The organism is Bradyrhizobium frederickii (assembly GCF_004570865.1).
GTDB lineage: Bacteria > Pseudomonadota > Alphaproteobacteria > Rhizobiales > Xanthobacteraceae > Bradyrhizobium > Bradyrhizobium frederickii.
Genome location: NZ_SPQS01000014.1, coordinates 1 through 54388, shown reverse-complemented (window position 1 = coordinate 54388; position 54388 = coordinate 1). Strand labels below are relative to the sequence as shown.

At 65.3% G+C, this 54388-nt stretch carries 57 protein-coding genes and 2 tRNA genes; 24 read left to right on the top strand and 35 right to left on the bottom strand.

Going from position 1 to position 54388, the window contains the following annotated elements:
* Positions 1-84: 84 nt before the first annotated feature.
* The 6 genes from E4K64_RS23775 to E4K64_RS23750 form a co-directional block, all read right to left on the bottom strand.
* On the bottom strand, positions 85-1623 hold the full coding sequence (locus tag E4K64_RS23775) for a YifB family Mg chelatase-like AAA ATPase (protein ID WP_135165679.1): 1539 nt from the start codon (positions 1621-1623) through the stop codon (positions 85-87).
* 78 nt (positions 1624-1701) lie between these two features.
* Complete coding sequence (locus E4K64_RS23770; RefSeq protein ID WP_135165678.1) at positions 1702-2022, bottom strand: hypothetical protein; 321 nt, start codon at positions 2020-2022, stop codon at positions 1702-1704.
* 487 nt (positions 2023-2509) lie between these two features.
* A complete protein-coding gene (locus tag E4K64_RS23765; RefSeq protein WP_135165677.1) occupies positions 2510-3409 on the bottom strand; it encodes a DDE-type integrase/transposase/recombinase in 900 nt (299 codons plus the stop codon).
* A 144-nt stretch (positions 3410-3553) separates the two neighbouring features.
* A tRNA-Ser gene (locus E4K64_RS23760) sits at positions 3554-3627 on the bottom strand.
* Positions 3628-3721: 94 nt separating this feature from the next.
* Entirely contained in the window at positions 3722-4402 is a 681-nt protein-coding gene (locus E4K64_RS23755; protein WP_135165676.1) for a hypothetical protein, read from the bottom strand.
* A 69-nt stretch (positions 4403-4471) separates the two neighbouring features.
* A complete protein-coding gene (locus tag E4K64_RS23750; RefSeq protein WP_135165675.1) occupies positions 4472-4693 on the bottom strand; it encodes an RNA-binding protein in 222 nt (73 codons plus the stop codon).
* A gap of 274 nt (positions 4694-4967) precedes the next feature.
* On the opposite strand from E4K64_RS23750, the gene E4K64_RS23745 reads away from it, so the two are divergent.
* Positions 4968-5213 (top strand): PilZ domain-containing protein, encoded by a 246-nt coding sequence (locus E4K64_RS23745; protein WP_018644993.1) that lies wholly within the window; start codon positions 4968-4970, stop codon positions 5211-5213.
* 79 nt (positions 5214-5292) lie between these two features.
* On the top strand, positions 5293-6069 hold the full coding sequence (locus E4K64_RS23740) for a tetratricopeptide repeat protein (RefSeq protein ID WP_135165674.1): 777 nt from the start codon (positions 5293-5295) through the stop codon (positions 6067-6069).
* 58 nt (positions 6070-6127) lie between these two features.
* Here E4K64_RS23740 and E4K64_RS23735 read toward each other — a convergent pair whose 3' ends face one another.
* The 7 genes from E4K64_RS23735 to rsmI form a co-directional block, all read right to left on the bottom strand.
* On the bottom strand, positions 6128-7417 hold the full coding sequence (locus E4K64_RS23735; RefSeq protein WP_135165673.1) for a CpaE/TadZ family protein: 1290 nt from the start codon (positions 7415-7417) through the stop codon (positions 6128-6130).
* Entirely contained in the window at positions 7414-8148 is a 735-nt protein-coding gene (locus E4K64_RS23730) for a CpaD family pilus assembly protein (protein ID WP_135165672.1), read from the bottom strand. Before E4K64_RS23730 ends, E4K64_RS23735 begins: the two co-directional genes overlap by 4 nt.
* A 51-nt stretch (positions 8149-8199) precedes the next feature.
* Complete coding sequence (locus E4K64_RS23725) at positions 8200-9723, bottom strand: type II and III secretion system protein family protein (protein WP_135165790.1); 1524 nt, start codon at positions 9721-9723, stop codon at positions 8200-8202.
* Positions 9724-9733: 10 nt separating this feature from the next.
* The gene (gene cpaB, locus E4K64_RS23720; RefSeq protein ID WP_135165671.1) at positions 9734-10546 is read right to left on the bottom strand and encodes a Flp pilus assembly protein CpaB; all 813 of its coding nucleotides are present in this window, start codon (positions 10544-10546) and stop codon (positions 9734-9736) included.
* Positions 10547-10998: 452 nt separating this feature from the next.
* Positions 10999-11943 carry a glutathione synthase gene (gshB, locus tag E4K64_RS23715; RefSeq protein ID WP_135165670.1) on the bottom strand — a complete coding sequence of 315 codons (945 nt, stop codon included), beginning with the start codon at positions 11941-11943 and terminating at the stop codon, positions 10999-11001.
* 10 nt (positions 11944-11953) lie between these two features.
* Positions 11954-12355: a YraN family protein gene (locus E4K64_RS23710; protein WP_135165669.1), complete on the bottom strand. Its 402-nt coding sequence runs from the start codon at positions 12353-12355 to the stop codon at positions 11954-11956.
* Positions 12342-13292 (bottom strand): 16S rRNA (cytidine(1402)-2'-O)-methyltransferase, encoded by a 951-nt coding sequence (rsmI, locus tag E4K64_RS23705; RefSeq protein WP_135165668.1) that lies wholly within the window; start codon positions 13290-13292, stop codon positions 12342-12344. The genes E4K64_RS23710 and rsmI overlap by 14 nt, the downstream gene beginning before the upstream one ends.
* Before the next feature lie 335 nt (positions 13293-13627).
* Between rsmI and E4K64_RS23700 the strand changes: the two genes are divergently transcribed.
* Entirely contained in the window at positions 13628-14860 is a 1233-nt protein-coding gene (locus tag E4K64_RS23700; protein WP_209311985.1) for a penicillin-binding protein activator, read from the top strand.
* 125 nt (positions 14861-14985) lie between these two features.
* Here the strand turns inward: E4K64_RS23700 and hemW are convergent, their stop codons facing one another.
* Genes hemW through rph form a run of 3 tightly spaced genes read right to left on the bottom strand, consistent with a single transcriptional unit; the run spans position 14986 to position 17547 of the window.
* A complete protein-coding gene (hemW, locus tag E4K64_RS23695; protein ID WP_135165789.1) occupies positions 14986-16170 on the bottom strand; it encodes a radical SAM family heme chaperone HemW in 1185 nt (394 codons plus the stop codon).
* A 16-nt stretch (positions 16171-16186) separates the two neighbouring features.
* A complete protein-coding gene (gene rdgB, locus E4K64_RS23690; RefSeq protein WP_135165666.1) occupies positions 16187-16822 on the bottom strand; it encodes an RdgB/HAM1 family non-canonical purine NTP pyrophosphatase in 636 nt (211 codons plus the stop codon).
* Positions 16823-16833: 11 nt separating this feature from the next.
* Complete coding sequence (gene rph, locus E4K64_RS23685; RefSeq protein WP_126256905.1) at positions 16834-17547, bottom strand: ribonuclease PH; 714 nt, start codon at positions 17545-17547, stop codon at positions 16834-16836.
* A 168-nt stretch (positions 17548-17715) separates the two neighbouring features.
* Between rph and hrcA the strand changes: the two genes are divergently transcribed.
* Both hrcA and grpE read left to right on the top strand, forming a co-directional pair.
* Positions 17716-18804: a heat-inducible transcriptional repressor HrcA gene (hrcA, locus tag E4K64_RS23680; protein WP_135165665.1), complete on the top strand. Its 1089-nt coding sequence runs from the start codon at positions 17716-17718 to the stop codon at positions 18802-18804.
* 96 nt (positions 18805-18900) lie between these two features.
* On the top strand, positions 18901-19518 hold the full coding sequence (gene grpE, locus E4K64_RS23675) for a nucleotide exchange factor GrpE (protein WP_135165664.1): 618 nt from the start codon (positions 18901-18903) through the stop codon (positions 19516-19518).
* A 148-nt stretch (positions 19519-19666) separates the two neighbouring features.
* Here the strand turns inward: grpE and pncA are convergent, their stop codons facing one another.
* Together pncA and E4K64_RS23665 are read right to left on the bottom strand one after the other, a co-directional pair.
* Positions 19667-20389, bottom strand: coding sequence for a bifunctional nicotinamidase/pyrazinamidase (pncA, locus tag E4K64_RS23670; RefSeq protein ID WP_135165663.1), 723 nt, complete (start codon positions 20387-20389; stop codon positions 19667-19669).
* A 287-nt stretch (positions 20390-20676) separates the two neighbouring features.
* On the bottom strand, positions 20677-21618 hold the full coding sequence (locus E4K64_RS23665; protein WP_167772217.1) for a hypothetical protein: 942 nt from the start codon (positions 21616-21618) through the stop codon (positions 20677-20679).
* Between the two features lie 394 nt (positions 21619-22012).
* Between E4K64_RS23665 and dnaK the strand changes: the two genes are divergently transcribed.
* The 8 genes from dnaK (at position 22013) to E4K64_RS23620 (ending at position 29392) form a co-directional block, all read left to right on the top strand.
* The gene (gene dnaK / locus E4K64_RS23660; RefSeq protein ID WP_028133546.1) at positions 22013-23914 is read left to right on the top strand and encodes a molecular chaperone DnaK; all 1902 of its coding nucleotides are present in this window, start codon (positions 22013-22015) and stop codon (positions 23912-23914) included.
* 247 nt (positions 23915-24161) lie between these two features.
* A complete protein-coding gene (gene dnaJ, locus E4K64_RS23650) occupies positions 24162-25289 on the top strand; it encodes a molecular chaperone DnaJ (protein WP_135165661.1) in 1128 nt (375 codons plus the stop codon).
* Between the two features lie 88 nt (positions 25290-25377).
* On the top strand, positions 25378-25977 hold the full coding sequence (locus tag E4K64_RS23645) for a class I SAM-dependent methyltransferase (protein ID WP_061023588.1): 600 nt from the start codon (positions 25378-25380) through the stop codon (positions 25975-25977).
* A gap of 57 nt (positions 25978-26034) precedes the next feature.
* On the top strand, positions 26035-26613 hold the full coding sequence (locus E4K64_RS23640) for an NADPH-dependent FMN reductase (protein WP_135165660.1): 579 nt from the start codon (positions 26035-26037) through the stop codon (positions 26611-26613).
* Positions 26614-26619: 6 nt separating this feature from the next.
* Positions 26620-27333: an orotidine-5'-phosphate decarboxylase gene (gene pyrF / locus E4K64_RS23635; RefSeq protein ID WP_135165659.1), complete on the top strand. Its 714-nt coding sequence runs from the start codon at positions 26620-26622 to the stop codon at positions 27331-27333.
* Between the two features lie 79 nt (positions 27334-27412).
* Positions 27413-27724, top strand: coding sequence for a DUF1330 domain-containing protein (locus E4K64_RS23630; protein WP_028133551.1), 312 nt, complete (start codon positions 27413-27415; stop codon positions 27722-27724).
* Between the two features lie 209 nt (positions 27725-27933).
* Positions 27934-28749, top strand: coding sequence for a 4-hydroxy-tetrahydrodipicolinate reductase (gene dapB, locus E4K64_RS23625; protein WP_167772216.1), 816 nt, complete (start codon positions 27934-27936; stop codon positions 28747-28749).
* Between the two features lie 19 nt (positions 28750-28768).
* Complete coding sequence (locus tag E4K64_RS23620; protein ID WP_135165657.1) at positions 28769-29392, top strand: 2,3-bisphosphoglycerate-dependent phosphoglycerate mutase; 624 nt, start codon at positions 28769-28771, stop codon at positions 29390-29392.
* A gap of 110 nt (positions 29393-29502) precedes the next feature.
* Here E4K64_RS23620 and E4K64_RS23615 read toward each other — a convergent pair whose 3' ends face one another.
* Positions 29503-30399, bottom strand: a complete 897-nt coding sequence (locus tag E4K64_RS23615) for a methylated-DNA--[protein]-cysteine S-methyltransferase (protein ID WP_135165656.1) — start codon at positions 30397-30399, stop codon at positions 29503-29505.
* Positions 30400-30454: 55 nt separating this feature from the next.
* On the bottom strand, positions 30455-30985 hold the full coding sequence (locus tag E4K64_RS23610) for a DUF2244 domain-containing protein (RefSeq protein WP_135165655.1): 531 nt from the start codon (positions 30983-30985) through the stop codon (positions 30455-30457).
* Positions 30986-31007: 22 nt separating this feature from the next.
* On the opposite strand from E4K64_RS23610, the gene nth reads away from it, so the two are divergent.
* Positions 31008-31790 (top strand): endonuclease III, encoded by a 783-nt coding sequence (nth, locus tag E4K64_RS23605; RefSeq protein WP_135165654.1) that lies wholly within the window; start codon positions 31008-31010, stop codon positions 31788-31790.
* A gap of 12 nt (positions 31791-31802) precedes the next feature.
* Here the strand turns inward: nth and E4K64_RS23600 are convergent, their stop codons facing one another.
* The 3 genes from E4K64_RS23600 to E4K64_RS23590 all read right to left on the bottom strand — a co-directional run bounded on the left by E4K64_RS23600 (position 31803) and on the right by E4K64_RS23590 (position 35843).
* Entirely contained in the window at positions 31803-32543 is a 741-nt protein-coding gene (locus E4K64_RS23600; RefSeq protein WP_135165653.1) for a sulfate transporter family protein, read from the bottom strand.
* Positions 32544-32864: 321 nt separating this feature from the next.
* Positions 32865-33311: a nickel-responsive transcriptional regulator NikR gene (nikR, locus tag E4K64_RS23595; protein ID WP_135165652.1), complete on the bottom strand. Its 447-nt coding sequence runs from the start codon at positions 33309-33311 to the stop codon at positions 32865-32867.
* A 78-nt stretch (positions 33312-33389) separates the two neighbouring features.
* Positions 33390-35843: a heavy metal translocating P-type ATPase gene (locus E4K64_RS23590; RefSeq protein WP_135165651.1), complete on the bottom strand. Its 2454-nt coding sequence runs from the start codon at positions 35841-35843 to the stop codon at positions 33390-33392.
* Positions 35844-35907: 64 nt separating this feature from the next.
* On the opposite strand from E4K64_RS23590, the gene E4K64_RS23585 reads away from it, so the two are divergent.
* Positions 35908-36183 carry a metal-sensitive transcriptional regulator gene (locus E4K64_RS23585; RefSeq protein WP_135165650.1) on the top strand — a complete coding sequence of 92 codons (276 nt, stop codon included), beginning with the start codon at positions 35908-35910 and terminating at the stop codon, positions 36181-36183.
* Positions 36184-36288: 105 nt separating this feature from the next.
* On the opposite strand, the gene E4K64_RS23580 is transcribed toward E4K64_RS23585, so the two are convergent.
* Positions 36289-37263, bottom strand: coding sequence for a YiiX/YebB-like N1pC/P60 family cysteine hydrolase (locus E4K64_RS23580; RefSeq protein ID WP_135165649.1), 975 nt, complete (start codon positions 37261-37263; stop codon positions 36289-36291).
* A gap of 192 nt (positions 37264-37455) precedes the next feature.
* Between E4K64_RS23580 and E4K64_RS23575 the strand changes: the two genes are divergently transcribed.
* Entirely contained in the window at positions 37456-38844 is a 1389-nt protein-coding gene (locus tag E4K64_RS23575; RefSeq protein WP_135165648.1) for a flavin monoamine oxidase family protein, read from the top strand.
* Between the two features lie 170 nt (positions 38845-39014).
* Here E4K64_RS23575 and E4K64_RS23570 read toward each other — a convergent pair whose 3' ends face one another.
* The 4 genes from E4K64_RS23570 to pheS form a co-directional block, all read right to left on the bottom strand.
* Positions 39015-39785 (bottom strand): sulfite exporter TauE/SafE family protein, encoded by a 771-nt coding sequence (locus tag E4K64_RS23570; RefSeq protein WP_135165647.1) that lies wholly within the window; start codon positions 39783-39785, stop codon positions 39015-39017.
* Between the two features lie 55 nt (positions 39786-39840).
* Positions 39841-42249, bottom strand: a complete 2409-nt coding sequence (gene pheT, locus E4K64_RS23565) for a phenylalanine--tRNA ligase subunit beta (RefSeq protein ID WP_135165646.1) — start codon at positions 42247-42249, stop codon at positions 39841-39843.
* Complete coding sequence (locus E4K64_RS23560; RefSeq protein WP_135165645.1) at positions 42246-42710, bottom strand: endonuclease domain-containing protein; 465 nt, start codon at positions 42708-42710, stop codon at positions 42246-42248. The genes pheT and E4K64_RS23560 overlap by 4 nt, the downstream gene beginning before the upstream one ends.
* An 86-nt stretch (positions 42711-42796) precedes the next feature.
* Positions 42797-43879, bottom strand: coding sequence for a phenylalanine--tRNA ligase subunit alpha (gene pheS / locus E4K64_RS23555; RefSeq protein WP_135165644.1), 1083 nt, complete (start codon positions 43877-43879; stop codon positions 42797-42799).
* Positions 43880-44121: 242 nt separating this feature from the next.
* Here pheS and E4K64_RS23550 point away from each other — a divergent pair, with 242 nt between their 5' ends.
* On the top strand, positions 44122-44445 hold the full coding sequence (locus tag E4K64_RS23550) for a hypothetical protein (RefSeq protein ID WP_235884760.1): 324 nt from the start codon (positions 44122-44124) through the stop codon (positions 44443-44445).
* An 8-nt stretch (positions 44446-44453) separates the two neighbouring features.
* Here the strand turns inward: E4K64_RS23550 and rplT are convergent, their stop codons facing one another.
* Both rplT and rpmI read right to left on the bottom strand, forming a co-directional pair.
* Positions 44454-44813 carry a 50S ribosomal protein L20 gene (rplT, locus tag E4K64_RS23545; protein WP_028179126.1) on the bottom strand — a complete coding sequence of 120 codons (360 nt, stop codon included), beginning with the start codon at positions 44811-44813 and terminating at the stop codon, positions 44454-44456.
* Between the two features lie 80 nt (positions 44814-44893).
* The gene (rpmI, locus tag E4K64_RS23540) at positions 44894-45094 is read right to left on the bottom strand and encodes a 50S ribosomal protein L35 (RefSeq protein ID WP_008539890.1); all 201 of its coding nucleotides are present in this window, start codon (positions 45092-45094) and stop codon (positions 44894-44896) included.
* 272 nt (positions 45095-45366) lie between these two features.
* Here rpmI and E4K64_RS23535 point away from each other — a divergent pair, with 272 nt between their 5' ends.
* Positions 45367-45771, top strand: coding sequence for a hypothetical protein (locus E4K64_RS23535; protein ID WP_167772215.1), 405 nt, complete (start codon positions 45367-45369; stop codon positions 45769-45771).
* 164 nt (positions 45772-45935) lie between these two features.
* Here E4K64_RS23535 and infC read toward each other — a convergent pair whose 3' ends face one another.
* Positions 45936-46475: a translation initiation factor IF-3 gene (gene infC, locus E4K64_RS23530; protein WP_085969949.1), complete on the bottom strand. Its 540-nt coding sequence runs from the start codon at positions 46473-46475 to the stop codon at positions 45936-45938.
* Positions 46476-46723: 248 nt separating this feature from the next.
* Here infC and E4K64_RS23525 point away from each other — a divergent pair, with 248 nt between their 5' ends.
* Together E4K64_RS23525 and E4K64_RS23520 are read left to right on the top strand one after the other, a co-directional pair.
* Positions 46724-47539 carry an alpha/beta hydrolase gene (locus E4K64_RS23525; RefSeq protein ID WP_135165642.1) on the top strand — a complete coding sequence of 272 codons (816 nt, stop codon included), beginning with the start codon at positions 46724-46726 and terminating at the stop codon, positions 47537-47539.
* A 214-nt stretch (positions 47540-47753) separates the two neighbouring features.
* Positions 47754-48224 (top strand): nuclear transport factor 2 family protein, encoded by a 471-nt coding sequence (locus E4K64_RS23520; protein ID WP_135165641.1) that lies wholly within the window; start codon positions 47754-47756, stop codon positions 48222-48224.
* Between the two features lie 128 nt (positions 48225-48352).
* Here E4K64_RS23520 and E4K64_RS23515 read toward each other — a convergent pair whose 3' ends face one another.
* From E4K64_RS23515 to E4K64_RS23505, 3 genes are all read right to left on the bottom strand, one after another.
* Positions 48353-49150 (bottom strand): acyl-CoA thioesterase domain-containing protein, encoded by a 798-nt coding sequence (locus E4K64_RS23515; RefSeq protein ID WP_135165640.1) that lies wholly within the window; start codon positions 49148-49150, stop codon positions 48353-48355.
* 141 nt (positions 49151-49291) lie between these two features.
* A complete protein-coding gene (gene queG / locus E4K64_RS23510; RefSeq protein WP_167772214.1) occupies positions 49292-50467 on the bottom strand; it encodes a tRNA epoxyqueuosine(34) reductase QueG in 1176 nt (391 codons plus the stop codon).
* Positions 50468-50564: 97 nt separating this feature from the next.
* Positions 50565-51257, bottom strand: a complete 693-nt coding sequence (locus E4K64_RS23505) for a glutathione S-transferase family protein (protein WP_135165638.1) — start codon at positions 51255-51257, stop codon at positions 50565-50567.
* A 169-nt stretch (positions 51258-51426) separates the two neighbouring features.
* Between E4K64_RS23505 and E4K64_RS23500 the strand changes: the two genes are divergently transcribed.
* Positions 51427-52233 (top strand): undecaprenyl-diphosphate phosphatase, encoded by an 807-nt coding sequence (locus tag E4K64_RS23500; RefSeq protein ID WP_135165637.1) that lies wholly within the window; start codon positions 51427-51429, stop codon positions 52231-52233.
* A 183-nt stretch (positions 52234-52416) separates the two neighbouring features.
* Here E4K64_RS23500 and E4K64_RS23495 read toward each other — a convergent pair whose 3' ends face one another.
* Entirely contained in the window at positions 52417-53382 is a 966-nt protein-coding gene (locus tag E4K64_RS23495) for a complex I NDUFA9 subunit family protein (protein ID WP_135165636.1), read from the bottom strand.
* Between the two features lie 150 nt (positions 53383-53532).
* Here E4K64_RS23495 and E4K64_RS23490 point away from each other — a divergent pair.
* The 3 genes from E4K64_RS23490 to E4K64_RS23480 all read left to right on the top strand — a co-directional run bounded on the left by E4K64_RS23490 (position 53533) and on the right by E4K64_RS23480 (position 54302).
* Positions 53533-53619: transfer RNA gene (locus E4K64_RS23490), tRNA-Leu, on the top strand.
* A gap of 191 nt (positions 53620-53810) precedes the next feature.
* Entirely contained in the window at positions 53811-54023 is a 213-nt protein-coding gene (locus tag E4K64_RS23485; RefSeq protein WP_135165635.1) for an addiction module protein, read from the top strand.
* 84 nt (positions 54024-54107) lie between these two features.
* Positions 54108-54302 (top strand): type II toxin-antitoxin system RelE/ParE family toxin, encoded by a 195-nt coding sequence (locus E4K64_RS23480; protein WP_235884757.1) that lies wholly within the window; start codon positions 54108-54110, stop codon positions 54300-54302.
* Positions 54303-54388: the final 86 nt, after the last annotated feature.

Here is a 54388-nt window from a genome sequence, read left to right as displayed (position 1 = left end):
GGAACTCGCAGCCGAAATGAGCGGGCCCTATGGTTTGCAGAGCGTAAAGGAAACTCGTTACCGCCGGGTTGACGCGCGGTATCATCAGGCCATCTGCCGCAGATCCTCCGCGAGTGCGCGATAGGACAGTGCTTCGGCAAGGTGCAGCCGGCCGATCTTGTCGGCATGATCGAGGTCGGCCAGCGTGCGCGCCACCCTGAGCACGCGGTGATAGCCGCGCGCCGACAGCCGCATGGTCTCGGCGGCCTCGCGCAGCAGTTTGGCGCCTTGCGCGTCCGGCTTGGCGATCTCTTCCAGCACCGACGCGGGCGCCTCGGCATTGGTCCGAACATGGGGCAGGCCGGCATCGGCATAGCGTGCGAGCTGGATGTCGCGCGCCGCCGCCACGCGCGCGGCGACCTCGACCGAGCCCTCAGCCGGCGGCGGCAGGATCAGATCGGCCGCGGTCACGGCCGGCACCTCGATGCGCAGATCGATGCGGTCCATCAACGGGCCCGAGATGCGCGCCTGGTAATCGCCGGTGCAGCGGTCGATGCGGCCGCGCTTGCAGGCATAGCCCGGCTCGAACGCGTTGCCGCAGCGGCACGGATTCATCGCCGCAACCAGCATGAAGCGGGCAGGGTAGGTGACCCGATGGTTGGCGCGCGACACCGCAACCTCGCCGTTCTCCAGCGGCTGCCGCAGCGAATCCAGCACGCGCGGATCGAATTCGGGCAGCTCGTCGAGGAACAGCACGCCCTGATGCGCCAGCGAGATCTCGCCGGGCTTGGCGCGCATGCCGCCGCCGGTGAGCGCGGCCATGCTCGCGGAATGATGCGGCGAGCGGAACGGCCGCCGTGCCGTCAGCGCGCCGCCTTCGATCTCGCCGGCAACGGAGGCGATCATCGAGACCTCGAGCAGCTCGCCCGGGGAGAGCGGCGGCAGGATCGAGGGCAGCCGCGCGGCCAGCATCGACTTGCCGGCGCCGGGCGCGCCGATCATGAGCAGATGATGCCCACCGGCGGCCGCGATCTCCAGCGCCCGCTTGGCGCTTTCCTGCCCCTTGATGTCGCGCAGGTCGAGCGTGGATGCGGCGGCTTCGTGCACCTTCGGCGAGGGCCGCGACAGCACCTGCGTGCCCTTGAAGTGGTTGGCGATCTGGATCAGCGAGCTTGCTGCGATGATCTGGATGTCCGGGCTCGCCCAGGCGGCTTCGGAGCCGCAGGCCGCCGGGCAGATCAGCCCCTCCTCGCGCATATTGGCGCCGATGGCGGCAGGAAGAACGCCGGCCACGGGCGCGATCGAGCCGTCGAGGCCAAGCTCGCCGAGAACGGTGAAGCCGGTCAGCGCATCAGGCGGGATCGCCCCGATCGCCGCCATCAGGCCGAGCGCGATCGGCAGGTCGTAATGGCTGCCCTCCTTGGGCAGGTCGGCCGGTGCCAGATTGACGATGATCCGGCGCGCCGGCAGCGCCAGCCCCGAGGCGATCAGCGCCGAGCGCACCCGCTCGCGCGCCTCCGACACCGCCTTGTCCGGCAGGCCGACGATGGCGAAGGCCGGCAGCCCAGGGGCAACCTGGACCTGCACGTCGACCGCGCGGGCCTCGATCCCCTCAAAAGCGACGGTGGAAACCCGCTGAACCATGCCCAAACCAGCCTGCCCCTTTCGCACAATTAGGGGTAGCAGAGCGCGGCTCTTTCCGGTCGTGCCTCAGTTTGAAATTCAGCGAGGGCGCTGGCGGATGACGCTTGGAAAGGAGGAGTGGTGGCGGACCCACTTTCTGGTTTCCGGGCAAATCCAACCGATGACTTTGGTGATGCGCCCATAGTCTTCCGACAGAGACCGCCCGATCAACGGTTCATGGTGGAAGATGCGGTTTCTCAGATCTTGAATTGCGTTTACGGCAGCGCTGACGTCTCGGATCGAGCCGTTCAAGTGAGGGAAGGCATTCCCAACTTCGTGGTCCCAGATCGGCTCATTGTATTCCCGCTTGAGCATGGCAGCCCAAAAACCGAGCATGAGGGACGCGACAATCTGATCCATGTGCGGCTCTCCCCCATACTTTCGGCGGAGGCGCTGCGCTACCTTATCGATATCAGCGCACCTCTCGGGTCCAAGAACCTGCCGGGCCGCTGGGTCAGACCACCACGTTTGGCTTAAGCGGGCAGATAAAGACGCGTGGATTACATTTCTCAATGATATTTCAAGCGCCTGGAGCGGGTAATGCAGGCTTTGACCAACTGCGGCGTTCCATAAATAAAGAGCATTCGCCACGTTTTCTCGGAAACCAGCCGCCTCCAAATACGTTGTCCAGCGCGGTACAGAAAGTGTCCGCGCGAACGCTATCGTTAATTCAGGCGTAATCGGCCCTATAATACGCTCTTGACGAATAGGCATTCGAAAGTAATGTCCCGTTGCGCGCCGGTGCCCATCTATCCAGATGGAACCGGACCAGATAGATCCCCGCGACAGCCCCTAAAAAGGCCCTCGCGGGGTTTCGCTTTTTGAGCACCCCAAAACGGGCCGTACCTCAGTCTGCAATTTGAGCACTAATTTCGCGCTTCTTGTAGGGGCCGCGCTTTTTCGCAGGGCCTTCCCGTTGATCGATCAAAGTAACGATATCGGCCATCTCAAGAGGTGACGAAACGAGACCGGCGGCCATAGCTGGTGTACTGCCCTTTAGCGACTTGTGCGACCGAACGAAATTGTACCAAACGAAGTACAGCGACAACGCATGGTAGTGGTTCTCCACCTTTTTCGAAAACGCGTTGGTGAGCCGAGTAAAGCGGCGCATTGACATGCGCATGGTGAGGTTCTGGCGCTCCACGTAGGACGTGGAAATGTGCTCCACGTCCGGAGAACCAAGGATCAAGTCCTTATCGATACCGATCAGTTTGGCCGGGCTGTAGCGCTTCTGCGGCTGCGGGTCGCTGCCGTACAGCTTCACAAGCATTCCGTAATCAACGCCATCCGGGCCGAATTCCTGGCTGACCGCATGCAGGTAAGCCTTGTGGCCGTCCGTGGTGAGTTGGACGCGGTTGGCGAGGCGGGGCTTAAGGTCGGCAATGAAGTCACTAGCGGCGCTCGCGTCGCGATCCCCGACAAGCCAAGTCAGGATCAGCTTGGAGTCGGCATCAATGGCCGTCCACGTCCACACGTCGCCAGAGCCAATCGGCGCAGCCTTGGCGCTCGCAACGTTCTTCGCCTTGGCGTAGGCGAAGCTCCAGATTTCATCGCACTGGATGCGCTGGGACTTCACGTTGCGCACAGTGGCGTCGTGGAAGGCGGCGCAAGCGTTGCCGGCATCGGCCAAGAGCTTAGTCACAGTGTTGAGGGAAACATCCGCGACCCGAGAGATCGAGCGCATGGAAGAACCCTCGCAGAGCATCTGGAGGATTTGGGCGCGCTTCTCTGTAGGGAGTCTGTTCATGGAATGCATCATGAACAGAACCCCTACAGATGTCAAGCATTTAGTTCAGTTTGGATTCCCCTGACTACTAAATCCTCGTAACCTTTTGGATTCGTAGGGATTTTTGGTTGCGAGGGACGTCAAACTACCCCATAGTTATAGGCGTGCACCGGGCTGGGCTCGAACCAGCGACCCCCCGGGTAGCAACCAGGCGCTCTATCCAGCTGAGCTACCGGTGCACGCAAGGCAGAGGAAAGTCCGGCGGGGCGCTACTCCCGCCGGTCGTCCGCGATCAGAACTAGCTGGTGTCGTAGCGGTGCTTACTCATCGCCTTCACCTCCCTTCCGAAGGCCCCGGTGTTACAGCACCGGGGTCTTTTGCTTCTGCCGCCGACGGGACGAGGAACCAAGTTTGGCCCTCACGCCGCACCATAGGCGGTGTCTCTTTGGAGAGCCTATAGAGGCTCATCCCAATGGTTTTGTAGTGGATTTGGCGATTTAGGAAGGCTTCGACCTTCCGTCTCATCAGTGACGCCTTCTCGCCCTTCGGGCCCGCCTGCTTAAGATAAAGCAGGATCAGGTCGCGAATCGACGGCTCGATGCCCGGCGTGAGCGTCGTGGAGGCGACAGTTGGGACTGGCGGCGTTGGTGGTGCGGGAACAGGAACGTCGGCCGTGCCAAGGAGGCCTACGGGACTCTGAAAGAGGCTCGGCGTCGCTTCAGAGGATAAGCGCCAGCGACCGACTTGATGGGCAGCTTCGTGCGCCGATGTCAGGGCTGATCTGACCGTGTTTGCGGGCCTAACGATCACGCCCGGCTTCGTATCTTCCGGCAACTCAATATCGACGCCAAAAAGACGGCCTGCCGCGCGGCAGTCGTACAAAGCGCGGTCGAGACCACGAATCTCCCGCTCAATTTCAGCGCGCCGCCGAACCGCGTCTGAGCGTTGATGCATCAGATCACGGAACTTTTCTAGCACCGCGTTGGCGGCTGTCTTGCGAACATCGTCGTCCATCTACGCCCACCCGATTCGGCCGGATGGGTTCCTTGTAGACATGATACGCGACGGATACAAGGCCGTGGTTTACGATTCCCACCGCTTATGAGCGGCTTTTCTAGCAATCTCGACCCGATCAGCCGGGGATAACTTCTCGGAACGTGCCTTTCCGCCGATCTTGCCGCCCTTCGCCCGATTCGGCGCCTTGCTGTGCCTGTCCTCGACCTCGCCGGTCGCGATCCTGCCGATCAGCACGGCGTTCTGTACGGTGTCGGCGTGGCGCTTCTCGCCCTTGGGGCCTTTGGGCATGGCAAATCATCCTGTTTCTCAGGATGTAGGATACCACGGCGCGGATATCAGGTCCGTACAAGTCAAGCTGTCAGGATTTCAAACTGAGGCACGACCCTCTTTCCGCAAGAACAATACAGGAACGTCCCGCAGGGGGGACAAGCCCTAACCGATCGTAAACGCCGAGCCGACACTACGCCTCGAATGCCAGCTTCTGTCCTCAGCACATTCCAACGAATGTCCGCTACTCCTTGGGCTGCGGGATGGGCCGTGGTCTAACGGGTGAACAATTCAAATGCTTGCAAATCGCCGGAGAAGCGAACGTCGGGTGTGCAGCCGCCTCGCCAAGATCCATTTTGGCGCGGGCTCGCTGCCGCGGGACTGCACGATCACCGATATTTCGGATGGTGGCGTGAAAGTGGTGGCGGAATTTCTGGAAGTGCCGCCGCAATTCACCATCATCTTCGCGCCGGACTATTCCCGGCAATGCCGCCTGCGCTGGCGCATCGGCTGCGAGTTCGGCGCTGAATTCGTCGATTGAGACGCAAGGGCCCGCGTCCTTAACGGGACTTTAGCGTTAATCGGTAAGCATCTCTGATCAGTTGCCGAGTGATCAGAGTATGTCCACGCGTTCGTCCCTCGCCTTTCCACCGGCGAGATTGCTGTTTCCCGCACTCCTGGTGCTCGTCCTCGGCGGCTGCCAGACCGCCGGCATCGAGGATGTGACCGGCGCGCTCGGCGTCCGATCGGAAACCGCTGTCAAGGCCGATCCCAGAACGGACATGGACGCGCTGCGCGAGCGCTACCGCGCCAAGCCCGGCGATCCCGCCATTGCGCTCGAGTACGGCAAGGCGCTGCGCGACAGCGGTCAGCGCGCGCAGGCGGTCGCGGTGCTGGAGCAGGCCGTGCTCGCCCATCCCAGCAACAAGGCGCTGCTCGCCGGCTATGGCCGCGCGCTCGCCGACAGCGGCAATTTCCAGCAGGCCTTTGACGTCCTCAGCCGCGCGCATTCGCCCGAGGATCCCGACTGGCGCATCCTGTCGGCGCAAGGCGCGGCGCTCGATCAGCTCGGCCGCAACGAGGAGGCGCAGCAATATTACGCGAGCGCCTTGAAGATCGTGCCCGACGAGCCGCAGGTCCTGTCCAATCTCGGCCTGTCCTACATGCTCCAGAACAATTTGCCGCGCGCCGAGCAGGTACTCGGCCGCGCCCATCAGCGCAATCAGAACGATTTGCGGATCCGTGCCAACCTCGCGCTCGTGCTGGGACTGCAAGGCCGCCAGGCCGAGGCTGAAATCCTGGTCAAGGCAGATTTGCCGCCGGACCAGGCGGCGGCCAAAGTCACGGCACTGCGGCAAATGCTGGCCAAGAAGCAGCAGCAGCGGGCCGAGAAGTAAACCGCCAGCCGATCGCATTCTTGCTCGTCGCGTCCTCGCGACGCGAACGCTATCGCGACTACGACGCCTTGCGGTGCGGGGCCGATGGGCGGCCCGACCGGCCCTTCAGCTTCTTCAGCAGCGGCTCGAGCAACGAGCGCTTCGGCTTCTTCACCTCGCCGCGGCCGGCGAGGCGGTTCGCCATGTTCTGAAACAGCGCGGTGGTGCGGTGGTTCTTGGCGACTTCCGCGATCATCTGGCCGTTATTGGCCGCGGTCGAGAACAGCTTCGAATCGAACGGGATCACCGCGATCGGCTGGCTCTCCATGGTCTTGGCGAAGGCCTTGACGTCGATCTCCGCGCGCTTGTGCATGCCGACCTGGTTGAGGCAGTACAGCGGCGGCCGGTCGTTCGGTCGTGCCGCTTTCAGCACGCTCAGCATGTTCTTGGTGTTGCGCAAGTTCGCGAGATCGGGCTCGGCGACGATCACGATGTCGTCGGCGTTCACCAGCGCGCGCCGCGTCCAGCCGGACCATTGGTGGGGAACGTCGAGCACGATGCAGGGTGTGGTCATGCGCAGCGTGTCGAACACGGCGTCGAAGGCTTCGGCGCCGAAATCGTAGACGCGGTCAAGAGAGGCGGGCGAAGCGAGGAGGCTGAGGCGCTCGGTGCATTTGGCGAGCAGGCGCTCCATCAGCGCCGTGTCCGGCCGGTCCTGCGACAGCACCGCGTTGGCGATGCCCTGCACCGGATCCTGGTTGTAGTCGAGGCCCGCGGTGCCGAAGGCGAGGTCGAGGTCGATCACGACCGAATCGAGCGAAAGGTCGCGGGCGATGGTCCAGGCTACGTTGTGCGCGACCGTGGAGGCGCCGACGCCGCCCTTGGCGCCGACCACGGCGATGACGCGGCCGGTGATGATGGCCTCGGAGGCCGAGAACAGGCTGCAGATCGAGCGGACGACGTCGAGGGTCTCGACCGGTCCGACCACATAATCGTTGACGCCGCGGCGCACCAGCTCGCGATAGGGCGCCGTGTCGTTGGGATTGCCGATCACGACCACGCGGGTGCCGGGGTCGCAGACGCCGGCGAGGTCGTCCAAGCCCTCGAGGATGTCGCGCGTGCCGTCGGATTCGATCACGATCACGTTCGGCGTCGGCATCGATTCATAGACTTCGATCGCCGCGGCAAGGCCGCCGTCCTTGGCGGTGAGGTGCGCCTTGGCGAGTCGGCGGTCCTGCCCCGCAGCGGTCACCGCGGCGAGCGTTTGCTCGGTCTCGCAAAAGGCCTGCACGGAGATGCGAGGAACCGGCGCGATGTGTTCCTCGGGGTGCAGCGGATCGTCCGAATCTTCGTCGTGGAGCCGTGTCATTTGCCGGTATCGCTGAGCTTGGCCTTGTCGGCGTCGGGATTGGGTGTCGCGATCGCGGTGCCCTTGCGATAGCGCTCGAAGGCGATGTCGCGCCGCGCGGTATAGGCCGGCGTTTCGGATCGCGGCTGCTCGAGATCGGCGGGGTTGTCGATCATGGCCGCGAGGTTGCGCTGACTGGCGCAGCCGAGATTGAAATAGGGCCGGTTCTCATTGTAGCCGGGATCGAGGATGGAGGGGCCGATGTCTTCCGGCCACAGACCGCAGGGACCCGCGACCGCGGTGATCTTCGAATAGCTGAGGCGGATGGTGGGCAGCAGCCCGGGGTCTTCAGGACGATAGGGATGCTGGACGATGGCGCGCGACGGCACGCCGCCGGATGTGAGCACGGAGCGGATCTCCCGATAGGTCGCGGCCGCCGCGCGTGAATTCGCGGTGTCGACGGGGACGTCGATGACGACGGAGCCGGTGCCTTCGCGCACCCAGTCCCGCGCAATGCCGGCGACATCCGAATGCTGCGCGGCCGACAGGCCGCCGCGCGCCTTGCCGACGAAGATCACGATCGACTTCCTGCCCTCCTGCACCGCGATCGGGTGGCGCTGGCGGTAGTCGGTCGGCACCGTCTGCGTGACGATGTCGCCGGTGGTATTGCAGGCAGCGAGCATGACGGACAGCCCCGCCAGTGCCAGCGCGATCCGAAAGCTGCGACGTCGATCGGCAGATGTTGTCGTCATCGCCTGGTCCCCTCTTGCCCGTTCCTTGCCCCGGTCCCCAAACCGTTCGCCTCAGTCGATGATGAAGCCGAAATCGCCGGGCGTGCCGTTGATCGGATCGACGCGCCGCGTGGTGCCATAGAGCCGGTTCATGCGGCCGAGCAGCGCCGTCTGCGCGTCGGAAGCCGGCGCGAAGCCGTCGTCGGGCCGCGACAATTCCTTCTGCGCGACTGCGCGCACCACATAGGGCGTCACGATCACCATCAGCTCGGTCTCGTTGTTGACGAAGTCCTGGCTGCGGAACAGCGCGCCGATGATCGGTACCTGGTCGACGCCGGGCAGGCCGTTGATCGCCTGCTTGGTCTGCTGCTGGATCAGGCCGGCCATCGCCATCGAGCCGCCCGAGGGAATCTCGAGCGTGGTCTCGGCGCGGCGGGTCTGGATCGAGGGAATCGTGATCGAGTTGCTCGTGTTCGAGGACACCGCCTGCGTCAACGTGATCGAGTTGGTGTTCGACAGCTCCGAGACCTCGGTCATCACGCGCAGGCTGATGCGGCCTTCGCTCAGCACGACCGGGGTGAAGTTCAGGGAAATGCCGAACTTCTTGTAGGTGACCTGGGTGGTGCAGACGTGGGTGACCGGATCGCAGGAATAGCCTGCGGGAATCGGGAATTCGCCGCCGGCGATGAAGGTGGCGGATTCGCCCGAGATCGCGGTCAGGCTCGGCTCGGCCAGCGTGCGCATGACACCGGCGCTCTCCATCGCGCGCATGGTGGCGCTGACGGTGGCAACGCCCTTGGCGAGGCCGGCGACGTTGAGCCCATTGCTGGCGACGATCGGTCCACCCGAGACCGAGAACGGGTTGGAATTGTTGAAATTCACCACGGCCGTGCCGGCATTCAGGCTGGCGCTGAGATCGACACCGAGCTGCTTGACGATGTCGCGGCGCACTTCGCCGACGACGACCTTAAGCATCACCTGGTCGCGACCGCGCACGACGATGTTGTTGACGACCTTGTCCGATCCGCCGACCAGCTTCGCGGCGACGTCGCCGGCCTGCTGCGCCTCGACCGGGCTCGACACCGATCCGGTCAGCATCACGCTGTCGCCGACGCCTTCGATCTGCACGCCCGGCAGCGACTGGCGCAGGGCCGTGCGCATGCCGTTGAGATCGCGCTTCACCGCGATGTCATAGGAGGCGACCTGCTGGCCGTCGGCGGCGAAGAAAACGACGTTGGTCTGGCCGACCTGGCCGCCGATGATATAGGCGCGCTGGGCCGAGCGGATCACCGCATTGGCGATCTTGGGATCGGCCACCAGCACGTCCTTGACCTCGCGGGGCAGGTCGATGACGACGGATTTGCCGATACCGAGCGAGAGAAAGCGCGTCTTCGCCGACGCGATCGTCGCGACCGGCGATACACCGAGATCCGGCGCCTGGATCGGCGTCTGGTCGCCGACCGGCGCATCGGCGGCGTTGACGCAGCCGGGCGCTGCGAGCAGACCCAGCATCAGCATCAGCATCGTCCCCGTCCAGAACGAGCGCGCGCGCTTCCCCCGAATGCGCAGGCCCGTCCGATCATCCCCGTAATGCATCATGTCCCCATCACTTCTGTGACGTCAGTTGCCGCGTCTGCACGCCGTAGCGGATGACGTTGACGTCTCCGGAGCGCTTTGCCCCTTGCTCCTCGACGGTGACTTCCGCCGCGTTGGCATCGACGATGCTTCGCAGCGCAAGCTGCAGCGTGCCGCCCTGGCGCGCGGCCGAAAGCGTGGCGACCTGGTCGGGCTTGAGCTCGAGCGTGACGGTCTTGCCGACCACGGCGGTCTGACCGTCCTTTTCCTTCGGCGCCTGGTCGATCGCGAGCACGCGGATATTGGTCAGGATGACCTCGGACACGATGAGGTCGTTGCCGGCGGTCGGGCCGTTGGTATCGGGATTCTTCAGGCGACGGGTCAGCACGATGTCGACGCGGTCGTTCGGCAGGATGAAGCCGCCGGCGCCGGTCTCGGCGGAGATCTCGGTCGAAACGGCGCGCATGCCGGACGGCAGGATCGCGGCCATGAAGCCGGATCCTTCGGCCTTGACCAGCTTCTGCTCGCGGATCGGCTCGCCCTGCATCAGGGGAACGCGCGCGATCGAGCCGGCGATCTGGCTCTGCGCTTCGGGCCTGTTGTCGCGGCGGATGAAGGCGCTGCTTGCAGTCGCCGCCGGCCAGGTCTGCCATTGCAGATCCTCAGGCTTGAGCGCCTGGCCGAGCTGGATGTCGTTCTTGGCGATGAGGACTTCGACCGTCGGCAGCTTCTCGGCGACGGCCTCGACGGGCGCGGGGGCATTCTGATAGCCGCTCGCCAGATACGCAGCGACGCCGCCGGCGGCCAGCGCGATGACGAGAACGACAATGCGTGCGGTGTTCATACGCTTTACTCATACGCGGGGCACTCGAACCGCACCTGGCGGGTTCCCCGTGTCGATGAGTAGGGAGTAAAAGTATAAGGGGTGTTGCGAGGCCGAACGTGCTGACCGGCAGCGATGCTGGTTTTCGGCAGATGGTGAACGCGGCGTTATTCAGTCGGCCAGCGGCCCCCGTAGTTTCACGTAAGCGCGCTCGCGCGTTGGCCCGATCCGGACGGCGTCATGGTGAATGGGTGGTTAGTGATGGGCTCGCGACGATGCGAGTGAGGCCGTAGTAGCTCGCCGCAACATCGCTGTCGTCCCCGCGAACGCGGGGATCCATAACCACAGGGAGGAGTTGCGGTGCGAATCGGCAACTCCGAGTCCCCGCAACCATATCTTCCTGTGGTTATGGGTCCCGGATCTGCGCTTCGCTTGTCCGGGACGACCTTCGGGAGTGCGATCATTGCGGTGAGTTACTTCCCCCGCTTCGCTTCGATCACGTCCCAGATCTTCGCCGCCACGTCAGGGCCGCCGAGCCGCGCGATGGCGCGGATGCCGGTGGGGGAGGTCACGTTGATCTCGGTGAGGTTGCCGTTGATGACGTCGATGCCGACGAACAACAGGCCGCGTTCGCGCAAGGCCGGGCCGAGGGTGGCGCAGATCTCGCGCTCGCGCGGGGTGAGCTCGGTCTCCTGCGCCGCGCCGCCGCGCACCATGTTGGAACGGAGGTCGTCGGCGGCCGGCACGCGGTTCACCGCGCCGGCGAACTCGCCGTTGACCAGGATGATGCGCTTGTCGCCGTGCTTCACCTCGGGGATGAACTGCTGGATCACCCAGGCCTCCTTGAAGGTGACCGAGAACATGTCGAACAGCGAGCCGAAATTCATGTCCTGCGGCATCACGCGGAACACCGCCGCGCCGCCATGACCGTGCAGCGGCTTCATCACGACGGCACCATGCTTGTCGCGAAACGCGTTGATCTCATCGACGTCGCGCGAGATCAACGTCGGCGGCATCAGCTGCGGAAAGTTCATCACGAACAGCTTTTCCGGCGCGTTGCGGACCGAGCAGGGATCGTTGACCACCAGCGTCTTCGGATGGATGCGCTCCAGAAAATGCGTCGAGGTGATGTAGGCGAGGTCGAACGGCGGATCCTGCCGCAGCAGCACCACGTCGAAGCCGTTCAGCGCCTCGCGCGTCGGCTCCCCGAGCGTGAAGTGGTTGCCGGGCTCGTCGCGCACGGTCAGCAGCTGAACGGGAGCGACGATCTCCTCTCCGACCATCGAGAGCTTGTCGGGCGTGTAATAGGACAGGCCATGGCCGCGTTTCTGCGCCTCCAGCAGCAGCGCAAAGGTGGAATCGCCCTTGATGTTGATGCGGGCAATGGGGTCCATCTGGACGGCGACGTTCAGTTTCATGGTCTGCCTTTCAGGTCGAGGCGTCGAATGCCGCCAACACATGGCGCGGAAGTGAGCGCGGCGCAATCAGCATGGCGTCGAATCGCAATTCGAATTCGGCATGCTCGGGATGCGCTACAAGCCAGCCTTGCGCGGCGTCGATGATGCGCTGCTGCTGGCGCGGCGTCACGGCAAAGGCGGCATCGTCCAGCGTTGCGCGGGCCTTGACCTCGACGAAGGCGATCAGGTTGCGACGGCGCGCCACGATGTCGATCTCGCCATGCGCCGTGCGGTAGCGCTTGGCCAGAATGCGATAGCCCTTGGCCATGAGATAGGCGGCGGCGCGGCTTTCCGCGGAGATGCCGGTGTGGAACGCGGCGACCCGCTCGGGCGAGGCGGCCTTTGGTTCCCTGGGGACCTCAGTCTTCGCCATCGCCGCCCCGCGAATCCTTTGCAAGCTCGAGCGCGCGAGCATAGACCTCGCGGCGCGGCCGGCCCGAGAGCGCGACGGCATGCGCCACGGCATCCTTGACGCTGTGCGCGGCCAGCTGCTCGCGCAAGAGACCATCGAGCGCATCCATTGTCAGCACCTCGGCATCCGCGGGAGGTGGGCCGATCACCAGAACGAACTCGCCGCGCGTCTCCGGCGCGTCCGCCTGTCGCGCAAGCTCGGCGAGGGGCGCGCGTCTGACCTCCTCGTGCAACTTCGTGAGCTCGCGGCAGACCGCGGCGTCTCGCTCACCCATGATCTCGGCGAGATCGGTCAAGGTGGCCTGCATCCGATTTCCGGACTCGAACATCACCAGCGTCGCGTCGATGCGCGCGAGCTCGGCCAGGCGCGTGCGGCGCGCGGCGGATTTCGCCGGCAGGAAACCCTCGAAGAAGAAGCGGTCGGTCGGCAGCGCCGCCACCGACAGCGCGGTTAACACCGAGGAAGGGCCAGGCAGCGCGTACACGGAGTGGCCCGCGGCGCAGACCTCGCGCACCAGCTTGAAGCCGGGATCGGAGATCAGCGGCGTGCCGGCATCCGAGACCAGCGCGACCGAGCCGCCGGCCGCGAGCGCCTCCAGGATCTTTGGACGGGCGGCTTCGGCATTGTGCTCGTGATATTGCTTGAGCTGCGCGGCGATGGCGTAGCGCTCGGTCAGGCGCCGCGTGATCCGGGTGTCCTCGCAGGCGATGACGTCGACGCCGGCGAGGGTCTGCAGCGCCCGCAGCGTGATGTCGCCGAGATTGCCGATCGGGGTTGCGACCAGATGCAGGCCCGGCGCCGCCTTCGGCGCCGTGAGCCGATGGGCGTCGATGGAGAAACCGCGCGAGGCGGCGTCTTGAGCTTCAGACGTATTTATCGGGTCCGGCTTTGCGCGCATAATGAGGTCAACTTAGGCACGATCCGCAGGGCTGGGAACCGGCTCGCCGAAAAAGATCGTACCGAGGTGGGCTGGGAAGGGACGGGAATGTGATCGGTCAGGATCACGTCGGGAGGGGGTGAGGGCCCTCGCGCCATATTCGCGACGGAAACTCCGCCTTGATGCTGGATGAGCGACGGCGAACAGCTGCCGGGACAGGAGGGCGGCCGCGTTAAGCGGCTATTATCCTTTTGTTTTGGTTAACTATTTGCCGACAATATGCCTGAATCCGCGGCCTGCGTCGTGGAAGGAAGATCGTGACCGGCCGGCGACGGCGGGTCAGAAGAGAAGCTGCCATGGTGGGCCCGCGTTTTCCTAAGTCTCCCATTCCGGGGTCCCTGATGTCGGGGGCGACCCGCCGGAGCGCGCTCGGCCTGTTGCTCGGCGCGCCCCTGCTGTCGGCCTGCGCCGGCGTGCAGCAGAGTCTCAGCCAGTTCTCCAACCCGTTCTCGAGCTCGGCACCGCCGGCCCAGCCGGCCGGTCCTCCGCAGCAGGCGACGACCGCCGGCACCGGCGGCGTCAAGGTCGCCGTGATCCTGCCGCTGTCCGCGGCCGGCAATGCCGGCCTTGCCGCGCAATCCATGCGCAACGCCGCCGAGATGGCGCTGGCCGAGTTCCAGAACCCGAACATCCAGCTCCTGATCAAGGACGACAACGGCAGCCCGCAAGGCGCCCAGGCCGGCGCGCAGCAGGCGGTCGACGAGGGCGCCGAGATCATCCTCGGGCCGCTGTTCGCGCAATCGGTGCCGGCGGTGGCGCAGGTCGCGCGCACGCGCGGCATCCCGGTGATCGCGTTCTCGACCGATTCCAGCATCGCCGGCCGCGGCGTCTATCTGCTCTCCTTCCTGCCCGAATCCGACGTCAATCGCATCGTCGAATATTCCGCCAGCATCGGAAAGCGCTCGTTCGCCGTGCTCGTGCCCGACAATGCCTATGGCAATGTCGTCGAGGCGGCGGTGAAGGTGGCGGTGCCGCGTCGTGGCGGGCGCATCGTCGCGTTCGAGAAATACGGCGCCGATCGCGCCACGCCGGCGCGCACGGTGGCGCAGCAGCTCGGCAGTGCGGACGCGCTGTTCATTGCCGATGACGGCGATGCCGTGGTGACGGTCGCCGATGCGATGACCGCCGCGGGCGCGAACCTGCGCAACATCCAGCTGCTCGGCACCGGCCTGTGGGACAATCCGCGGGTCTATGCCAATGCGAGCATGCAAGGCGGCCTCTATGCCGCGCCCGACCCGGCCGGCTTCCGCGCCTTCTCGGGCCGCTATCGCACCAAATACGGCGCCGAGCCGATCCGCACTGCGACGCTCGCCTACGACGCCGTCGCCCTCGTCGCCGCGCTCGCGCGCACGCAAGGCACCACGCGCTTCTCGCCCGACGTGCTCACAAATCCTTCCGGCTTTGCCGGCATCGACGGCCTGTTCCGCTTCCGCGCCGACGGCACCAACGAACGCGGTCTTGCGGTGATGAAGGTGACGCAAGGCGGCGGCGTCGCGGTCGCGGGCTCGCCGAAGAGCTTTGGGGCGTAGCTCCGGACGACGGTGCCGTGGTGCTGTAGGGTGGATTAGCCGAAGGCGTAATCCACCAACTTCGTTCCGCGAGTGCGGAAGCATGGTGGGTTACGCCTTCGGCTAACCCACCCTACTTCAGCTCGTTACGCCGCCAGATCCGCGACCACCGCATCGAGCACCGGGAATCCGCTGCTGGTCACGCGCAACCGGCCGGTCGGATCCACAATGATCGCGCCTTCTTCGCGTAGCAGCGCGATGCGCCTGGGATCGAGCGGGCGGCCGGAGAGGGCCTTGTAGCGCTCGGGGTCGATGCCCTCGGCGAGCCGCAATCCCATCAGCAGGAATTCGTCGGCGCGTTCCTCGCTGTTGAGCAGATCGTCGGTGACGATTCCATCGCCGTTGGTCTCGACCCGCATCAGCCAGGCCTCGGGACGCTTCTCGGTGGCGGTCGCATGCCTGATACCGTCGATGTCGAGGCGACCATGCGCGCCGGGGCCGATGCCGGCATATTCCTCGCCGCGCCAGTACACCAGATTGTGCCGGCACTCGGCGCCGCGCCGCGCGTGGTTGGAGATCTCGTAGGCGGGCAGCCCGAGCTTGTCGCAGGTTTCCTGCGTGACGTCGTAGAGCGCGCGCGCCACCGCTTCATCCGGCGTCTTCAACTTGCCGGCCCGGTATAGGCCGAAGAACGGCGTGCCTTCCTCGATCGTGAGCTGATAGAGCGACAGATGCTCGGCCGCCTCATCGATGGCGAGGCGCAGCTCATCGGCCCACATCGCCGGCGTCTGGTCGGGGCGGGCATAGATCAGGTCGAACGAATAGCGCTCGAACGAACGGCGCGCGATAGCGACGGCATCGAGCGCCTCGCGCGCGCTGTGCAGGCGTCCGAGCGCCTTCAGCGAGGCGTCATCGAGCGCCTGCACGCCGAGCGAGACGCGGTTGACGCCGGCGCTGCGATAGCCGGCAAAGCGTGTGGCTTCGACGCTGGTGGGATTGGCTTCGAGCGTCACTTCGACGTCGCCTGCAACGCTCCAGTGCTTGCCGATCGCATCGAGCACCGCGCCGACAGTTGCGGGCTGCATCAAGGATGGCGTACCGCCGCCAAGGAAGATCGAGGTGACCTCGCGGCCGGATGCACGCGCCGCGGTCGTTTCGATTTCGCGCGCGAAGGCGGAGGCGAAGCGCGCTTCGTCGATCGCGGCATGGCGGACATGGCTGTTGAAGTCGCAATAGGGGCACTTCGACAGGCAGAACGGCCAGTGCACGTAGACGCCGAAGGCTTCAGATTCTTGTTTTGACGCGTTTTCCTGGCGCGAACCGGTATCCACTTCGCTTGAAAACGCTCTAGCGCGGCTCAAGGCAGATCTCCGCCAGTTTCACGAAGGCGCGGGCACGATGCGACAGGCCGAGACCCAGCGGCGGCAGGCCGTGCTTCTCGATGCTCTCCATCTCGCCGAAGGTGCGGCTGTGACCATCCGGCAGGAACATCGGATCATAGCCGAAGCCGGCAGTCCCGCGCGGCGGCCAGACCAGCGTGCCGTCGACGCGCGCTTCGACCTCTTCGAGATGATGGTCAGGCCAGGCCACGCAGAGCGCCGAGACGAAATGGGCCCTGCGCTTGTCCGGCGTGGTGGCGCCGCGTTCCTGCAACAGGCGCTCGATCTGCGCCATCGCCGCGTTGAAGTCCTTGGTGGGGCCGGCCCAGCGCGCGCTGTAGATGCCGGGGGCGCCGTCGAGCGCGTCGACCACGATGCCGGAATCGTCGGCGAAGGCGGGCAGCCTGGTTGCCTGCGCCGCCGCGATCGCCTTGATCGCGGCGTTGCTGCGGAAATCGTTGCCGGTCTCCTCCGGCTCGCCGAGGCCGAGCTCACCGGCCGACACCGCCTCGACGCCGTGGGGCGCCAAAAGCTCCCGCATCTCGGCAAGCTTGCCGGGATTGTGGGTGGCGATGACGAGCTTTCCGGTGATTCGGCGGTGCATGGGCCTATTGACTACGCCACAGCCAGTTTCTGCAAGTCCACGAGACGCGCAACGCCCTTGCGGGCCAGCGCCATCAGCGCCAGGAACTCGCCTTCCGTGAACGGTTCGCGTTCCGCCGTGCCCTGCACCTCGATGATGCGGCCGTCGCCGGTCATGACGAAATTGGCGTCGGTCTGGGCTTCCGAATCCTCGGCATAATCGAGATCGAGCACCGGCGTACCGTTGTAGATGCCGCAGGAGATCGCGGCGACGTTGTCGCGCATGACGTTGGCCTTGATCATGTTGCGCGCCTTCATCCAGTTGACGCAATCGGCAAGTGCGACCCAGGCGCCGGTGATCGAGGCCGTGCGGGTGCCGCCGTCGGCCTGCAGCACGTCGCAATCGACCGTGATCTGGCGCTCGCCGAGCGCCTCGAGGTCGACGATGGTGCGCAGCGAGCGGCCGATCAGGCGCTGGATCTCGACGGTGCGGCCGCTCTGCTTACCGGCGGCGGCCTCGCGCCGGGTGCGTTCCGAGGTGGCGCGTGGCAGCATGCCGTATTCGGCGGTGACCCAGCCGCGGCCCTGGCCCTTCAGCCACGGTGGCAGGCGGTCCTCCAGCGTGGCGGTGACCAGCACATGGGTGTCGCCGAACTTCACCAGGCAGGAGCCTTCCGCATATTTGACCACGCCGCGCTCCAGCGTCACGGGGCGCAATTCGTCGGGCGCACGGCGGCTTGGCCGCATGGGAAATCCTCCAAAAACTCACGGGAAAGGCTGTTGGCGGTGCTTGTAGGTGGGGCGAAGGTGGGCGGCAAGGGCTTATTCGGCCCCTGATTCCGGGCCGGCGAACGCCACGCTTGTCAGAAGCGCCCGGGATAGACAAATTATGAGGATCTGAGAGGAGTTACCGCTGTGGCCCATCACGATCCGATCCATCTGATCGCGCCGCGCGCAGGCCTCGCCCAGCTCAACGAGCGTTCCCGCGACATCTTTCGTCAAATTGTCGAAAGTTACCTCGCGACCGGTGAGCCCGTGGGTTCGCGCAATATCTCGCGCCTGATCGCGATGCCGCTGTCGCCGGCCTCGGTCCGCAACGTCATGGCCGATCTGGAACAGCTCGGCCTGATCTATGCGCCCCATACCTCGGCCGGCCGGCTGCCGACGGAACTCGGCCTGCGTTTCTTCGTCGATGCCTTGATGCAGGTTGGCGACCTCAACGAGGCCGAACGGCAGTCGATCCAGAGCCAGCTTACGTCCGTAGGCCAGGCGCACTCGGTCGAGGCGGCGCTGGACCAGGCGCTGACGCGGCTATCCGGATTGACGCGGGCCGCGGCGGTGGTGCTGACGCCAAAATCCAATGCGCGGCTCAAGCACATCGAATTCGTCCGGCTGGAACCGGAGAAAGCCCTGGTCATCCTCGTCGGCGAGGACGGCCAGGTCGAGAATCGCGTGCTGACGCTGCCCCCTGGAGTTCCCTCCTCGGCGATCACCGAGGCCGGCAATTTCCTCAACGCGCGAATCCGCGGCCGAACCCTGGCCGAGGCGCGGCTCGAGCTTGAGACGGCGCTTAACGAGGCCCGCGCCGAGCTCGATCAGCTCGCACAGAAGGTGATCTCCGCCGGCATCGCCAGCTGGTCCGGCGGCGAGAACGAGGACCGCCAGCTCATCGTGCGCGGCCACGCCAATCTGCTCGAAGATCTGCACGCGCTGGAGGATCTGGAGCGGGTGCGCCTGTTGTTCGACGATCTCGAGACCAAGCGCGGCGTGATCGATCTGCTCGGCCGGGCCGAGACGGCCGAGGGCGTGCGCATCTTCATCGGCAGCGAGAACAAGCTGTTCTCGCTGTCGGGGTCCTCCACCATCATCGCGCCCTATCGGGATGCCGCCGGCCACATCGTCGGTGTCCTCGGCGTGATCGGCCCGACGCGGCTGAATTATGCCCGCGTGATCCCGACCGTGGATTATGCCGCCCGCATCGTCAGCCGCCTCTTGGGGGGCTGACCGGCGTCTGCTTCCGATCACGGGCGCTTGATTTTCGCTGCTCAAAGCACGATATCCGGGCCAACAATCCCTGGAAACGAGTTCGAGATTTAGCCGATGACCGATCGAGACCGGCAACCCGAAGACGCGGCCGCGCCGACTGGCGAGCCCGTGGTGTCAAAGCCCTACATCATGCCCGACGATCCCGAGCCCGGCTCGGTCGAGACCTTGCAGAAGGAAGCCGCCGAGGCGCGCGATCGCATGCTGCGGACGCTGGCCGAGATGGAGAATCTGCGCAAGCGCACCGCCAAGGAAGTCGCTGACGCCCGCCTCTACGGCATCACAGGCTTTGCCCGCGACGTGCTCGACATCGCCGACAATCTCCAGCGCGCGCTCGATGCCGTTCCGGCCGAAGCCCGTGCCACCGCCGATCCCGGCCTGATCTCGCTGATCGAGGGCGTCGAGCTCACCGAGCGCGCGCTGCATAGCGCGCTGGAAAAGCATGGCGTGAAGAAGCTCGATCCGCAGGGCCAGAAGTTCGACCCGAACTTCCACCAGGCGATGTACGAAGTGCCTGATCCGTCGGTGCCGTCGGGCACCGTGGTCCAGATCATGCAGGCCGGCTACACCATCGGCGACCGCGTGCTGCGGCCGGCTTTGGTCGGCGTCGCCAAGGGCGGCGCGAAGCCAGCGCCTGCGGCGAACAACAACGAATCGAGCAGCGCGGCCAATTGAGTTTCAACCCTCATGGTGAGGAGCCGCGCTCTTGCGCGGCGTCTCGAACCATGAAGGCCAGGGTGCCGCAGCGGGGGCCTTCATCCTTCGAGACGCGCGCGAAGTAGCGCGCTCCTCGGGATGAAAGTTTTGCAGTGTTGTGCGTCGCTTACGCACCCGCCGCGATATCCGCAGACTGGATCCGCTTCACGCCGGCCTTGGCCATATCGGCCCAGGCCTTGGCGAGCGAACCCTGGGTGTCGATGCCGCGGCAGGCATCTTCCACCACATAGACCTCGAAGCCGGCCTTGCGCGCGTCGAGCGCCGTCCAGGCAACGCAGAAATCTGTCGCAAGCCCTGCGACGAAGACGCGCTTGATCTTGCGTCCCTTCAAATATCCGGCAAGGCCCGTCGAGGTCTTGCCGTCGGCTTCGAGGAAGGCCGAATAGCTGTCGACGTTCTTGTGAAAACCCTTGCGGATGATGAGCTCCGCGTGCGGGATCGCAAGGTCCTTGGACAGCGCCGCGCCGTCGGTGCCCTGCACGCAATGATCGGGCCACAGCACTTGTTTGCCGTAGGGAAGGTCGACGGTCTCGAACGGCTTCTTGCCGGAGTGGACTGATGCAAACGAAACGTGGCCCGGCGTGTGCCAGTCCTGCGTCATCACCACGTTCGCGAACGCCTTCGAGATCTTGTTGATGACCGGCACCACCTGTTCGCCTTCCTTCACCGCGAGGCTGCCGCCAGGCAGGAAGCAGTTCTGCACGTCGATCACGAGCAGCGCGGAGGCGTCATCCGGCTTGATGGATGTCGCTGCGAGCAGTGCGCTCGGCGCGAGACTCGCCAGCGCCGTCGTTCCAAGCATTGCCAAAATTTGCCGCCGATCCAGCATCATTCGCCTCCCTTGGGATGATCCAATGGGGGAAGCCTAGTTCCGTTCGTACACGAACAGAAGCCCGAAAATGCGGCCGGCATTGGTTAGCGGCTAAGCGCTCGCCACGAGCTTGGTGCACCTCTCCCGCTTGCGGGAGAGGTCGGCGCGTCCGGGCGATGCGAAGCATCGTCCCGCACGCCGGGTGAGGGTTCTATCCTCCGGGTGATTGTCCCTTTGCGGAGGCACCCTCTCCCCAGCCCTCCCCCGCAAGCGGGGGAGGGAGCGCATCTCGTTCGGAGACGCAGCTACCCCTTCGGCTGAATCCCGTCGCGCACGGCGCGGAAGCGGGTGAAGGCGGCCTGCCACTGGTCGCGTGGGGCGCTGGCGATGATGCGCAGCGAAGCGCCGCCGCTCGCAAAGCGGATCCACTGCACCACGGTCACCGGCGTCTTGTCCTTGCCGCTGACGCCGTCGATCCGGGTCTCGAAGCCTTGCTGGCCGTTGATGCGGATCGGCTCCGACATGGTGACGCGGGATTCGCGCACGCCGGGGATCTGCAGCGCGGCCTCCTGGGCGAAGCGGGCGCGGTCGTCGGCGGCTTGCGGGGTGGCGCCGATCAGGCCGAGGATCATGAACGGCTTCGATTCATAGCCGGCGCTCTCATTGCCGTCGGCGAGGATGATGCTGGAGCCCGGCGCCAGGGTGCGGACGTCCTTGAAGTCGGCGAGATCGGTGATCTTGAACGGCATCAGCGCGATCTGCTCCTCGGCCGAGACCTGCTTGCGGGTGGTGGCGGTCGCGAACATCTGCCGCACCGCCTCGTCGGTGTAGATCTTGGTCGCATTCTCCGGGACCTGCACCGCGACATAGCCGGAGAAGCCGGCGCCCGGCACGATCATCGAATAGCGCTTCACCGGGGTGTCGCCGGCCTTGCCGCTCTCGGTGGTGAAATAGGCAAGGCCGGCGGGGGTCTCGACCTTGTCCTGCTTGACGCCGTTCGCTCCGGCCGGATTGGAATTGAAGGCGCTCACGACCTCGCCATAGGCGGCCGGCGGCAGCTCGGTGACCAGCACCTTGACGCTGCCGTCCTCGCTTTCGAAGCCCGGAAAGGTCTTCGCCGTGCTGAGGCCGACCAGCGGCACCATGCCGAGGCGCAAGCCGGGCGGAAACACGGCGTCGGCGGCGAGGGCCGGGAGCGCCGAGGCGGCGAGAAGGGCGAGCGCGGCGAGGGGGCGGATCAGCTTCATGGGCACTCTGATTGGTTCACATTGAGGCCGTTCGATGGTCGGCCACCGGGCCGCTTTGTCGCGCGAAGCGGCTGTGGCGGCTGCCCGGCCGGTCCGCCTTTTAGCGGGTTTGGGCTTGCGGCAACAGGGCGGACGGGCTTGCGGTAGCGGGGACTTGCCGAAGCCCGAACCTGTTAATAATTCCTCACCCGCAAGTGCGGTGAAGCCCGAATATGATCCTCCAGAACCCGATGTTTTAGCCGCAGAAACGTAGCTTCGGTCCTTGCGGGCCCCTCCCCCCCTCCTATATGAGCCTCAATCATCGCAATATCGCGGATGTTTGATCTTAGGGGGTTTCGGTTTGGGTGCCTTCTGGGCCCAGCCAACCTGCTGCAAAAAGAAGGATATCAGGACCATGGGAAAGGTCATTGGGATCGACCTCGGCACCACGAATTCGTGCGTCGCCGTGATGGATGGCAAAAACGCCAAAGTCATCGAGAATTCCGAAGGCATGCGCACGACGCCCTCGATCGTCGCCGTCACGGACGACGGTGAGCGTCTCGTCGGCCAGCCGGCCAAGCGCCAGGCCGTTACCAATCCCGAGCGCACCTTCTTCGCAGTAAAGCGCCTCATCGGTCGCCGCTACGACGACCCGATGGTCGAGAAGGACAAGAAGCTCGTCCCCTACAAGATCGTGAAGGCTTCCAACGGCGACGCCTGGGTCGAGGCCGACGGCCAGACCTACTCGCCCTCGCAGGTCTCGGCGTTCATCTTGCAGAAGATGAAGGAGACCGCGGAAGCCCATCTCGGCCAGAAGGTCGACCAGGCCGTCATCACCGTTCCCGCCTACTTCAACGACGCCCAGCGCCAGGCGACCAAGGACGCCGGCAAGATCGCGGGCCTCGAAGTGCTGCGCATCATCAACGAGCCGACTGCGGCCGCGCTCGCCTACGGCCTCGACAAGACCAAGGCCGGCACGATCGCCGTCTACGACCTCGGCGGCGGCACGTTCGATATCTCCATTCTTGAAATCGGCGACGGCGTGTTCGAGGTGAAGTCGACCAACGGCGACACCTTCCTCGGCGGCGAAGACTTCGACATGCGCCTGGTCGGCTATCTCGCCGACGAATTCCAGAAGGAGCAGGGCATCAACCTGCGCAACGACAAGCTCGCGTTGCAGCGCCTGAAGGAGGCCGCTGAAAAGGCCAAGATCGAGCTGTCCTCAACGACGCAGACCGAGATCAACCTGCCGTTCATCACCGCGGACCAGACCGGTCCGAAGCATCTGACGATGAAGCTCACCCGCGCCAAGTTCGAGGCGCTGGTCGACGACCTCGTGCAGAAGACCGTCGAGCCCTGCCGCAAGGCGCTGAAGGATGCCGGCGTGACCGCCGGTGAGATCGGCGAAGTCGTGCTGGTCGGCGGCATGTCGCGCATGCCGAAGGTCCAGGAAGTCGTCAAGCAGCTGTTCGGCAAGGAGCCGCACAAGGGTGTCAACCCGGACGAAGTCGTGGCGATCGGCGCTGCGATCCAGGCCGGCGTGCTCCAGGGCGACGTCAAGGACGTGCTGCTGCTCGACGTGACCCCGCTGTCGCTGGGCATCGAGACGCTGGGCGGCGTGTTCACCCGCATCATCGACCGCAACACCACGATCCCGACCAAGAAGAGCCAGGTGTTCTCGACCGCCGAGGACAACCAGAACGCGGTCACCATCCGCGTCTTCCAGGGCGAGCGTGAAATGGCGGCCGACAACAAGATGCTCGGTCAGTTCGACCTGATGGGCATTCCGCCGGCTCCGCGCGGCATGCCGCAGATCGAAGTGACCTTCGACATCGACGCCAACGGCATCGTCAACGTCTCGGCCAAGGACAAGGCCACGGGCAAGGAGCAGCAGATCCGCATCCAGGCCTCCGGTGGTCTGTCGGAAGCCGACATCGAGAAGATGGTCAAGGACGCCGAGGCCAACGCCGAGGCGGACAAGAAGCGCCGCGAGGCCGTCACCGCCAAGAACGAGGCCGATGGCCTGGTGCATTCGACCGAGAAGGCGCTGGCCGAGCACGGTTCGAAGGTGGCCGAGAGCGAGCGCCGCGCCATCGAGGACGCCGTCAGCGACCTCAAGGAAGCGCTGAAGGGCGACGACGCCGAGGCGATCAAGGCCAAGACCAACACGCTGGCCCAGGCTTCGATGAAGCTCGGCGAGGCCATGTACAAGCAGCAGGCCGAGGCCGACGCCAAAAAGGACGCGGCCAAGGACGACGTCGTCGACGCGGAATTCACCGAGGTCGACGACGACAAGAACAACAAGAAGTCCGCTTAAGCCCGAGAGGGTGATGATGCGGGCGACTTGGACCCTACGCGCACCAACGGCCTCCTCCCTCGCGGGGGAGGCCACGGTGTCGGGCTCTGCGGGACCGATACCCGCAACGATCGATCAATTCCCAGCCGTTATGCTGAACGCCGCCGTGCCGGCTTCCGCCGCGAGGCGGAAGGGCGCTGATGTCGTCGCGCAGTGGCGGCATCGTTTCGCTCCGACTTGATTCGCGATTGGATAGACCGAGCTCATCATGTCCACGTCCACCAAGCGCTGCTATTACGAGACTCTCGAAGTCGACCGTGACGCTGACGAATCCAAGCTGAAATCGTCGTTCCGCAAGCTGGCGATGAAGTTTCACCCCGACCGCAATCCCGGGGACGACACCAGCGAGATCAAGTTCAAGGAAATCAACGAGGCCTACGAGGTCCTGAAAGACAAGGACAAGCGCGCCGCCTATGACCGCTACGGCCATGCCGCTTTCGAGCAGGGCGGCGGCGGCGCCGGGTTCGGCGCGGGCTTCGCCTCCTCTTTCTCCGACATTTTCGAAGACCTGTTCGGCATGGCCGGGCAGCGCGGCCGCGGCGGCCGCGAGCGCGGCGCCGACCTGCGCTACAACATGGAAATCACGCTCGAGGAAGCCTTTGGCGGCAAGACCGCGCAGATCGAGATTCCCGTTTCGGTCACCTGCGAGGCCTGCTCGGGCATCGGCGCCAAGGCCGGAACCAAGCCGAAGACCTGTTCGACCTGTGGCGGCGCCGGCCGCGTGCGGCAGTCGCAGGGCTTCTTCACGTTGGAGCGGACCTGTCCGGGCTGCCAGGGCCGCGGCCAGATGATCGAAGATGCCTGCCCGTCCTGCTCGGGCCAGGGTCGCGTCACCCGCGAACGCACCTTGTCGGTCAACATCCCCCCGGGCGTCGAGGACGGCACCAGGATCAGGCTTGCCGGCGAAGGCGAGGCCGGGGTCCGCGGCGGCCCGCCCGGCGACCTCTACATCTTCCTGTCGCTGGCCCAGCACCAATTCTTCCAGCGCGACGGTGCCGACCTGCATTGCCGTGCGCCGATCTCGATGGTGACGGCCGCCCTCGGCGGCGAATTCGAGGTGCCGACCATCGACAAGGGCAAGGCCAAGGTGAAGGTGCCGGCCGGGACCCAGTCCAACCGCCGATTCCGCATCGCATCAAAAGGCATGCCGGTGCTGCGGTCGCGCCAGATGGGCGACATGTACGTTCAGGTCGTGGTCGAGACGCCGCAGAACCTCACCAAGAAGCAGCAGGAATTGCTGGCCGAGTTCGAAAAGCTGTCCTCCGGCAACACCCAGCCGGAATCAGAGGGCTTCTTCGCCAAGGTCAAGGATTTCTTCGGCAATCGGGCGAGTTGACCCGGCTTGACCGTATCGTCTTCGGCCTATACGTCTTTATGACCATTTTCTGACACGCCGCGGTCCTGCGGTCCCGTCCGGTCCAGACATGCCATTGCCATCGTCCGCGCGTGCGTTGAAGAAGCCTCGTCTCGACGACGAGGTGCGCTTTCTCAGATCATGGATCGAAAAGCCGCTGCACATGGGCGCAGTGATGCCGTCGGGCAAGCTGCTGGCCCGGACCATGGCCCATTACGTCGATGTCGATTCGGACGCGCCCGTGGTCGAGCTCGGGCCCGGCACCGGTGCCATCACCTCCGCCCTGATCGAGCGCGGCGTCGACCAGAAGCGCCTCGTTCTCGTCGAATATAATCCCGGCTTCTGCGCGCTGCTGCGCGACCGCTATCCGCAGGCCAAGGTGGTGCAAGGCGATGCCTATCGCCTGCGTGACACGCTCTGGAACGTGCTGAGCGCGCCGGCCTCCGCCGTCGTCTCCGGCCTGCCGCTCGTGACAAAACCGATGCTGACGCGGCTGCGGCTGATCCGCGATGCCTTCACGGCGCTGGCGCCCGGCGCGCCGTTCATCCAGTTCACCTATGCGGTGGTGCCGCCGATCCCGAAATCGCTGCCAGGCGTGTCCACAGAGGCTTCGGAACGGATCTGGATGAACCTTCCGCCGGCCCGCGTCTGGGTGTATCGCAAGGACTAATTCCGCCGGCTTCCTTCTGTGCGCGGCGGACTGGTTTCGCCGAACGTATGGAAGCGGATGGCCGCACCCAAGATCCTGATCATTCCCGGCTCGCTGCGTACCGGCTCGCACAACGCGAAGCTGGCGGCGGTCATAGCCTATGAATTCGCCCGGGCCGGCGTCGACGTCACCCGCATCTCGCTCGCCGACTTTCCGCTGCCGATCTACGACGGCGATCTCCAGGCCAAATCCGGAGTGCCCAAGCACGCCATCAATCTCAAGCGCATGGTCGGCGCGCATCATGGCGTGCTGTTCGTCACGCCCGAATACAACGCCTCGGTGCCGCCGCTGCTCAAGAACGCGATCGATTGGGTCAGCCGCGTGCACGAGCTGCACGAGGCGCGCGGCGAGGTGTTCCGCAACCGTGCCTTCGCGCTCGCCGGCGCCTCGCAGAGCCGGCTCGGTGCGGCGCGCGCGCTGCAGGCGCTCAGGCTGATCCTGACCTCCTGCCACGCCAATGTGATTGCCAGCCAGCTCACGCTCGCCTTTGCCGATCAGGCCTATGACGATATGGACAGGCTCAAGAACGAGGGCGATATCGCCGCGTTGAAGGAGCTGGTCGCGCAATTGATCGACATTTCCCAACGCATGATGTGAGGTGACATGACGCCAGCCGAGATCGCCCCGAAGGACCGCCTGATCGTCGCGCTCGATCTGCCCAGCGTCGATGCCGCGGAGGCCATCATCAACCGTCTCGGCGACAGCGTCACCTTCTACAAGATCGGCTATCGGCTCGCTTATGCCGGCGGGTTGCCGCTGGTCGGCAAGCTCGCCGACAAAGGCAAGAAGGTCTTTCTCGATCTCAAGCTGCACGACATCGGCAACACCGTGATGCAGGGCGTCGAGAGCATCAGCAGACTCGGCGCCACCTTCCTCACCGTGCACGCCTATCCGCAGACCATGAAGGGTGCGGTCGAAGGCCGCGGCAATTCGAGCCTGAAGATTCTCGCCGTCACGGTGCTGACCTCCTACAACGAGGACGACCTGCACGCGGCGGGCTATCGGCTCGGCGTCTCCGAGCTGGTCGAGGCGCGCGCGCAGCAGGCGCAGGTGCTTGGCGTCGACGGTCTGGTGTCCTCGCCGGAGGAAGCTGGTGCTCTGCGCAAGATCGTCGGCCACCAGATGCACCTCGTCACGCCGGGCATCCGGCCGGCAGGTTCGGCAACCGGCGACCAGAAGCGCATCATGACGCCGGGCCGCGCGATCGCCGCCGGCGCCGATTACCTCGTCGTCGGACGTCCGATCGTGGAAGCCGCCGATCCGAAGGCCGTCGCAGACGCCATTCAGGCCGAGATTGCGCAGGCGCTTGGAGCATGATCCGGAAAAGTGTGAAGCGGTTTTCCGATCAGATCATGCTCAAATAGAAATTACCCCAACAACAAAGGGAGAGAAATCAATGGCAAAGGGCTACTGGATCGGGCGCGTCGACGTGAGCAGTGATGAGGGCTACAAGCCCTACGCCGTCGCCAACGGTCCGATCTTCAAGAAATGGGGCGGCCGCTTCGTCGTCCGTGCCGGCAAGTTCACCACCGTCGAAGGCGCCAGCCGCACCCGCAACGTCGTGATCGAATTCCCGGACTACGAGACCGCGCTCGCCTGCTACAATTCGCCGGAATACCAGGCCAACATCAAGGTGCGCCAGCCGCACTCGGTCGCCGATCTCATCATCATCGAGGGCTATGACGGCCCGCAGCCGCAGGACGGCTGAGGCGCCCTCTCGGGCCTGCATGGTTCGAGACGCCCGCTCGCGCGGGCTCCTCACCATGAGGGTCTGATATCTCGCCGCGAAACGAGACCTCATCCTGAGGGCCCGCCGGAGGCGAGCGTCTCGAAGGATGGCCGCAGGCGACCTGCCTGACCCCCTCGGTTGCCGGAACTGCCTCCCCCCGCTACAACGGCGGCGAAGAGGATCACACCATGTCGGACATGCGCTTGATTGTAGCTGGGGCCGGCGGCCGGATGGGCCGCGCGCTGGTGCGGGCGATTGCCGAAAGCAAAGGCGCGGTGCTGGCGGGCGCGCTGGAGGCCCCGGGCTCGGAGCTGCTCGGCAAGGATTCCGGCGTGCTCGCCGGCCTGCCGGCCAACGACATCAAGCTCTCGGCCGATCTCTGGGCAATGTCGAAGGAGGCCGACGGGATCCTCGACTTCACCGTCCCGGCCGCGACCATCGCCAATGTCGCGATCGCGGCCGAGCGGGGAATCGTCCATGTCGTCGGCACCACCGGGCTCTCGATGTCCGACAACGCCGTGATCAAGAGCGTCACCAACCGCGCCATCGTGGTGCAGTCGGGCAATATGAGCCTCGGCGTCAACCTGCTTGCCGCCGTGGTCAAGCGCGTCGCCAAGGCGCTCGACCAGAATTTTGACATCGAGATCGTCGAGACCCATCACCGCATGAAGGTCGATGCACCCTCGGGCACCGCGCTGATGCTGGGCCAGGCCGCAGCGGCCGGACGCGGCGTCAGCCTCGACGACCATTCCGAGCGTGGCCGCGACGGCATCACCGGCGCGCGCAGGCCGGGCAATATCGGCTTTGCCTCGTTGCGCGGCGGCACCGTCGCCGGCGACCACAGCGTGACCTTCCTCGGCCCGTTCGAGCGCCTGACGCTGTCGCATCAGGCCGAGGACCGCATGCTGTTCGCCCACGGCGCGCTCAGGGCGGCGCTATGGGCGCATGGCAAGGCGCCGGGGCATTATTCCATGGCCGACGTGCTCGGCCTGTCCGACATCTGAACAACACGGAAAGCAGTCAATGAGCGAACGTCTTCTCGTGCTCGTGCGCCACGGCCAGAGCGAATGGAATCTGAAGAACCTGTTCACCGGCTGGAAGGATCCCGATCTCACCGAGCTCGGCGTGAAGGAAGCCACGGAAGCCGGCCGCAAGCTGAAGGCACAGGGCCTCGTGTTCGACGTGGCCTTCACCTCGGTGCTCACGCGCGCGCAACACACGCTCGACATCATCCTCGGCGAGCTCGGCCAAGAAGGCTTGCCGACCTCGAAGAACCTCGCGCTGAACGAGCGCGATTATGGCGATCTCTCCGGCCTCAACAAGGACGACGCCCGCAAGAAATGGGGCGAGGAGCAGGTGCTGATCTGGCGCCGCTCCTACGATGTGCCGCCGCCCGGCGGCGAAAGCCTGAAGGACACGCTGGCGCGCGCGCTGCCGTACTACGTGCAGGAGATTCTGCCCAGCGTGCTCAACGGCAAGCGCACGCTGGTCGCCGCCCACGGCAATTCGCTGCGCGCGCTGATCATGGTGCTGGAAAAGCTCTCGCCCGAAGGCATCCTGAAGCGCGAGCTCGCCACCGGCGTGCCGATCATCTACCGCCTCAATGCGGATTCGACCGTGGCCTCGAAGCTGGATCTGGCGGGGTAAGGACGGTCTCGTAGGGTGGGCAAAGCGAAGCGTGCCCACGTTGCGTCAGTGGTTCGAGAAAGATCGTGGGCACGGCGCCATGCGCCTTTGCCCACCCTACGGCATCTCGGCTACTGCATCCCCAGCTGTCCGGCTTCCCAGCCCAGCATCGCCTGCTTGCGGGTGATGCCCCAATGATAGCCGGTGAGGGTGCCGCTCTTGCCGAGCGCGCGGTGGCAGGGCACGACGAACGAGACCGGGTTCTTGCCGATCGCCGCGCCGACGGCGCGCGAGGCCTTCGGGCTGTTGATGTTGCAGGCGATGTCGGAATAGGACACCGCGCGGCCCATCGGGATTTTCAGCAGCGTCTCCCACACCCGCACCTCGAAATCGGTGCCGATCATCACCACGCGCAGCGGCTGGTCCGGCCGCCACAGCCTGGTGTCGAAGATGCGCGCAGCGAGCGGCGCCGTGCCCTCGTGGTCTTCGACATAGGTGGCGTGCGGCCAGCGCCGCGTCATGTCGGCGAGCGCGACTTTCTCCTCGCCGTGGTCGGCGAAGGCAAGCCCTGACAAGCCGCGATCGGTCGCAATCACGATCGCCGTGCCGAATGGGGAGGGATGAAAGCCGTAGCGCAAGGTGAGGCCGGCGCCGCCGTTCTTCCATTCGCCCGGCGACATGGCTTCGTGCGTGACGAAGAGATCGTGCAGCCGGCCCGGGCCCGACAGGCCGGAATCGAGCGCGGCGTCGAGAATGCTCGCGGAGTCCCGCAGCAGGCCCTTGGCGTGGTCGAGCGTCAGCGCCTGCATGAAGGCCTTTGGCGTGATCGAGGCCCAGCGGCGGAACAGATGGTGCAGCTCATCCGGGGTGACGCCGGCCGCGTCGGCCATCGCCTCGATGGTCGGCTGCGCGCGCCAGTTCGCCGAGATGAAGGCGATCGCCCGGCGCACCGAATCATAGTCGCGCAGCGCGGCGTTCTGGGGGCCCGGCTTGGTCAGGCGCTGGTCGTGTATGGCGAGTGTCATCATGACCGGAAATGTAGGAGAGGGGCGGCTGGGAAACCACCCGATTTCCGATGCGACATCAGCTGATCGGATTGTAGGTCGGCCCCCGCTTGGCGGCATTGAGCGCTTCAACCAAGCCTTTGTAAAAACTTGCTTTTTCCTCCGGCCCCAGGAACCTCGCGATCTGGATCTGGCGGCCGCGCGAGATCAGATAGAGGTGCTCGATGCCAAAGTCCTCGTCGACCTCCATGTCGAGCCGGACCCAGAGCGGATTGAACGTCCATTCGGCGACCTGGCCGCGATGGTTGATGCGTCTCACGCGCAGTTCGGAGGCGGTGACCGTAATCTCCTCACGGGCTCGGGCGGTGCGGAAATTGGCCTTGAAGGCCCACCACACCACGAGCACGTCGAGGCCGAAGAAGCCGAGCACCGGCCAGGCGCCCTTGATCAGGAAGGCGAGGCCCGTGGCAAAGCTGACCACGCTCAGGAACAGCATCACGGCGAGGAAGCCGGTGCGGTTCAGCGAGCGGTGCGGCGTCAGCAGCGCAGAGAAGATCTGCGCTTCGCGCTGTTCGGGATCGCCGCGCTCAATTTCGTTGCCTGCGCTCATCGTCCATCAGTATATCCCGATCATGGCGAAAATCACCCGCAAGCCGGCGCCGCGCAAAGCGCCCGTGCCGAACAAGAAGGCAAAGGCTGTCGTTGCGAAGCCCAAGCCCGTCAAGGCATCGGCTCCGGCGAAAAAATCGCTCAAGGCCACCAAGCCCAATTCCTCAAGACCTTGGACGCCGGCCGAGGTCTACGACGCCTTCAGCCGCTTCCACAAAGCCAACCCGGAACCGAAAGGGGAGCTTGAGCACGTCAATCCGTTCACGCTGCTGGTCGCCGTGGTGCTGTCGGCGCAGGCGACCGACGCCGGCGTCAACAAGGCCACGCGCGCCTTGTTCGAGGTCGCCGACACCCCGCAGAAGATGCTCGACCTCGGCGAGGAGCGCTTGCGCGACTACATCAAGACCATCGGCCTCTACCGCACCAAGGCGAGGAACGTGATCGCGCTATCGGCAAAGCTGCTCAGCGAGTTCGGCGGCGAGGTGCCGCGCACCCGCGCCGAGATCGAGTCGCTGCCCGGCGCCGGCCGCAAGACCGCCAACGTCGTGCTCAACATGGCCTTCGGCGAGCATACCATGGCGGTCGACACGCACGTCTTCCGCGTCGGCAACCGCACGGGGCTGGCGCCCGGCAAGACGCCGCTGGAGGTCGAGCTTGGTCTGGAAAAGGTGATCCCGGCCGCGTTCATGCTGCATGCCCATCATTGGCTGATCCTGCACGGCCGTTACACGTGCCTCGCACGCAAGCCGCGCTGCGAGGTCTGCCTGATCAATGATCTCTGCCGGTGGCCAGAGAAGACGGTCTGAGCGACGGCTCCGTTACCGCATCTGCCGCGCCGGCGCGATCAGCTCCGGCCGCGGGCCCGACAGCCGCTTGTGCATGTGGACCATGAAGGCCATGGCGAAGATCGGCGTCGCCAGATTGACGATCGGGATCGAGACGAAGGCGGCGATGAACAGGCCCGCGGTGAAGATGGTCGCGGCATTGTCGCGCCGCATCGCCTTGGCTTCCTCCGGCGGGCGGAAGCGCATCGCCGCCAGCTCGAAATATTCGCGGCCCAGGAGCCAGGCCGTGGCGAGGAAGAAGACCAGGAAGCCGGCGCCGGCGAACAGCACCAGCGGCAGCGCCGCAAGATAGATCAGAATCGTCAGCAGCGCGGTCTTGATGCCCTCGAGGATGGCCTGGCTGAAGGGCAGCGCGACGCCCGGCTGCTCGGCGGGATAATGCTCGCGCTCGACGATGTCGGCGACGTCGTCGACGAACAGGCTCGCCACCAGCGAGGTGATTGCGGGCATCAGGAAGATGCCGCCGAACACGACGCCGAGGCCCGCCGCGATCGAAACGATCCAGGACAGAACTTCGAGTGAAGAGTGCCAGCCCGGCCCGAGCAGGCCTTCGAGCCAGACCTCGCCGGAGGTCGCAAACCAGCTGAGCAGCCGCTGCAAGCCGATCGCCAGCACGGTGATCAGCACGAGCGCAAGCCCGATCGATCGCCACAGGATCGAGCGCATTGGCGGCGAGATCATTTGCGACAGCGCCTTCACGGCGGCATCCAGCATGGGGCACCCTTTCACGAAACGACCCGCGAGAAGTAGACACCCAATGCGGCTTCGGCAAGGGAGGCTGGTTGCCCAAGATACGGCCGTGTCCCGGACGCGGTGCAGCGTGCAACGCTGCTCCGCAGAGCCGGGACCCATTAAAGCGCGATGCGATCAGGATGAATCATCATCGCGCTTAGGTTGTTGTTTAAGTATGATCTTTTCGGAAAACCGCTGCGCACTTTTCCGGATCATGCTTTAGCTTGCCGCGAGATGGGCCCCGGCTCTGCAGCGCACCGCTGAAGATGCGCTGCGCTCGTCCGGGGCACGCAAGCCGCAAGCCTAGTCGTGCCGGTGCCCGTGCTTCCGCCCTTTCGCCGGCTTGCCATCCCCGGTCGGGATCATCACCACGCGGCCGTAGCGGACGCCGCGTTCGGCGATGATGTGGTCGGCGAAATGCTTGACCTCATCCGCCGGCCCCTTCAGCGCCGTCATCTCCATGCAATTGTTGTCGTCGAGATGGACGTGAAGGGTCGCCAGCGCGAGGTCGTGATGGCCGTGGAATTCCTGCACCAGTCGTTTCGACAGATCGCGGGCGGCGTGGTCGTAGACATAGACGAGACCGGCAACGCATTGGCCGGTCTGCGCGGTGTCCTCGGTGCTCTGCTGCAGGCCGGCGCGCGCGAGGTCGCGGATGATCTCGGAGCGGTTCTGGTAGCCGCGCGCCTCGGCTGCGGCGTCGATCTCCGCCAGGAGGTCGTCCTCGATCGTGATCGTTATCCGCTGCATCGGCCCCTCTCGCTCAAACCGCTCCTGCGCAGCCCGGATGGAGCGTAGCGCCATCCGGGGCGATTTGGCGAGCTTGCGTCACAGCTGCGTTGCGCGCAAGCGCAGCGCATTGCCGACCACGCTGACCGAGGACAGCGCCATCGCCGCCGCGGCGATGATCGGCGAGAGCAGCAGGCCGAAGGCCGGGTAAAGGATGCCGGCCGCGATCGGAATGCCGGCGGCGTTATAGATGAAGGCGAAGAACAGGTTTTGGCGGATGTTGCTCATGGTCGCCTGCGACAGTTTTCGGGCGCGGACGATGCCGACGAGATCGCCCTTGAGCAGGGTCACGCCGGCGCTCTCCATCGCGACGTCCGTGCCGGTGCCCATGGCAATGCCGACTTCGGCGGCGGCCAGCGCCGGCGCGTCGTTGACGCCGTCGCCGGCCATCGCGACGATGCGGCCGGCCTTTTGCAGCCTGGTCACCACCGCGCTTTTCTGGTCCGGCAGCACCTCGGCCTCGACCTCGGCGATGCCGAGCCGGCGCGCCACCGCTTCCGCCGTGGTGCGGTTGTCGCCGGTCAGCATGATCACCTTGATGCCTTCGGCAGCCAACGCCTTCAATGCCTCCGGGGTCGAGGCCTTGACCGGATCGGCGATCGCGAACAGGCCGGCCAGCCGGCCGTCCACGGCCATGTTGATCACGGTGGCTCCGTCCTGGCGCAGCCGCTCGGCCTCGGCGTCGAGTGCCGTCGTGTCGATGCCGATCGAGGCGAGATATCTGGCGTTGCCGAGCGCGATGGTCTTGCCGTCGACCTTGCCGGTGGCGCCCTTGCCGGTCGGCGAGTCGAAGTGCTCGACCGGGCCGAGCGCAAGCTGCTTCTCCTTGGCGGCACGCATGATCGCGTCAGCCAATGGATGCTCGCTGGCGCGCTCGACGCTGGCCGCAAGCCGCAGGATCTCGCCTTCCGCAAAGCCGGAAGCCGGCACGATCGCGACCACCTTGGGCTTGCCCTCGGTCAGCGTGCCGGTCTTGTCGACCACCAGCGTGTCGATCTTCTCCATCCGTTCCAGCGCCTCGGCGTTCTTGATCAGCACGCCGCCTTGCGCACCGCGGCCGACGCCGACCATGATCGACATCGGGGTCGCCAGGCCCAGCGCACAGGGGCAGGCGATGATCAGCACGCTGACGGCGGCGACGAGACCGAAGGCGAGCCGTGGCTCCGGTCCGAACCAGGCCCAGGCGGCGAAGGCCGCCAGGGCGACGACGATCACGGCGGGCACGAACCAGCCGGCGACCTGATCGGCCAGGCGCTGGATCGGCGCGCGCGAGCGCTGCGCGTCCGCGACCATCTGCACGATCTGCGACAGCAGCGTCTCGCGGCCGACCTTGTCGGCGCGCATCACGAAGCTGCCCGACTGGTTCAGCGTGCCGGCAATGACCTTTGCACCGGTTTCCTTGGTGACCGGCATGGATTCCCCCGTCACCAGGGATTCGTCGAGCGAGGAGCGTCCCTCGAGGATGATGCCGTCGACCGGCACCTTCTCGCCGGGACGAACGCGCAAGCGGTCGCCGGCATGAAGCGTATCGATTTCCACCTCATGCTCGCTGCCATCGGCGTCGACGCGGCGCGCGGTCTTCGGCGCCAGTTGAAGCAGCGCCTTGATCGCGCCCGAGGTGGCGTCACGTGCACGCAGCTCCAGCACCTGGCCGAGCAGCACCAGCACGGTGATGACGGCGGCGGCTTCGAAATAGACCGCGACCGCACCTTCATGGGCGCGGAACGTAGCGGGGAAGATCTGCGGCGTGACGGTGCCGAGGACGCTGTAGACATAGGCAACGCCCGTGCCCATCGCGATCAGCGTGAACATGTTGAGGTTGCGCGTCAGCAGCGACTGCCAACCGCGGACGAAGAACGGCCAGCCGGCCCACAGCACCACCGGTGTGGCGAAGGCGAGCTGGATCCAGTTCGACAGCGTCGGGTCGATCCAATTGTGCGGACCCGCGAGATGGCCGCCCATCTCCAGCACCACCGCCGGCAGTGACAGCGCGCCGCCGATCCAGAACCGCCGTGTCATGTCGGCGAGCTCGGGATTGGGTCCGGTCTCCAGGCTCGCGACCTCGGGCTCCAGCGCCATGCCGCAGATCGGGCAGCTGCCGGGACCGACCTGGCGGATCTCGGGGTGCATCGGGCAGGTGTAGATCGTGCCCGCGGGCATCTCGGGCTCGGGTGCCTTTTCCGTGGCGAGATATTTGGCCGGATCGGCCGCGAACTTGGTGCGGCAGCCGGCCGAGCAGAAATGGAAGGTCTCGCCGTGATGGGCGAGGTGGTGCTTCGAGGTCGCGGGATCGACGCTCATGCCGCAGACAGGGTCTTTGACCTTGGTCGCGCCCTCACCAGGGTCATGCGCGTGGCCGGCGTGGTCGCCGTGCCCGCCGCAGCAGGAGGACGTTGCCGGCTTGGCCGCTGCCGCCTTGGTCACTTCCGTTTTGGCTGAGCACCCGCATCCGGAATGTCCGCCCGCGTCGTGATGATGCCCGTGTTCGTTCATAGCCCTGCTCCGGCGCCTGTATCCGGGTCTTGCAACCCATACCCGGTAGGGGTATATAGACCGCATGCGCAAAGACATCAAGGCATCTGTCGGAAAACGCCTCGGCCGGATCGAGGGCCAGGTTCGCGGCCTCTCGAAAATGGTAGAGGACGACCGCTACTGCATCGACATCGTGACGCAGATCTCGGCGGTGCGGGCCGCACTGCGCCGGGTCGAGGAGGAGATCCTGAAGGATCACGTCGCCCATTGCGTCGAGCACGCCATCGCGAGCGGCGACAAGGTCGATCAACGCGCGAAGATCGCGGAGCTGATGGCGGTGATCGGACGGGCGGAGCGGTAGGTCTTCGCGGTCGCTGCTTCGTCGCTTCGCGCCCGCCAATGATGGTTGCTGAGAGGCGAGATCCGCGCCCGGGCGCAATTGCGCACTAGGCAGGTACGTCAGCGTCTATGCCGCCCTCTCGTGCGTCCGGCTACGCCGCCTCGGGCGGTACATCGCCAGCTTCTTCAGCAGCGCGACATGTCCGGAGACGCTTTCGGCCACCGCAGCCTGCACGCTCACTTCTTCAGCCGGAATCTCATCCGGCGCCTCCTGGTCAATCGCCTCAGGAACGAGCGGCGGCGCACTGATCGTTTCTGGAAACACACTGAATGTGCCCGCTACCTCCTCGAGCGGCTTCTGCATGTCGGCCCAGTGCAGCGCGGTGTAGTCGAACCCGTGCACGATGGTGGGTTTGACGACCTCGAAATAGGGCGAGATATCGAAGTCGCGGGGCATGTAGAGCGAGGAATCGCGGATGTGCAGGATCTCCCGGCGCGCGGCGCGGCTGCCGGCCTTGGTGATCTTGGGCAGGATCGGGTAGCGCACGGCATCGAACGCCTGCGCGATCAGCGCCGAGCAGATGATCTTGGTCGGATCGCCCGAGCCGATCGCGATCATGCGCCGGCGCCAGCGCTGCGGTATCGGCATCGGGAACAGATAACGCATCAAGTCGACGATGTTCTTGGTGTCGTAGCCGAAGCCGATGCGGTTGATCGCATAGCGGCAGACCGTGGTGCGATCCTCATAGGACAGCCCGACCGGGCGGCAGAGGCGGGTGTGATACGGGAAATATTTGGACAGCGGCGCGGAGGTGACGCCTTCGCCGATATTGGCCTCGATCAGCACATGCGGCTCGCCATCGGGCTCCGCGGCGCCTTCGACCGGGCCGACATAGAGCGCGGCGTGCGACCAGGTCGACTGGGTCAGATATTTGATGATGCCGGAGATGCGATTGTTGCCCTCGACCAGCAGCACGTCGCCGGGCTCGATGACGCCGCGCAGGTGCTCCGGGTCGCTCGGCGTGAACGGCTCGTAGCCCGGCACCTCCTTGGAGAGGTACGCGGCAATCAGCTTGCCGACTGAATCCAGGACCGTCCCCATTTCAAACTCCCCCCACGGCCTTTTCCGGCCGTCTTTTTCCCTTCTCTATCATGGTCCGAACGTGTTGCAATTCGGTTCATCGCTCCGTGAGGTCAAGCACGATTGATTCACCATGATGGTTGCTGTGCAACATCAGATGCGGCAAGGTTCGCTGACTGTTCCCGTCCGCCGCAAGTCCTCGGAAACCATGACATGACAATCACGCGCCGCGGTTTCCTTGTCGCGTCGGCGGCTGTTGCCGCGGTGCCGGTCCTGCGCGCCAACGCGGCTAACCTGCCGCGCGAGGCCGACATCGTCGTGGTCGGGGCGGGGGCTGCGGGAATCGCGGCGGCGCGGCGCATCCTGGCGACGGGCCGCAAGGTGATCGTGGTCGAAGCGGCGTCCCAGATCGGCGGCCGCTGTCTCACCGACAGCACGACCTTCGATACGCCGTTCGACCGCGGTGCACGCTGGATGCACAATCCAGATACCAATCCGATGATCCGGCTGGCGCGCAGTGCCGGGCTTGATGTGCTGCCGGCGCCGTCCGGCCAGAAGATGCGGATCGGCCGCCGCAACGCGCGTGCGGGCGAAACCGAGCAGTTCCTGGCGGCGCTGGTGCGCGCCAACCGCGCCATCGACGAGGCGGCGCGCGGCAAGCTGGATACCTCCTGCGCGTCGGTGCTGCCGAAGGATCTCGGCGACTGGGCGGGCGCAGCCGAGTTCTTGCTGGGCGCGGGCTTCGCCGGCAAAGACCTGAAGGAGCTGTCGGCGATCGACAAGGGGCGCGCGCAGGACCGCAACGCGGCGATCGCCTGCCGTCAGGGCCTCGGCACGCTGATCGCCAAGCTCGGCGAGCAGGCGCCGGTGGCGCTGTCGACGCCGGCAAGCCGAATCGCCTGGAGCAACCGCGACGTCAGCGTGGAGACGCCAGCCGGCAAGATCGCCGCGCGCGCCGTCATCGTCACGGTCTCGACCAACGTGCTGACATCGGGCGCGATCAAGTTCACGCCCGACATCCCCAAGCGCACGCTGGACGCGGCGGCAAAGCTCGGCCTCGGCAGCTACGATCGCATCATGCTGCAATTGCCGGGCAACCCGCTCGGCCTGTCGCGCGACGATATCCTGATCGAGCAGAGCAACTCGACGCGCACGGGGCTGATGTTCGCCAATATCGGCGGCTCCTCGCTCTGCTCCATCGATGTCGCCGGCGCGTTCGGCCGCGAACTTTCCGAGCAGGGCGAGAAGGCGATGGTGGCCTTTGCCAGGGAATGGATCACAAAACTGTTCGGCAGCGAAGCTGCAGCCGCGGTGCAGAAGACCAGCGCCACACGCTGGAACGCCTCGCCTTACGTGATGGGCGCGATGTCGGCGGCCTCCCCCGGCGGTCAGCTCTCGCGAAAGGTTTTGGCGGAGCCGATCGGCAATGTGTTCCTCGCCGGCGAGGCCACCCATGAGACGCTGTGGGGCACCGTCGACGGCGCCTGGGACAGCGGCGAGCGCGCCGCTGACGCGGCCTTGCGCAAGATCGGCGCGCTCAAGGACGACACCGCCGACGTGCCGACGCAATCGACAAAGAAGCGGCGCGCGCCGCGGCAGTAAGGCAAACACTCCGCTGTCGTCCCGGACAAGCGCGCCCCAAGGCGCGCGCAGATCCGGGATCCATAACCACAGGGCGTGGTTTGGCGAAGACTCGAAGTTATCACCTCGCCCGACGACTTCTCCCTGTGGTTATGGGTCCCCGCGTGCGCGGGGACGACCCGTGGAGAGAGTTACCGCAACACCCCGTCCAGCACCGGCAGCCCGGCAATCACCGCCATCGCGATCAGTGCGTAGCAGATGCCGCGAAACACTCTTTCGCTGGCGCGTCCGAACAGCGAGGCGCCGAACGCGACGCCAGCCGCATAGACCGGGCCGACGATCAGCGCGAGCGCGAGCGATTCGCGGCTGATCAGGCCCGTGGTCGCGTAGCTGATCATCGAGAACAAATCGGAGGCGCCGAAGAACAGCACGATGTTGGCGCGTGCGACCATCGGCGCGATCGGACGACCGAGCCAGTAGCCGACGATCGGCGGGCCGCCGGTCTGCGCGAGGCCGCTGCAGAAGCCTGACAGCCCGCCGATGCCGACCGAGAGCCAGGAATGGTCCTTGCCGCGATAGCGCCAGCCCGACAGCAGCAGAAGCAGAAGTGCGGCGACGAAGCAGGAGATGATCCAGCGCGTGGTGACGGGCTCGAGCACGCTGAGGAAATAGGTGCCGGCGGGCACGCCGACCAGCGCGCCCAGCACGATCACCGCGGTGGCCTTGCGGTCGGCCTTGCGCCATGCGTCGGGCAGGAGCGGCGCGGCCGAGACGAAATCGATGACGAGCAGGAGTGCCGCGACCAGCCGCGGCGCGGCGATGCTGCTCGCCAGCGGCATGAAGATCAGTGCCGCGCCGAAGCCGGAGAAGCCGCGCGCGGTGCCTGAAACGAAAGCGACGGCGCAAAGCGCCATCGCGATGGTGAGGTTGACGTCCTTCGGAAGAAAATCCGTGAGCGTCATGCTTTTCGATTCCGGGGCATGATGTCGTCCGAAAACCGCTTCACACCTTACGGCATCATGCTCTCAGAGTGCCGCCGGTCTTCTTCGTCACCTCCGCCACGATCTTCGCGGCGACGGCGTCGATCTCCTGATCGGTCAGCGTCTTCTCGCGCGGCTGGAGCGTGACCGCGATCGCGATCGACTTCTTGCCGTCATCGATTCCCTTGCCCTCATAGACGTCGAAGACGTTGACGCCGGTGATCAGCTTCTTGTCGACGCCCTGCGCGGCGCGCACGATATCGCCCGTCTTCACGGTGCGATCGACGATGAAGGCGAAATCGCGCGACACAGGCTGGAACGCCGACAGCTCGATCACCGGCTTGGCGCGGGTCGGCTTCTTCTTCGCCTCGGGGATGCGGTCGAGGATCACCTCGAACACCAGCAGCGGGCCGTCGGCGCCGAGCGCCTCGAGCGCGCGGGGATGCACTTCGCCGAAATATCCAAGCACGTTCTGCGGCCCGATCTGGATCGTTCCGGAGCGGCCCGGATGCAGCCAGGACGGTCCACCGGCGACGATCTGCAGCGCCTGCATCGGCGCACCGGCCGCGGCCAGAACCGCCAGCGCGTCCGCCTTGACGTCGAACACATCGGCCTGCGCCGAGCCCGACCAGTGCCGCCCCAGACCTTCGGACGAAGCAAAGCCGCGGCGAACGCCGCTTGCCGCCGTGAACTGGTCCTGCGGGCGATCGCCCCTGAAGATCTGGCCGACCTCGAACAGCGCGACATCGCTCATGCCGCGATTGGCGTTCGCCTGTGCCGCAGCGGTCAGGCCCGCGAGCAGCGTCGGGCGCATGTCGGAGAGATCCGAGGCGATCGGGTTGGCGACCTCGAGCTCGCGCTGGCCGCCGCCGAACAATTCTGCCGCGGACTTCGTGATGAACGACCAGGTCACCGCTTCGATGATGCCGCGGCTTGCAAGCGCGCGCTTGACCCGGCGGGTGCGCAGCTGAAGCGGCGTCAGCACCGGCTTGCGCGCGTCCTCGCCGCGCTCGAACGGCGTCATCGGCACCTTGTCGACGCCGAAGATGCGGACGATCTCCTCGACGATGTCGGCCTTGCCGTGGACGTCCGAGCGCCACGACGGCACAGCCACCTTCACGACCGGTCCCGAGCCCGCCATCATGAAGCCGAGATGGGTCAGGATGCGCTTCATCTCTGCTTGCGGCACGTCGATGCCGGAGAGACGCTTGACCTCGGTGAGGGGGAATTCGATCACGCGGTCGTCGCCGAAGGATCTGCCGACCACGACGTTCTCGGACGGCGTGCCGCCACACATCTCCATCACCAGCTTGGTCGCGAGCTCCAGCCCCGGCACCATGAAGGCCGGATCGACGCCGCGCTCGAAGCGGTAGCGCGCGTCCGAATTGATGCCGAGCTTGCGGCCGGTCTGCGCGATGTTGATCTCGTTCCACAGCGCCGATTCGATCAGCACATCGGTGGTGGTCTCGTCGCAGCCCGAGGCTTCGCCGCCCATGATGCCGGCCAGCGATTCGACGCCGTGCTCATCGGCGATCACGCAAGTCGCGGGATCGAGATTGTAGGTGCGGCCGTCGAGCGCGAGCAGCGTCTCGCCGTCGCGGGCGCGGCGCACGACGAGATTGCCCTTCACCTTCCTGGCGTCGAACACATGCAGCGGCCGCGCGCGATCGAAGGTCATGAAATTGGTGATGTCGACCAGCGCATTGATCGGTCGCAGGCCGATCGCGGTCAGCCGTTTCTGCAGCCATTCCGGCGACGGTCCGTTCTTGACGCCGCGCACGAGGCGAAGCGCGAAGCCTGGACAGAGCGTGGAATCCTCGACCGCGACCTTCACCGGGCACGGGAATTCGCCCTTGACCGGCTTGATGGTCGGGTCCTTGAACTTGCCCATGTCGGCGGCGGCGAGGTCGCGCGCGATGCCGTGCACGCCGGTGCAATCCTGCCGGTTCGGGGTCAGGTTGATCTCGACCACGGGATCGCCGAGCCCGGCCCATTCGGCGTAGGCAGCGCCAACAGGCGCATCCGCCGGCAATTCCATGATGCCGTCATGGTCGTTGGAGATCTGCAATTCGGCGGCCGAGCACAGCATGCCGCGGCTCTCGACGCCGCGGATGGTGCCGATGCCGAGCGTGATATCCTTGCCGGGAATGTAGGTGCCGGGCGGCGAGAACACGCTGACGAGGCCCGCACGCGCATTCGGCGCGCCGCACACGACCTGCACCGGCGCGCCACCGTCGCCGGTGTCGACCATGCAGACGCGCAACCGATCCGCATTCGGATGCTGCTCGGCCGAGATCACCTTCGCAATGGTGAAGGGCTTGAGCGCCTTCGCCTTGTCCTCGATGTTCTCGACCTCGAGCCCGATCATGGTGAGCTTGTCGGCGAGCCTGTCCAGCGGCTCGTCGGTCTCGAGATGATCCTTCAGCCAGGAGAGGGTGAATTTCATGGCTGTGTGCCTCGGCTCTTGTCGGTTGAATTACTTTGGTCGGTGCTAGTGTTCCCTCCCCCCTTGTGGGGGAGGGCCAGGGAGGGGGGTGAGCCGCGGGCTCCGGCGGAAGCTGCCTGGCGAATTGCTTCAACAACTCCCTCAAGATTCGTCATCACCTGATCGTTAGTGAAGCGCAGAACCTCAAATCCCTCGGCTGCGAAGAATGCGTCGCGACGCTCATCCTTCTTCTGACGTTCCTCGAAATCGTGGGATTCTCCATCGAGCTCGATGATGAGCTTTGAAGAGAAGCACACGAAGTCGGCGATGTAGTTTCCGATCGGCGTTTGGCGACGGATGCCAACACCATCCATGCGGTTGGCCTTTAGGTAACGCCACAGCAGTGTTTCGGCGCGCGTCATCGCGCGGCGAAGCTGTTTCGCCCGGCTGCGCTGACGCTGGCTCACAACTGCGTGCGGCATCCGCGGCTACCCCCCTCCCTGCCCCTCCCCCACAAGGGGGGAGGGAACGGAGAGAGTCTTCGCAGACCTCTGCTGAAGACCGAGCATCACGAACTCAGCCCCCCCGCGAGCGTCGGCACCTCCAGCGGCTTGAAGCCGTAATGGGACAGCCAGCGGACGTCGCTGTCGAACAGCTGGCGCAGATCGGCGATGCCATATTTCAGCATGGCGATGCGGTCGATGCCCATGCCCCAGGCGAAGCCCTGGTACTCGTCGGGATCGATGCCGCAGGCGCGCAGCACGTTCGGATGCACCATGCCGCAGCCGAGAATCTCGAGCCAGTCCTCACCCTCGCCGAAGCGGATCTCGCCCTTGTCGCGGCGGCACTGGATATCGACCTCCAGCGACGGCTCCGTGAACGGAAAGAACGAGGGGCGGAAGCGCATGTTGATGTGGTCGACCTCGAAGAACGCCTTGCAGAACTCGTGCAGGATCCATTTGAGGTGGCCGAGATGCGAGGTCTTGTCGATGACGAGGCCTTCGACCTGGTGGAATTGCGGCGTATGGGTCGCGTCCGAATCGATGCGGTAGGTACGGCCCGGGCAGATGACGCGGATCGGCGGCTTCTGGCTCAGCATGGTGCGCACCTGCACCGGCGAGGTGTGGGTTCGCAGCAGCATGCGCGAGCCGTCCTCCTTCGGATGGAAGAAGAACGTGTCGTGCATCTCGCGCGCCGGATGACCTTCCGGAAAGTTCAGCTTGGTGAAGTTGTAATCGTCGGTCTCGATGTCGGGACCTTCGGCCACCGAGAAGCCCATGTCGGCGAAGATCGTGGTCAGCTCGTCCCAGACCTGGCTCAGCGGATGGATGCGGCCGGCCTCGGCCTGAGCCTCGCGCAGCGGCAGCGTGACGTCGACGGTCTCGGACGCCAGCCGCGCATCGAGCGCCGCGGATTTCAGCACATCGCGTCGTGCTGCGAGCGCCTCGGTGACCTTGTCCTTGGCCTGGTTGATCGCCGCGCCTTGCGTCTTGCGCTCGTCGGGCGACATCTTGCCGAGCGTGGCGAGCAGCGCCGAGATCGAGCCCTTCTTGCCGAGGGCTGCGACGCGCACCGCTTCGAGCGCGGCTTCATCGCCGGCGGCGGCGATCTGGTCGAGGATGGATGTTTCGAGCGTTGCGAGGTCGGACACAGTCAAATCCTTGGCTCCAAATTCGGCTGGGTTGTCGCCGCCGGAAGGGCGTAACGTCAAGCGAAAAGCCGGTGTTTTCGGGCTCCCGTCCGGCCGGGGTGAACCTCGCGCGAGCGCGGGCCACCAAGGAAGGATACGAGGAGACCTTCGCGATGCCTTCGAAATGCTGTTGGGCCGTTCTGGCCGCTGTTCTGTCCGTTGCCGGTACCCCTGCGCGCGCCATGGTCTGCATGGAGCAATCCATGACGCTGGACGAGGTCGCGGCCGCCATCAGCAGCCAGAAGAGCTGCGCAAGCGCGATGAAGGTCTTCAGGGATTGCCAGCTGACCGCGAGCGGCGATGTCGAGCTCGGCGCCGCCGTCGAGACGAAGTGCGAGGCGGACTTCAAGCCCGGCCTCAGCGCCGCGCAGGCTCAGGCCTACAAGCGCGAGATGCACGCGTGCGACGTCAAGTACCGGAACAAGTCCGGCACCATGTATCAGTCGTTTACGGCATTCTGCCGGGCGGAGGTCGCCCAGCGTTACTCGCAACGCGCGCTGCAGGCTGCGGGCCAGAAGGCCCGCTAGCGCAAGCCTTACGCCGCCAGCGCGGCCTTGGCCTTCTCGGCGATGGCCTGGAACGCGGCGGGCTCGCTGATGGCGAGATCCGACAGCACCTTGCGGTCCACGGTGATCCCGGACTTGGCCATGCCGTCGATAAATCGGCTGTAGGTCAGGCCGAACGGACGGACGGCCGCGTTGATGCGCTGGATCCAGAGCGCGCGGAACGTCCGCTTCTTACGCTTGCGGTCGCGGAAGGCGTATTGCATCGCCTTCTCGACCGCCGGCTTGGCGGCGCGGATGGTGTTCTTGCGGCGGCCGTAGAAGCCCTTGGCGGCCTTGTAGACTTTCTTGTGCTTGGCGTGGGCGGTCACACCGCGTTTGACGCGAGACATGACGAAATCCTTCAGAGATGACTTTGGTTATCGGATTGCCGCGCAAGACGCGGCACGGTTGGCAATGATCGTGGACGCGATCAGGCGTTCGGCAAGAAGTACTTCTTGACGTTGTCGCCGTCGGTCTTGAACAGCACGCGGGTGCCGCGGAGCTGACGGATCTGCTTCTTCGTCCGCTTGATCATGCCGTGACGCTTGCCGCGCTGGGCGTGCATCACTTTGCCGGTGGCAGTCACCTTGAAGCGCTTTTTAGCGCCCGATTTGGTCTTCAGCTTGGGCATTTGGCTCTCCTAATGGCCACAGAGATCCGCCCGCGAAGGCGGCTGGCCGTCAAAAATGCTCGTTAGAGCGTTGATTGTGCTCAGGTTTTACGAACAAGCGCGAAACCCACACGAAACACCGCCACGGCAGCCCTTAATCAGCCGGGCGATGAAGGCTGGGCTTATGGCAGAGGACAAGCCAATTGGCAACGATGAACCGCTGGAACTTGGCCGGCGACTATCCGATGTTGCCACCCCCGTGTCCCAGCCGTGTCGCCCGGAGCAAGACCAATATGGCTCGCTTTTTCCAATCGCTTTCGGTTTCGACCGGTTCCGCCCGCGCGCGCCGCCTGGCGCTCCTTACCGTGCTCGCCGCAGCCGCGTTGCCTTCGACCGCCGAGGCCCGAGGCGGTCGCTATGACGGCATCTGGAACGTTACTTTCGCTACCACGAGAGGCAATTGCAGCTCCGGCTACAGCGTGCCCTTCACCGTCACCGGTAGCCGGGTCTCGTCCGCCGGCGGGGGCCGGGTCTCCGGCAGGGTCAAGAGCGGCGGCGCTGTCGCGGTCCATGTCTCGGTCGGCGCGTCCCATGCCAGCGGCGGCGGCCGGCTCGTCGGCGTAAACGGCGCCGGCTCGTGGAAGGGCGTCATTTCCGGCGACCGGTGCAGCGGCACCTGGCAGGCGACGCGGAGCTGAATAGGGGCAAACCATCGCCACGGCAGCGGTGAGCTCCCTCCCCCCGCTCCCTCAAGCGGGCGATGGTGCAGCAGCGCTCGTGGCCTACACCTCGACCAAAACAAAACGGCCCGCCGGAGATCCGGACGGGCCGTTGAACTTCCGATCGTCCTAGCGAGCCGCGATCAGCGCGGCGCCAGCACCATGACGACCTGGCGGCCCTCGAAGCGCGCGTCCTGCTCGACCTTGGCGAGTTCGGCCACGTCGGTTTTGATCTTGTCCAGAAGCTTGGTGCCGATCTCCTGGTGCGCCATTTCGCGACCGCGATAGCGCAGCGTGATCTTGACCTTGTCGCCTTCTTCGAAGAACCGCTGCATCGCGCGCATCTTCACGTCGTAATCATGATCGTCGATCATCGGGCGGAGCTTGATCTCCTTGATCTCGACGGTCTTCTGCCGCTTGCGGGCTTCCGCGGCTTTCTTCTGTGCCGAATACTTGTACTTCCCGTAGTCCATGATCTTGCAGACGGGAGGGCTGACATTCGGCGAAATCTCGACCAGATCCATGCCAGCTTCCTGGGCCATCTTGATGGCGAGGACCGTCTCGACCGTGCCCTTATTGTCACCGGTCTGATCGATCAGCTGGATCTGCGCATTGCGGATATCATCATTGATGCGCGGCCCGTCTTTGCTGGCAGCGGGCGGAGCTTTATTAGGACGGCGAATGGGTGGTTCTCCAAAGTTGTGAAAGAAGCGGCTATCTTGAAGGAAGATGCGGTTGCCGGCAAGCAAGTCGCTCGTGCGGGAAGCGAAAAACCCTCAAATGCGAGGCATTTTGGCCACGCCTGGGCACGCTGATCGACATAGACACCTTGCTTCTGTTCCGCAAGCGTCCCAAAGGGCCAATGCCGCGTCCGATTGCGCCGCTGGAGGCGCCCGAACAGCTCAAACCGCACAGCCAGAGTAAACGTTCCATGACCGATCCAATTTCCGATGCCGTGCTCGACTTCATCGATGTGGGCGAGGGTCCGTCCGCACGCAGCATCGCGGTACGCCACCGTGCGGGGAAGGGTCATGTCTCGGGGCCTGGCCTGGTCTGGCTGGGCGGCTTCAAGTCGGACATGCAGGGCGGCAAGGCCGTGGCGCTGGACGGCTGGGCCCGGGATCACGGCCGCGCCATGGTCCGGTTCGATTATTCCGGTCACGGCGAATCCGGCGGCGATTTCGCCGATGGAACCATCGGCCGCTGGCTCGAGGATAGCGCTGCGGTATTCGAACGCTTCTGCGACGGCCCGCAGGTTCTGATCGGCTCGTCCATGGGCGGCTGGATGGCGCTGCTGCTCGCGCGCGCGATCAAGAAGCGGCAAGAAGAGAAGCAGCAAGCCAAGGCCTCGCTTGCGGGGCTCGTGCTGATCGCGCCGGCACCCGATTTCACCGAGGAGCTGATGTGGAAGAATTTTTCGCCGGCAGTGAAGCAGGAAATCGAGACCAAGGGGGTCTGGATGAGGCCGTCGGACTATGGCGACGGCTCGCCCTATCCGATCACGCGGAACCTGATCGTGGAGGGTCGCAACCATCTCGTGCTCGGCAGCGCCATCGATCTCGGCTGCCCGGTCCGCATCTTGCAAGGCGCGAAAGACCCTGATGTGCCCTGGCAGCATGCCTTCGCGCTGACGCACCGTCTGCCGGCCGACGACGTCGTGCTGACCATGATCCAGGACGGCGACCACCGCCTCTCCCGCCCGCAGGACATCGCCCGCATTCTTGCCGCGGTCGCCGAGATCGGGTGAAGTATTTCCAAACAGCCGGTGTCATCGTCCGCGAAGGCGGACGATCCAGTACGCCGCGGCCGTTGTGATGAACTGAGAAGCCGCGGCGTACTGGATGCCCCGGTCCCGGCTCCGCCAAGGCTACGCCGAGGCCCGCAGGGTTGCTCGGCACGCCGGAGCTTCAGCGAAGGCGGCAAGCCGGGGCATGACCGAAAACGGTGAGGGGGAAGCGCCAATGACAGACACCACCGCCATGCTGCGCGCGTTTTGCGATGCCGTCGAGCAGCGCGACGGCCGCGCCTTCGCCGAGCTGTTCACCGCGGACGGCGTCTATCACGACGTCTTCTACGGCGCCTTCGCGGGCCGCGAGAAAATCGCCGCGATGATCGATGACTGGTTCTATCGCACGGCGACCGATTTCCGCTGGGACATGCATGATCCCGTCTCGGACGGCACCACGCTCTATGCACGCTACACCTTCAGCTATCGCTCGACGCTGCCGGAAGCGAACGGCGCGCGGGCGATGTTCGAGGGCGTGGCGATCATGACGCTGAAGGAGGGCAAGATCGCTGGCTATCGCGAGGTCGCCAACACCGCGCCGGCGTTCGTCGATCTGAATTTCGCGCCTGAGCGGATCGCGAAGATCGTCGCCAAGCAAGGCGCCGAGCTGAAGTCGCGGCCGGAGATGCAGCGGCATCTGGCGTAGGTCTCTCCTCCAGTCATTCCGGGGCGCGTCACTTGGCGCGAACCCGGAATCCATTTCCCCTCTGGGCCTGCGGCCCGATGGATTCCGGGTCTGCGCCTGACGGCGCATCCCGGAATGACGGGGAAAGCCTACCGCTTCGACGGATTCGCCATCGGCTTGCGCTGCGCCAGCGCAGCGACCGTCGCGGTGCCGATCGGGCCCTGCTCGTCATAGAGCCAGCATTCGCCGATCGCCACGCCATCGGTGGCGTGATGGTTCACCACCTCGAAACCGATCCATTCCGTCACCGGCAGGCGGTGCAGATAGATCGTGACGTCGCTGTTGATGTAGCCGAGGCCGTTGTCGCCGGCATTGGCAAAGGGGCTGGCGAAATCGGCGCCGGTGGCGACATGGACGAACGGCGTCATCGGCACACCGGCAACGAGCTCGCGCACCTCGCTCATCCACAGCCGGCGCGGCCCGAGCGAGCCCATGTGGCCGACGATCGGGCGCGTCGCCCATTTGCCGTTCATGCCGAGCCTCGGATCGGTGGGCTTCGGAATATCGGCCGGCTTCGGCGCGTCCCAGTTCGGCGGCGACCAGACGTTGCCTTCAGGATTTTGTGTCTTGCGCAGCAGCTGGCAGGAGGCGCGCGCCATGCTGACGCCGCCGGAGATGAATTCTGCTTCCACCACGCGGATGCGCAGACCATCGCGCACGAGGCGCGTCGTCACTTCGATCGGCTTGTCGATGGTCGGCAGCCGAAACATGTCGACGGTGAGCCGCGCCGGCACGAGGTCGGGGCCGGAATGGCGCTCCTCGATGGCAAAGCCAAGCAGGCCGACGATGACGCGACCGTGCAGCGATTTCGGATCCCAGGGACCATTGGCCGCTTCCGTCGGATGGAATGTATCGCCGTCGCGGGTAAAGAAAGGCATGTTTGTCATGCACGCGAGATTGAAGAAACGCGCGGCGAAATCAAGGTCCACGATCCTCATGGTGAGGAGGCGCGAAGCGCCGTCTCGAACCATGCAGGCCCCGCTGCGGCAGCCCGGCCTCGATCCTTCGAGACGCCGCTGCGCGGCTCCTCAGGATGAGGGGCTAACAGTGCTATCTGCTCGCCACTCTTCACGAACGCTCTCGTCGGGCTCGCGCTCGAGAGCATGCAGCCTCATCGCCGCAAACGCCTCCCGCTCCACCAATTGCCCCAGCGCCCACACCGCCGCCCCGCGCACCAGCGGGCTCGCATCGTCCAGCAATCGCCGCGCCTCGTCCGCCAGCGTCGCCTCGCCGGAGTTGCCGATCGCAATCAGCACGTTCCGCAAAAAGCGGTCGCGGCCGATGCGCTTCACCGGCGACTTCGTGAACAGCGCACGAAAGGCGGTATCGTCGAGCCGTGCCAGCTCGGCGAGCGCAGGCGCGCGCAATTCGTCACGCGCGGCGAGCCTGGCTTCGCGGCCCTCCTGCGCGAACTTGTTCCAGGGGCAGGCGGCGAGACAATCGTCGCAGCCGTAGATGCGGTTGCCGATGGCTTTGCGGAATTCGCGCGGGATCGGTCCCTTGTTCTCGATGGTGAGATAGGAGATGCAGCGCCGCGCATCGAGCTTGTAGGGCGCCGGAAACGCCGCGGTCGGGCAGATCTCGAGGCAGGCCTGGCACGAGCCGCAATGATCGATCTCGGCAGAGTCGCGCGGCAGCTCCAGCGTGGTGTAGATCGCGCCGAGGAACAGCCAGGAGCCGAATTCGCGCGAGACGAGATTGGTGTGCTTGCCTTGCCAGCCGAGATGCGCGGCCTGCGCCAACGGCTTCTCCATCACCGCCGCGGTGTCGACGAACACCTTCACGTCCGACGGCGCGGTTGCGACCAGCCAGCGCGCCAGCGCCTTCAGCCGCTTCTTGATGAGGTCGTGATAGTCGTCGCCCTGCGCATAGACGGAGATCGCCGCGCGCGTGCGCTGCTTCAGGATCGCGAGCGGATCCTGGTCAGGACCGTAGTTGACGCCGAGCATGATGACGCTGCGCACGTCGTTCCACAGCCCGCGCGGATCGACGCGGCGCTCCGGCTGCGCGGCCAGCCAGTCCATGTCGCCATGGCCGCCTGCGGCGATGAATTCGAGGAAGTATTTTCCGGCGTGCTCGATCGTGCCGGGTGCGGTGACGCCGATGCAATCGAAGCCGAGCGCACGCGCTTGTTCCTCAAGTGCAGCACGCAGCCGATCCATATCGGTGGGAGGTTTGATCGCTGTCGTTTCCGCGCTCGTCATGGCCGGGCTTGTCCCGGCCATCCACGTCGTCGTGCCGCATTGCCGGAAGCAGCTAGAACGTGGATGCCCGGGACAAGCCCGGGCATGACGGATGTCATCAGAAATCCAGGTCCACGTAGGTCCGCGATGCCGGCACGCCGGCCAGCCATTCGCTGAGCAGCGGACGGAACGACGGGCGGGACTTCACCCGCGCGTACCACGCCTTTGCTGCGTCGTCCTCGCTCCATGGCACGTCGCCCAGATAGTCGATCGCCGAGAGATGCGCCGCGGCGGCGAGGTCCGCGTAGGTGAGCCGGTCGCCGGCGAGGAAATTACGCGTCTGCGCCAGCCAGCCGATATAGGCCAGATGATAGCGCACATTGGCCTTGGCGGCGCGCATCACGTCGGCCGAAGGCGGCCCGCCGCCGTTCTCCTCGCTCATGAAGCGCTTGTAGATGCGCTCGGTGACGAGGGGATGCGAGACCTCCTCGAAGAACTTTTCGTTGAACCAGGCCATCAACCGGCGCACCTCGACGCGCTCGGAAATCGCCTCCGGCATCAGGCGCTTGGGTCCCATCTCGGCGCCATAGGCCTCGTCGACATATTCGGCGATGATCGCCGCGCCCGGTACAGGCGGCTGCTCGTCGTCCACCATGACCGGCGTCGTGCCGGCGGCGTTGAGCAGCAGAAATGCCTCGCGCCGTTCCCAGCTGCGTTCTTCGACCAGCTTGAGGTCGAGCCCGTATTCGCCCGCGATCAGGCGGATGAAGCGCGAATGCGGACAGAACGGATGATGAAACAGCGTAAACATGAAGCCTTTGACTATTTGATGGTGCTTAAGAATCCATCAATGTTTGTGCGGCGCCACACTAGTCCTTCAAAACCGCGAGGCAAGGGCGTGATGTCGCATTTTGCGATTGCGGCATGGGGGCGAATAGGCGAGAAGAGCCCCGCTTTTCAAGCCGAAATGGACCGTAAATATGTCAGACGCAATTCGGGCAGTGATCCTCGGCATCATCGAGGGTGTGACCGAGTTCCTTCCCGTATCCTCGACCGGCCATTTGCTGCTCGCTGAGCGCTTCTTCCATCTCGGCGAAGGCGCGTTCTGGGATTCGTTTACGGTTCTGATCCAGCTCGGCGCGATCCTCGCGATCGTCGGGCTCTACTTCAGGAAGCTCTGGGACGTCGTGATCGGCTTCTTCACGGGCGACACCTATTCGCGCCGCTTCGTGGTCGGCGTGCTGGTGGCGTTCCTGCCCGCCGTGATCGTCGGCCTCGTCGCCGGCAAATACATCAAGAGCCTGCTGTTCAATCCGTGGGTCGTCTGCTTCACGCTGATCGTCGGCGGCGCCGTCCTGCTCTGGGTCGACAAGCTCGATCTCAAGCCGCGCGAGCATGACGCCACCCGGTTTCCGCTGTTGATGTATCTCTATATCGGCATCGCGCAGTGCGTGGCGATGATCCCGGGCGTGTCGCGTTCCGGCGCCAGCATCGTCGCCGCGATGCTGCTCGGTGCAGACAAGCGCGCGGCGGCGGAGTTCTCGTTCTTCCTCGCCATCCCCACCATGATCGGCGCGTTCGCCTACGACTTCTACAAGAGCCGCGCCGAGATGACGACGGACCATATGGGGGTGGTCGCGATCGGTTTCGTGGTGTCGTTCATCACCGCGATCATCGTGGTCAAGACGTTCCTGGAATACGTCACCCGGCACGGCTTCGTGGTGTTCGCCTGGTGGCGCGTCATCGTCGGCACGCTCGGCCTGATCGCGCTCGCGCTGGGGCGATAGGCTCGAAGTTCAGGTATAACAGCAGTCTCAACGCTGAAGCTCGTCATGCCCGGCCTTGTGCCGGGCATTCACGTTCTTGGCGGCTGCGCGAGAAAGACGTGGATGGCCGGGTCATAGGCGAGCGGCAGCGACGCCGTCCTATGGACGGCTATGCCCGGCCATGACGACGGAGAGAGCGAACCCTCACACGCTCATGCGCTGGAACTGGCCGGCGGCGCGGAAACGCCAGAGATATTGCGGGGCGATCGCTTCCAGCGAATCGGCGGCGATGCCGAGCCCTTCCAGCGTCAGGCCGTCGGCCTTTGCGGCCTCCGACACGACATTGTCGCGCTCGAGCAGCGTGACCTGGTCCGGCGTCAGCTTGAACGCGCCCGGCGCAAATTGCAGGAACGCGGCCTGGAAGCGGGCGAGGCCGAACGGCAGCGGCACCAGCATCCGCTTGCGGTCGGTGATCTCGAGGATGACCTCGAGGATCTCGCGCATGGTCAGCACTTCCGGCCCGCCGAGCTCGTAACGAGCGCCCGCCTTGGCCTTGCCGTCGACGGCGTCCGCGATCGCGGTGGCGACGTCGCCGACATAGACCGGCTGCATCTTCGTCTCGCCGCCGATCAGCGGCAGCACCGGCGACATCCGGGCCAGCGCGGCAAAGCGGTTGGTGAACTGGTCCTCGGGGCCGAACATCACGGAGGGGCGGAAGATCGTGGCCGAGGGCACCGCGGCCAGGACCGCCGCCTCGCCGGCCGCCTTGGCCCTGGCATAGTGCGATGGCGATTCGGCATCGGCTCCGATCGCGGAGACATGCACGAGGCCGGCCCCGGCCGCGGCCGCTGCCTTGGCGACCGTTTCGGCGCCCCTGGCCTGGACCGCGTCGAAGGTCTGCTCGCCGCCCTCGGCGAGGATGCCGACCAGATTGATCACGACATGCGAATCACGCAGCGCCGCCTCGACCGAGGCCGGATAGCGCAAATTCGCCTGCACGGTGTGGACCTGCCCGACCCGGCCGGAGGGCTGGAGGTATCCGGCCAGTTCCGGCCGCCGCACCGCGACCCGGACCCGGTAATCGCGCTTGCACAGGGCACGGACGACATTCCGGCCCAAAAATCCCGAACCGCCGAAAACCGTGACCAGCGTGTCCAGATTCGATGCCATGGGAGCCATTCCTGCGGAAAAGAGTGCGTCTCGTCAGGCTTGTATCGGGCCGGTTTGCGATGCGCAATCGGCATCCCAACCGGGCCTCAAGCATGAATTGACAACGGCGTCACCGAACCGTAGTAACCGCCTCCGTGCCCCAAACGGCATGCCCAGGTGGTGGAATTGGTAGACGCGCTGGCTTCAGGTGCCAGTGGCTTAACGGCCGTGAAGGTTCGAGTCCTTTCCTGGGCACCATTTTTCCTCTCCGTTTCCCTTCGAAGCGCAATCCGCTGGGGACGGAGGGTGGTCCAGTCTGATCCAATTCTGCGAAAGAAGTTCGGAACTGTCGGACCTCGCCTCTTTCCGGACCTGCCGGAGTCACGATATTTCTCTCGACGCGATAGCAAAGGTTGCGATTTCGTTGGCAAACGGGCCAAAGGGGTCGGATGATGACTACGCTCGATATTAGCCGTTTGACGCCCAAGGAGCGGCTCGAGCTCATCGGCGAGCTTTGGGACAGCCTCTCCCCTGCCGACGTGCCTTTAACCCCGGCTCATGAGGCCGAACTCGACCGTCGGCTCGCGACCTTCGACGCGGACCGCCGCGAAGCAATCCCTTGGGAGAATATCGACGCGGAGCTGGATCGTCGGTCGCGATAAGTAGCCAGGCTTCTCTTTACGTAAGCTGCTCGGGCCGACCTCGTCGACGCAGTCCGTTGGTACGACATTCACGCTCCACACGTCGTGCCGCAATTTCGCGACGCCTTGCGCGCCGCGCTGATCCGGATTGCTGAGCACCCCAGGCAGTTTCCGGCCGCCTACAAGGACACGCGCCGCGCTATGCTGCGTCGGTTCCCCTACATTGTCGTGTTTCGCGAGCTGCAAGATGCGGTCTACGTCATTGCGGTTTTTCACACGAGCCGCGATCCGTTGGTTTGACAACGCCGCTCGTAGTTGCGTCGTGATCGAAGATGCTTCGAGCGGCGGAGCATCGGCCCGCCCGCCCCTCACACCACCCTTTTCCC

Excerpts from the sequence above, each read along its gene's own strand:
- E4K64_RS23775 (WP_135165679.1), bottom strand. The coding sequence starts at position 1,623 with ATGGTTCAGCGGGTTTCCACCGTCGCTTTTGAGGGGATCGAGGCCCGC.
- E4K64_RS23770 (WP_135165678.1), bottom strand. The coding sequence starts at position 2,022 with ATGGATCAGATTGTCGCGTCCCTCATGCTCGGTTTTTGGGCTGCCATG.
- E4K64_RS23765 (WP_135165677.1), bottom strand. The coding sequence starts at position 3,409 with ATGAACAGACTCCCTACAGAGAAGCGCGCCCAAATCCTCCAGATGCTC.
- E4K64_RS23755 (WP_135165676.1), bottom strand. The coding sequence starts at position 4,402 with ATGGACGACGATGTTCGCAAGACAGCCGCCAACGCGGTGCTAGAAAAG.
- E4K64_RS23750 (WP_135165675.1), bottom strand. The coding sequence starts at position 4,693 with ATGCCCAAAGGCCCCAAGGGCGAGAAGCGCCACGCCGACACCGTACAG.
- E4K64_RS23745 (WP_018644993.1), top strand. The coding sequence starts at position 4,968 with ATGCTTGCAAATCGCCGGAGAAGCGAACGTCGGGTGTGCAGCCGCCTC.
- E4K64_RS23740 (WP_135165674.1), top strand. The coding sequence starts at position 5,293 with ATGTCCACGCGTTCGTCCCTCGCCTTTCCACCGGCGAGATTGCTGTTT.
- E4K64_RS23735 (WP_135165673.1), bottom strand. The coding sequence starts at position 7,417 with ATGACACGGCTCCACGACGAAGATTCGGACGATCCGCTGCACCCCGAG.
- E4K64_RS23730 (WP_135165672.1), bottom strand. The coding sequence starts at position 8,148 with ATGACGACAACATCTGCCGATCGACGTCGCAGCTTTCGGATCGCGCTG.
- E4K64_RS23725 (WP_135165790.1), bottom strand. The coding sequence starts at position 9,723 with ATGCATTACGGGGATGATCGGACGGGCCTGCGCATTCGGGGGAAGCGC.
- cpaB (WP_135165671.1), bottom strand. The coding sequence starts at position 10,546 with ATGAACACCGCACGCATTGTCGTTCTCGTCATCGCGCTGGCCGCCGGC.
- gshB (WP_135165670.1), bottom strand. The coding sequence starts at position 11,943 with ATGAAACTGAACGTCGCCGTCCAGATGGACCCCATTGCCCGCATCAAC.
- E4K64_RS23710 (WP_135165669.1), bottom strand. The coding sequence starts at position 12,355 with ATGGCGAAGACTGAGGTCCCCAGGGAACCAAAGGCCGCCTCGCCCGAG.
- rsmI (WP_135165668.1), bottom strand. The coding sequence starts at position 13,292 with ATGCGCGCAAAGCCGGACCCGATAAATACGTCTGAAGCTCAAGACGCC.
- E4K64_RS23700 (WP_209311985.1), top strand. The coding sequence starts at position 13,628 with ATGGTGGGCCCGCGTTTTCCTAAGTCTCCCATTCCGGGGTCCCTGATG.
- rdgB (WP_135165666.1), bottom strand. The coding sequence starts at position 16,822 with ATGCACCGCCGAATCACCGGAAAGCTCGTCATCGCCACCCACAATCCC.
- rph (WP_126256905.1), bottom strand. The coding sequence starts at position 17,547 with ATGCGGCCAAGCCGCCGTGCGCCCGACGAATTGCGCCCCGTGACGCTG.
- grpE (WP_135165664.1), top strand. The coding sequence starts at position 18,901 with ATGACCGATCGAGACCGGCAACCCGAAGACGCGGCCGCGCCGACTGGC.
- pncA (WP_135165663.1), bottom strand. The coding sequence starts at position 20,389 with ATGCTGGATCGGCGGCAAATTTTGGCAATGCTTGGAACGACGGCGCTG.
- E4K64_RS23665 (WP_167772217.1), bottom strand. The coding sequence starts at position 21,618 with ATGAAGCTGATCCGCCCCCTCGCCGCGCTCGCCCTTCTCGCCGCCTCG.
- dnaK (WP_028133546.1), top strand. The coding sequence starts at position 22,013 with ATGGGAAAGGTCATTGGGATCGACCTCGGCACCACGAATTCGTGCGTC.
- dnaJ (WP_135165661.1), top strand. The coding sequence starts at position 24,162 with ATGTCCACGTCCACCAAGCGCTGCTATTACGAGACTCTCGAAGTCGAC.
- E4K64_RS23645 (WP_061023588.1), top strand. The coding sequence starts at position 25,378 with ATGCCATTGCCATCGTCCGCGCGTGCGTTGAAGAAGCCTCGTCTCGAC.
- E4K64_RS23640 (WP_135165660.1), top strand. The coding sequence starts at position 26,035 with ATGGCCGCACCCAAGATCCTGATCATTCCCGGCTCGCTGCGTACCGGC.
- pyrF (WP_135165659.1), top strand. The coding sequence starts at position 26,620 with ATGACGCCAGCCGAGATCGCCCCGAAGGACCGCCTGATCGTCGCGCTC.
- E4K64_RS23630 (WP_028133551.1), top strand. The coding sequence starts at position 27,413 with ATGGCAAAGGGCTACTGGATCGGGCGCGTCGACGTGAGCAGTGATGAG.
- dapB (WP_167772216.1), top strand. The coding sequence starts at position 27,934 with ATGTCGGACATGCGCTTGATTGTAGCTGGGGCCGGCGGCCGGATGGGC.
- E4K64_RS23620 (WP_135165657.1), top strand. The coding sequence starts at position 28,769 with ATGAGCGAACGTCTTCTCGTGCTCGTGCGCCACGGCCAGAGCGAATGG.
- E4K64_RS23615 (WP_135165656.1), bottom strand. The coding sequence starts at position 30,399 with ATGATGACACTCGCCATACACGACCAGCGCCTGACCAAGCCGGGCCCC.
- E4K64_RS23610 (WP_135165655.1), bottom strand. The coding sequence starts at position 30,985 with ATGAGCGCAGGCAACGAAATTGAGCGCGGCGATCCCGAACAGCGCGAA.
- nth (WP_135165654.1), top strand. The coding sequence starts at position 31,008 with ATGGCGAAAATCACCCGCAAGCCGGCGCCGCGCAAAGCGCCCGTGCCG.
- E4K64_RS23600 (WP_135165653.1), bottom strand. The coding sequence starts at position 32,543 with ATGCTGGATGCCGCCGTGAAGGCGCTGTCGCAAATGATCTCGCCGCCA.
- nikR (WP_135165652.1), bottom strand. The coding sequence starts at position 33,311 with ATGCAGCGGATAACGATCACGATCGAGGACGACCTCCTGGCGGAGATC.
- E4K64_RS23590 (WP_135165651.1), bottom strand. The coding sequence starts at position 35,843 with ATGAACGAACACGGGCATCATCACGACGCGGGCGGACATTCCGGATGC.
- E4K64_RS23585 (WP_135165650.1), top strand. The coding sequence starts at position 35,908 with ATGCGCAAAGACATCAAGGCATCTGTCGGAAAACGCCTCGGCCGGATC.
- E4K64_RS23580 (WP_135165649.1), bottom strand. The coding sequence starts at position 37,263 with ATGGGGACGGTCCTGGATTCAGTCGGCAAGCTGATTGCCGCGTACCTC.
- E4K64_RS23575 (WP_135165648.1), top strand. The coding sequence starts at position 37,456 with ATGACAATCACGCGCCGCGGTTTCCTTGTCGCGTCGGCGGCTGTTGCC.
- E4K64_RS23570 (WP_135165647.1), bottom strand. The coding sequence starts at position 39,785 with ATGACGCTCACGGATTTTCTTCCGAAGGACGTCAACCTCACCATCGCG.
- pheT (WP_135165646.1), bottom strand. The coding sequence starts at position 42,249 with ATGAAATTCACCCTCTCCTGGCTGAAGGATCATCTCGAGACCGACGAG.
- E4K64_RS23560 (WP_135165645.1), bottom strand. The coding sequence starts at position 42,710 with ATGCCGCACGCAGTTGTGAGCCAGCGTCAGCGCAGCCGGGCGAAACAG.
- E4K64_RS23550 (WP_235884760.1), top strand. The coding sequence starts at position 44,122 with ATGACGCTGGACGAGGTCGCGGCCGCCATCAGCAGCCAGAAGAGCTGC.
- rplT (WP_028179126.1), bottom strand. The coding sequence starts at position 44,813 with ATGTCTCGCGTCAAACGCGGTGTGACCGCCCACGCCAAGCACAAGAAA.
- rpmI (WP_008539890.1), bottom strand. The coding sequence starts at position 45,094 with ATGCCCAAGCTGAAGACCAAATCGGGCGCTAAAAAGCGCTTCAAGGTG.
- E4K64_RS23535 (WP_167772215.1), top strand. The coding sequence starts at position 45,367 with ATGGCTCGCTTTTTCCAATCGCTTTCGGTTTCGACCGGTTCCGCCCGC.
- E4K64_RS23525 (WP_135165642.1), top strand. The coding sequence starts at position 46,724 with ATGACCGATCCAATTTCCGATGCCGTGCTCGACTTCATCGATGTGGGC.
- E4K64_RS23520 (WP_135165641.1), top strand. The coding sequence starts at position 47,754 with ATGACAGACACCACCGCCATGCTGCGCGCGTTTTGCGATGCCGTCGAG.
- E4K64_RS23515 (WP_135165640.1), bottom strand. The coding sequence starts at position 49,150 with ATGACAAACATGCCTTTCTTTACCCGCGACGGCGATACATTCCATCCG.
- queG (WP_167772214.1), bottom strand. The coding sequence starts at position 50,467 with ATGACGAGCGCGGAAACGACAGCGATCAAACCTCCCACCGATATGGAT.
- E4K64_RS23505 (WP_135165638.1), bottom strand. The coding sequence starts at position 51,257 with ATGTTTACGCTGTTTCATCATCCGTTCTGTCCGCATTCGCGCTTCATC.
- E4K64_RS23500 (WP_135165637.1), top strand. The coding sequence starts at position 51,427 with ATGTCAGACGCAATTCGGGCAGTGATCCTCGGCATCATCGAGGGTGTG.
- E4K64_RS23495 (WP_135165636.1), bottom strand. The coding sequence starts at position 53,382 with ATGGCATCGAATCTGGACACGCTGGTCACGGTTTTCGGCGGTTCGGGA.
- E4K64_RS23485 (WP_135165635.1), top strand. The coding sequence starts at position 53,811 with ATGATGACTACGCTCGATATTAGCCGTTTGACGCCCAAGGAGCGGCTC.